Genomic DNA, 55,807 nt, shown 5'->3' with positions numbered 1-55,807 from the left:
CGTCGTGCGTCAACGGCGTCACGAGCACGGCATTGATGTGCTCGAGCAGGTAGTCGAGGTCGTGCCGCGTGGCCGCCGGGTGCGCGAGGTCGAGCCGCCAGGAGGTGTCGGTGGTGCCGACGATCCAGTGGTTGCGCCACGGGATGACGAACAGCACCGACTTCTCGGTCCGCAGGATCATGCCGACGTCCGACGGGATCTTGTCGCGGGCGACCAGGAAGTGGACGCCCTTCGAGGCGTTCACCTTGAACCGGCCGCGGGTGCCCGCGGCGTGCTGCATCTGGTCGGTCCACACCCCGGTGCAGTTCACGACGACGTGGGCGCGCACGTCGGTCTCGCGGCCCGACTCGACGTCCCGGACCCGCACGCCGGCGATCCGGTCCACCTCGTGGATGAAGTCGACGACCTGCGTCGACGTGCGCACCACGGCGCCGTACTGGGCGGCGGTGCGGCCCACCATCATCGTGTGGCGGGCGTCGTCGGCCTGTGCATCGTAGTAGCGCACCGCGCCGACCAGCGCGTCGCGCTTGAGCGCCGGCGCCATGCGCAGCGCCCCCGAGCGGGTGAGCTGCTTCTGCTTGGGCAGCGAGCTCTTGCCGCCCATCGTGTCGTAGAGCGTGATGCCGGCGGTGACGTAGGGCCGCTCCCACACGTGGTGGGTCAGCGGGTACAGGAACGGCACCGGCTTGATCAGGTGCGGGGCCAGCCGCGTCATGTTCAGCTCGCGCTCGAACAGCGCCTCGCGCACCAGCCCGAAGTCGAGCTGCTCGAGGTAGCGCAGGCCGCCGTGGAAGAGCTTGGACGAGCGGCTGGACGTGCCGGCGGCGAGGTCACGGGCCTCGACCAGGGCGACCGACAGGCCGCGGGTCGCGGCGTCGAGCGCGGCGCCCACGCCGACCACGCCGCCGCCCACCACGACCACGTCGAACAGCTCGTTCTGCAGGCGGTCCCAGGACCGCTCGCGCTCGGCGGGGCCGAGGCGCGCGGGTTCGGTCACGGCGTCGAGCGACTCGGCCTCCGGCGTGCGGGCGCCGGCCGCCGTGGGCTCGCTCGCACCGTTGTCGGCGGACTTGGCAGCCACGTCGGGCCTCCTCGTACGTTCGGTGTCAGGCCTCTGCGCCGTGCGGTGCAACGGGCGTCCCCGTCATCACCTGCGGCAACGGCCCCAGGGTCCCCCGCGACGGCACCGTCCACGCTACCCGCGCGACGGGCCCCGCCAGGGCGACCGCGGCCCCGTCGGGAAAGCGCTTTCGTCTCGATCGAAGACCATAGACACATGTGACGTGCGCGACTAGCGTCCGCCGCGCTCATCGTCGCCGACCCGGGTTGCGGCGAGGGCATGACGGGGGAGGTCGACGTGACTCCGGTCCTCAGCGGCGGCGAGATCATCCTGTGGGAGTTCCTCGGTACGGCCGTCCTGCTGTTGTTCGGCGTCGGGGTGGTCGCGAACGTGATCCTGCCCCGCTCCAACCAGGACGGGGACACGGCCCCGTGGGTGCTGATCGTCATCGGCTGGGGGGTCGGCGTCTTCGCGGGCGCGAGCATCGCGAACCCGACCGGCGGCCACATCAACCCCGCCGTGACGCTGGGCCTCGCGATCGCCGGGAAGACCCCCTGGGCGAACGTGCCGTTCTACCTGATCGGCCAGTTCCTCGGTGCCTTCGTCGGCGCCTCCCTCGCCTGGCTGCTCTACAAGCTGCAGTTCGACCACAACCACGAGCAGAACACCGAGACCGTCGGGATCTTCGCGACCAACCCGCCGATCAAGAAGCCGGTCTGGAACCTGGTCAGCGAGACGATCGCGACGTTCGTGCTGCTGCTCTTCCTCCTCCAGGCGCCCTACGACTCCCCCGCCAACTACGCGGCCGTCACGGCGCTCGTCGTCGGGATCGGCGCGGCTCTCGGTGGTCCCACCGGCTACGCCATCAACCCCGCCCGCGACCTCGGCCCCCGTGCGGCGTACGCCGTCCTGCCGATCCCGGGCAAGGGCACCGCCGACTGGGGTTACGCGTGGGTCCCGATCGTCGGGCCGTTCCTCGGCGCGGCGCTCGCGGCGCTCGTGGCCCTCGTCGTCCCCGCCTACAGCTGACACGATCGCGTCCCCCCACCCTCGAACAGGAGCAGGCTCGATGACCCAGTACGTCGCGGCGATCGACCAGGGCACCACCTCCACGCGATGCATGATCTTCGACCACTCCGGGCGGGTCGTCGCCGTCGACCAGCTCGAGCACCAGCAGATCTTCCCGAAGGCCGGCTGGGTGGAGCACGACGCCGCCGAGATCTGGGTCAACACCCGGCAGGTCTGCGGCGGCGCGCTCGCCCGCGCCGACCTCGACGCCTCGAACATCGCCGCGGTCGGCATCACCAACCAGCGCGAGACCACCGTCGTCTGGGACAAGACCACCGGTGAGCCGATCTACAACGCGATCGTCTGGCAGGACACCCGCACGCAGGCGATCTGCGACGAGCTCGGGGCGCTCGGCGGGGGCGCGGAGCGCTACCGCGCGAAGACCGGCCTGCCGCTCGCCACGTACTTCGCCGGGCCGAAGGCGCGCTGGATCCTCGACCACGTCGACGGGGCCCGTGAGCGGGCCGAGCGCGGCGAGCTGGCGTTCGGGACGATGGACACCTGGGTGCTGTGGAACGCCACCGGCGGCATCGAGGGCGGTCTGCACGTCACCGACCCGACGAACGCGTCGCGCACCCTGCTCATGAACATCGACACCCTGGAGTGGGACCCGGAGCTCTGCGAGGAGATCGGGGTGCCGATGGCGATGCTGCCGGAGATCCGGTCGTCCTCGGAGACCTACGGCAACATCCGCGCCCGCGGCACGTTCCGCGACGTCCCGGTGGCCGGCATCCTCGGCGACCAGCAGGCCGCGACCTTCGGGCAGGCCTGCCTGTCGGTCGGCGAGGCCAAGAACACCTACGGCACCGGCAACTTCGTGCTGCTCAACACCGGCACCGAGAAGGTCGAGTCGAAGAACGGCCTGCTCACCACGGTCTGCTACAAGATCGGCGACCAGCCGCAGGTGTACGCGCTCGAGGGCTCCATCGCCGTCACCGGCTCGCTCGTGCAGTGGCTGCGCGACAACCTCGGGATGATCTCCTCCGCGCCGGAGATCGAGGACCTCGCGAAGTCGGTCGAGGACAACGGCGGCGCCTACGTGGTGCCCGCCTTCTCCGGGCTGTTCGCCCCGTACTGGCGCGCCGACGCCCGCGGCGTGATCGTCGGCCTCACCCGCTACGTCAACAAGGGCCACATCGCCCGCGCGGTGCTCGAGGCCACGGCGTTCCAGACCCGCGAGGTCATCGACGCCATGAACGCCGACTCCGGCGTGCCGCTGACGACGCTCAAGGTCGACGGCGGGATGGTCGGCAACGAGGTGCTCATGCAGTTCCAGGCCGACCTGCTGGGCGTCGAGGTGGTGCGCCCGGTGGTCTCCGAGACGACGGCGCTCGGCGCGGCCTACGCCGCCGGCCTCGCGGTCGGGTTCTGGTCCTCCGAGCAGGAGATCCGGGACAACTGGGCGCAGGACAAGGTCTGGGAGCCCAACATGGACCCGGACGAGCGCGACCGCGTCTACGCGGAGTGGAAGAAGGCGGTCACCCGGACCTTCGACTGGGCCTAGGGCGCGTCGCGCCGTGTGAGCACTGTCCGGGGCCACGGCCCCGGACAGTGCTCACACGGCCGGAGGCCACCTAGTCGAGGTCGTCGTGCTGCATCAGGCGACGGCCCGCCTCGGTCACCGAGCCCGAGAGCGACGGGTAGATCGAGAACGTGTGGGCGAGGTCGTCCACCGTGAGGTTGTTCTGCACCGCCATCGCCAGCGGGAGCACCAGTTCGCTCGCCACGGGCGCGACGATCACGCCGCCGATGACGACGCCGGTCGCCGGCCGGCAGAAGATCTTCACGAAGCCGCGGTCGAGGCCCTGCATCTTCGCGCGTGGGTTGGTCCCGAGCGGCAGCAGCACCTCGCGGGCGGCGAACTCCCCCGACTCGACCTGCTTGTGGCCGATGCCGACCGTCGCCACCTCGGGCCGCGTGAACACGGCGGACGCGACGGTCTTGAGCCGCAGCGGGGCGACGCCCTCCCCCAGCGCGTGCCACATCGCGATCCGGCCCTGCATGGCCGCGACCGAGGCCAGCGGCAGCAGCCCGGTGCAGTCGCCCGCGGCGTAGACGCCGGGCACCGAGGTCCGCGACACGCGGTCGACGGTGATGTGGCCGGTCTCGCGCAGCTCCAGCCCGACCTCGTCGCAGCCGAGGTCGCCGGTGTTCGGGATCGAGCCGACCGTCATCAGGGCGTGCGAGCCGGTGACCTCGCGCCCGTCGGAGAGCGTGACGCGGACGCCGTCGGCGGTCGAGACGACCTTGTCGGCCCGCGACCGCGGCTCGATGGTCACGCCGCGCTCGGTGAAGACCTCCTCGAGCGTCGCCGCCGCGTCCGGGTCCTCGTGCGGCAGCACCCGGTCGCGGCTGGAGATCAGCGTGACGGGCACGCCGAGCTCGGCGTAGGCGGAGACGAACTCGGCGCCGGTGACGCCGGAGCCGACGACGACGAGGTGCTCGGGCAGCTCCTCGAGGTCGTAGAGCTGGCGCCAGGTGAGGATGCGCCTCCCGTCGGGCACGGCGTCGGGCAGGACCCGCGGCGAGGCGCCGGTGGCGATGAGGACGACGTCGGCGGTGACGACCTCGCTCTCCGCCCCGGCGGCGGACGGAGTGATCTCGATGTCGTGCGTGGCGCTGTTGCCGGAGGCGGCGCGGAAGCGGCCCCGGCCGTCGACCACGCGGACCCCGGCGCGCTGCAGGGTCGCCTTGATGTCCGACGACTGCGCGAGCGCGAGGCCCTTGACCCGGTTGTTGACCCGCGGCAGGTCGACGACCGCCTCGTCCTCGTCGACCTCGATGCCCATGTCGCCGTTGTGGCGGAAGCCGGCGCGGACACCGGCCGAGGCGATGAAGGTCTTGGAGGGCACGCAGTCGTAGGCGACGCAGTAGCCGCCCACGCTGTCCTCCTCGACCAGCACGACGGAGGCCTCGTGCTGCGCGGCGACCAGGGCGGCCTCGTACCCGGCGGGTCCGCCGCCGAGGATCACGATGCGCGTCATGGGTGTGACGTCCCTCCGTGTTGCTGCGTGGTGGTGATGCCGGGTTGACCGGACAGGTCCCATCCTGCCCGTTGCGTCGGGTGCCCGTTCGGCGGACGCGGTGTGCCCTCCGGCTCGACCGTCGACAACGAACGGCGCACTCCTGGCTACCCTGTGCGCCGTGCCGCTCTACGCCGCGTACGGGTCGAACATGGATCCCGCGCAGATGATGCAACGCGCGCCCCACTCGCCTGTCTCGGGCACCGGCTGGCTCGAGGGCTGGCGGCTGACGTTCGGGGGCGAGGACCTCGGGTGGGAGGGGGCGCTCTCCACCGTCGTCGAGGACCCGTCGTCGCGCGTGTTCGTCGTGCTCTACGACGTCAGCCCCCTCGACGTCGACCAGCTCGACCGCTGGGAGGGCGGCGAGCTGGGGATGCACAAGAAGCTCCGCCTGCGGGTGCAGACCATGGAGGGTCCGCAGCTGGCGTGGGTGTACGTGCTCGACGCGTACGAGGGCGGGCTGCCGTCCGCCCGCTACATCGGCGTCCTCTCCGACGCCGCGGAGGCCGCGGGCGCGCCGGACGACTACGTCCGCGCGCTCCGCGAGCGCCCCTGCCGCTCTGTGGGGCCGGGCTCCGCCTCGATGTAGGGCCGCACCTGCCGCGCGAGTGGGACGTGAGGCACCCTCCTGGGCCGCCGGAGCTGCCTCACGTACCCCTCGCGGAGCGAGCGCCGGGGCTACTTGTCGAAGCCCGCCCGGCGCAGGGCGTCGGCCATGGCGCCGCCGGGGGCGGGGCGCCGGTCACGGTCGTTGCCGCGGCCCTTCGACGACCCACCACGCTGCTGCCCCTGCGGGGCGCCCCCCTTCGGCTGGCCGCCGCGTTGCCCGCCGCCGCGCGGCTGCCCGCCGCCGCCCCGGGGAGCCCCGCCGTCGCGGCCGCCCTTGCCCGAGCCCGCGCCGGGCTCGTCGTCGAGCCGCAGCGTCAGCGAGATGCGCTTGCGGGGCACGTCGACCTCGAGCACCTTCACCCGCACCACGTCGCCCGGCCCGACGACCGCGCGCGGGTCGGAGACGAACTCCTTCGACATCGCCGAGATGTGCACGAGCCCGTCCTGGTGCACGCCCACGTCGACGAACGCGCCGAACGCGGCGACGTTGGTGACGACGCCCTCCAGCACCATGCCGGGGTTCAGGTCGGTGATCTTCTCGACGCCCTCGGCGAACGTGGCCGTCTCGAACGCCGGCCGGGGGTCGCGGCCCGGCTTGTCCAGCTCGGCGATGATGTCGGTGACGGTGGGGACACCGAAGGTGTCGTCGGTGAAGTCGCGCGGGTCGAGCCGGCCGAGCAGCGACGAGTTGCCGACCAGCGAGGCCACGTCGGCGCCGGTCCTCTCGACGATGCGGCGCACCACCGGGTAGGCCTCGGGGTGCACGCCCGACCGGTCGAGCGGGTCCGTCGCGTCGGGGATGCGCAGGAAGCCCGCGCACTGCTCGAACGCCTTCGCACCCAGCCGCGGGACCTTCGTCAGCGCGGTCCGGGACGCGAACGGGCCGTGCTCGTCGCGGAACCCGACGATGGTCGTCGCCAGCCCGCTGGAGATGCCCGACACCCGGCGGAGCAGGGGCGCGGAGGCGGTGTTCACGTCGACGCCGACCGCGTTCACACAGTCCTCGACCACGCCGTCGAGCGAGCGGGAGAGCAGCGTGCCGGACACGTCGTGCTGGTACTGCCCGACGCCGATCGACTTCGGGTCGATCTTCACGAGCTCGGCGAGCGGGTCCTGCAGGCGCCGCGCGATCGAGACCGCACCGCGGATCGACACGTCGAGGTCGGGCAGCTCCTTCGAGGCCTCCTCGGACGCCGAGTACACCGACGCCCCGGCCTCGGACACCATGGCCGGGATCAGCCCGGTCTGGAGCTTGGCCAGCTCCACGGCGAGCTTGTGCGTCTCGCGGCTCGCGGTGCCGTTGCCGATCGCGACCAGTTCGACGCGGTGCTCGGCCGCGAGCCTCGCGAGGGTGGCGAGCGAGGCGTCCCACTGGTTGCGGGGGACGTGCGGGTAGATCGTGTCGTGCGCGACGACCTTGCCGGTCCCGTCGACCACGGCGACCTTCACCCCGGTCCGCAGACCCGGGTCCAGCCCCATCGTCGGGCGGGCCCCCGCGGGCGCGGCGAGGAGCAGGTCACGCAGGTTGCCGGCGAACACGCCGACGGCCCCCTCCTCGGCGACCTCCCGCAGCCGTACGCGCAGGTCGACGGCGAGACGCGACGAGATGCGGGTGCGCCAGGCCCAGCGCGCCACGCCGAGCAGCCAGGAGTCGGCGGGACGGCCGCGGTCGGCGATCCCGGCGACCGACGCGATGCGCCCCTCGTAGGCCGAGGTGTCGCCGTCGTCGTCGGGCGAGCACGGGTCGAAGGTGAGCTGGAGGACCTCCTCGGTCTCCCCGCGCAGCAGGGCGAGGATCCGGTGCGACGGGAGCTTGGTGAAGGGCTCGTCGAAGGCGAAGTAGTCGGAGAACTTGGCCGCATCGGCGTCGTCGGCCTTGCCCTCGCGGACCACGGCGGTCAGACGCCCCCGCGTCCACATCCGCTCGCGCAGTTCCCCGACCAGGTCGGCGTCCTCGGCGAGCCGCTCTACGAGGATCGCCCGCGCGCCCTCGAGCGCGGCGTCGGCGTCGGCGACGCCCTTCTCCGGGTCGACGAACGCGGCGGCCGCCGCCCGGGGCTCGACCGTCGGGTCGCCCAGCAGCCCGTCGGCCAGCGGCTCCAGCCCGGCCTCGCGGGCGATCATCGCCTTCGTGCGGCGCTTCGGCTTGTAGGGCAGGTAGACGTCCTCGAGCCGGCTCTTCGTCTCCGCGGCGAGCAGCTGGGCGTGCAGCTCGTCGGTGAGCTTGCCCTGCTCGCGCACCGAGTCGACGACGGCCGTCCGCCGCTCCTCGAGCTCGCGCAGGTAGCCGAGACGCTCGTGCAGCGTGCGCAGCTGCGCGTCGTCCAGGCCGCCCGTGGCCTCCTTGCGGTACCGCGCGACGAACGGGACCGTCGCCCCGCCGTCGAGCAGCTCGATCGCGGACCGGACCTGGCCCTCGCCGACCTCCAGCTCGGAGGCGATGCGGCTCGGGACGGGCGGCAGCTGCGCGGGCAGGGAAGCGGTCACGGGAGTCATCGTGCAACACCCCACCGACAGCCTCGCCGGGCCCCGCGACCCGTCGTCGGGACGGCGTATGGCAGGCGCGGCGGGGATGCGGTCTCCCTGCCACCGGATGACAGCAACGACGCTTTCCTGCCACCCCGGGAGGCCCCGGAAGGCGTCAGCCCTCGAGCGAGAGCAGCGCCGCCTGCACCATCGTCCGCACGCCGACGGGCAGCGCCCGCTCGTCGAGGCGGAACGTGGGCTGGTGGATGTCGGACTGCGGGCCCTCGCCGGACCAGACACCCAGCCGACCCATGGCCCCCGGCACGTGCTCGAGGTACCAGCCGAAGTCCTCGCCGCCCGACGACTGCTCGGTGTCGGTCGCCGCACCCGGCCCGACCGCCCGCTCGGCGGCGCGCGCCAGCAGGTCGGCCGACACGGCGTCGTTGACCACCGGCGGCACGCCGCGGCGGTGCTCCAGCACGTACCCGACCCCGGTGGGAGCGAGCAGCGCGGTGACGAGCTGGCGGACCAGCGGCTCGAGCTCGTTCCAGGTCTGGTGCTGGGCGGTGCGCAGCGTCCCGGACAGGGTGCCGACCTCGGGGACCGCGTTCGCGGCGTGCCCGGCGTCGACCTGGCCCCACACCAGCACCGTGCCCGAGCGGGGGTCGATGCGGCGGGACAGCAGGTCGGGCAGGCCGGTGATGACGGTGCCGAGCGCGTGCACGAGGTCGGCCGTCAGGTGCGGGCGCGAGGTGTGCCCACCGGGCGAGGTGAGGCGCAGCTCGAGCATGTCGCAGGCCGAGGTGATGGGCCCGACGCGGGTGCCGACCCGGCCGACCTCGAGCCGCGGGTCGCAGTGCAGGGCGAAGATGCGGTCGACGTCGGCGAGGCCGTCGGCGGCGATGACGTCGAGCGCCCCGCCCGGCTGGACCTCCTCGGCCGGCTGGAACACGAGCCGGACCCGGCCGGGCAGCCGGTCGGCCACCGAGGCCAGCGCGACGCCCGCGCCGAGCACCACCGCGGTGTGCGCGTCGTGCCCGCACATGTGTGCGATGCCCGGCGTGCGGGAGGCGAAGGGCAGGTCCGACTGCTCGTGCAGCGGCAGGGCGTCCATGTCGGCGCGCAGCGCGACGGTGCGCGGACCGGACCCGATGTCGCACACGAGCCCGGTGCCGGGCAGCAGCCGCGGCCGCAGACCGACGGAGCGCAGGACGTTCGCGCACAGGTCCGTGGTCATCCGCTCGGCGCGGGCCAGCTCGGGGTGCGCGTGGATCGCACGGCGCCAGCCGACGACGTCGGCGGTGTGCTCGGCGAGCCAGGCGTCCAACCACTGCGGGCCGGTGCCGGCCCCGAGGTCCACCGCACTCGGGTCGTCCGGCCGGGTCTGCAGCAGCGTCACCGTCTCCACCTCCTCGGGCCACGGACCGGATCGGTCCGTGACGGATGCCCACCACTATCCATCCCTCCAACGGCCCCTTCAGCTCCCTCGGAAGCAGGGGCGCCGAGGGGTCGAGACGATGCTGTCAGTGGCGGACGTCTCCCCTCGGCGGCAAGACGAGCGGACGATTGACGCAGGTCAAAGGGTCAGCGGTCCGCACGCGCGCGCGACGTGGGGACGAACGGTCACGCCGTCGACGACCGGCACGGCGGACCCGGTCGCGTCCCGCCGTTCGTCCCGACCGGCCCGACCGGCGTGCGGCCGGACGGGTGGGGCGGGGGCCACGGACGGCGGTGCCGCCATCATGGAGGGGTGAGTCCCCGCCCCGCCGACACCCGCCGCCTGGTCGGGCGCTACCGCCTGGACTCCGAACTCGGTCGCGGCGCGATGGGCACCGTCTGGTCGGCCTACGACGAGGTGCTGCACCGTCCCGTGGCCGTCAAGGAGGTCCGGCTCTCCCTGGTCCCCGTCTCCGAGCGGGCGATCGTGCGGGAGCGGACGCTGCGCGAGGCGCGCGCCACCGCGATGCTCAGCCACCCCAACGTCGTCACCCTCTACGACGTCGTCGAGGTCAACGCCGAGCCCTACGTCGTCATGGAGCTGCTGCCCTCGCGCAGCCTGGCCTCCTACATCGGGGAACGCGGCACGCTCACCCCGTCCGAGACCGCCGAGATCGGCTCCGCCGTCGCCTCCGCGCTGATGACCGCCCACCGCGCCGGCATCACCCACCGCGACGTCAAGCCCGGCAACGTCCTCATCGGCACCGACGGGCAGATCAAGCTCACCGACTTCGGCATCGCCCGCAACGCCGCCGAGTCGTCGATGACCCAGACCGGCACCGTGCTGGGCTCGCCGCCCTACATCGCGCCCGAGGTCGCGATGGGCCGCGCGGTCGGTCCGCCCGCCGACCTCTGGGGTCTCGGCGCCACGCTCTACGCCTGCCTCGAGGGTCGCCCGCCCTACGACGCCGGCGACCCCGTCTCCACGGTGTCCGCCGTCGTCCACGGCGACGTCCCCCGTCCCGGCGGGCAGGGTCCCGTGCAGGACGTGATCCGCGGGCTCATGGTCAAGGACCCGACCCTGCGGATGCCGCTGCCGGCCGTCCGCCGCCGGCTGCGCCCGCTCATGGCCGACCCCGAGGGCCCGATCCTGTCGTCGCCGCCCTCCCCCGCCACCACCGAGTTCCGTCTCCCGCCCCCCGCGAAGCCCGACCCCGCGGACCACTCCGGCCTCATCCCGGTCGCCCGCGGCCGCAGCGGCACGCTCGTCGACGGGCAGGTGCCCCCGGAGCGTCCCGGCGCCGCGCCCCGGACCGCCCCGCTGCGTGCTCCCGGTCGCTCTCCCGACGACGGGTCGGACGGCTCGGGCGGTTCGCCGGCGGTCGAGGGCGGTGCTGCGGCGGCCGGGGCTGCGGGAGCGGCCGCGGGTGCGGCGGCCGGCGCGGCCGCGGCGACGCCGACGGAGGCATCCCGACCCGCCGAGAAGGCACCCGGGAAGGTTGCCGAGAAGCCCGAGGCCTCCGAGGAGCCGGCCGTCGCGAAGGCGACCGGGAAGCCCGCCGTCGCGACGGCGACCGGGGCGACCGAGGACACCGAGGACACCGAGGACACCGAGGACACCGAGGACACCGAGGACACCGAGGACACCGACGGCGAGACGTCGGAGCCCGCCGTCGAGACGGACGCCGACGACGACGAGGCCCCCGCCGCCACGGACGGGCCGGCCGAGACCGCCCCCGAGACCGCGCCCGACGAGGCCGAGCCGGACGGAGCGGAGGACCGGAAGGCCGAGGCCGAGAGCCCCGGCGAGTCCGACGCCCAGCCGAAGGCCGACGCCGAGCGCGACACCGGCGGCGGGTCGACGACCGGGACCGCGCCGGAGGCCGACGGTGCGTCCACCCCCACGACGTCCGGCGAGGCGCCCGGCGGGCTCGACGGCGGCCGGACGACGCTGGTCGCCGGCACGGCGGCCGCCGCTGCGGCCGCCGCTGCCGCGAAGGCGAGACCGGACGCGAAGGGCACCGACGCGCCGAAGCCGCCCGACCCGTCGTCGGGAAGGACCGGCACCCCGCCCGGCGGGACGCGCACGACCACCCCCTCCGGCGGGACCCCCCGGTCGACGCCGTCCGGCGGCATGCCCGTGCCGGCGCCGTCCGCGGCCGAGACGACCATGGTCACGCCGCGGGTGCCGCCGCGCCGCGGACCGACGACGCCCGGCCCCTGGCCCGCGCCGGCGCACCCGCCGCGACGTCCGCCGTACCCGAACGCCCCGGGCGGCCCGCGGCGGCCGGGCGGGCCGCAGGCGCTCGCGCCCGACCCGGGCCCGCTGCCCTTCGCGCCGTCCCGCCCGACCGGTCCCTCGCCGGAGCAGCAGCGACGCCGCCGGATCGCCGTCGTGGCCCTCGTCGTCCTGCTGGCGCTCGCGGGCCTGGTGGGCGGGTACGTCGTGACGCGGGTGGTCGGCGGGCAGCCGCCGTTCTCGATCTCGCTCGCCCCGGACGGTCCGGTCGTCGACGGCGAGCAGCTCGTGGTGCACTCCGACGACAACGCCCGCTACAGCGGCACGGGGATGGGGTTCACGGCGCTGGTCCCGGCCACGTGGCAGCAGTTCCGCCTGCAGCAGCCGGGCGGGGACATCGTCGTGCGCTACGTGTCCGACGACGCGACCCGCGAGCTGCGCATCGACAAGCTGATCGGCTTCTACCCCGCGCAGACCGTGGCGGACTACGCCCGGCTGCTCGCCGACCCGTCGCGGGTCGGCGCCGACGGCGTGCGGGTCGAGCCGTTGAGCGAGGTGGCGCCCGCCCGGGCGGGCGCGAGCGAACCGGTGCAGCAGACCGTGTACCGCACGCAGAGCGGGCAGGGCGCCGCGGTGGACGACCGCGTGACGTGGACGCGGTTGATCCCGTCGGGCCAGGATCTGTGGGTCGTGCGGATGACCGCCCCGAGCGTGGCCCCGGGCGGCGCCCCGGAGCAGTTCGCCGCCGTCGCGGACAGCTTCGACCCGCCGGTCTGAGCGTCCCGCTAGGGTCCTGGGCCCGATGAGCACCGCCGAGCACCGCACCCTCGAGCAGGCCGCCGACGAGGCCGCCGCCGAACTCGCCCGCCGCACCGGGATCGACCGCCACGACGTCGCCGTCGTCCTCGGCTCGGGCTGGAGCCCCGCCGCGGACGGGATCGGCGCCCCGAGCGTCGAGGTCCCGGTCGCGGAGCTCCCCGGCTTCACCCCGCTCGGCGCGCCCGACCACAGGGGCATCGCCCGCTCGGTGCCGGTCGCGGGCGGGCACGCGCTCGTCCTGCTCGGGCGCACGCACCTCTACGAGGGGCACGGCGAGGCGCAGGCGGTGCACGCCGTGCGCACCGCGTGCGCGGCGGGCGCGTCGACGGTGATCCTCACGAACGCGGCGGGCGGGATCGACCCGTCGTACTCGGTCGGCCAGCCGGTGCTGATCTCCGACCACCTCAACCTCACCGCCCGCTCCCCGCTCGTCGGGCCGCAGTTCGTCGACCTCACCGACGCCTACGACCCGGGCCTGCGCGCCGCCGCCCGCGCCCTCGACCCGACGCTGGTCGAGGGCGTCTACGCCGGGCTCGTCGGCCCGCACTTCGAGACCCCGGCCGAGATCCGGATGCTGCGCACCCTCGGGGCGGACCTGGTCGGCATGTCCACCGTGCTCGAGACGATCGCCGCCCGGGCCGCGGGCGCGCGCGTCGCCGGGATCGCGCTCGTCTCCAACCCGGCGGCGGGCACGACCGACGACACGATCGACCACCTCGCCGTGCTCGACGCGGTCCACGCCGCCGCCGCCCGCACGGGGACGCTGCTGTGCGGGCTGGTCGAGGCGGCCCTGGCGTGACCCGGCTGCTCGTCGTCCACCACACGCCGTCGCCGGCCTGCCAGGAGCTCCTCGAGGCCGTGCTCGCCGGCGCGCGGACCGACGAGCTGCCGGGCACGGTCGAGGTGGTCAGTCGCCCGGCCCTGACCGCCGGGGCGGCCGACCTGCTCGCCGCCGACGCCGTCGTGCTGGGGACGCCCGCGAACATCGGCACGATGTCGGGCGCCCTCAAGCACTTCTTCGACCAGATCTACTACCCGGCGCTGCAGGACAGCACCGGTCTGCCGTTCGGGCTCTCCGTGCACGGCGGGGACGACACGGCCGGCGCCGTCCGCGACGTCCTGCGCATCACCGCCGGGCTCGGCTGGGTGCAGGCCGCGGAGACGGTCACGACGACGGGTCCGCCCACCGCCGCCGACCGCGCGGCCGCGTGGGAGCTCGGCGCGACGGTGGCGCTGCGCGCACTGGAATGAACCGCGCCGGGCGCGGTTTGCACCGGACATGACATCCCGCGCCGTGCAGTACGCCCGCTACGGCGGGCCGGAGGTCCTCGAGGTCGTCGAGCGCGAGGACCCGCAGCCGGGTCCGGGCCAGGTCCGCCTCGCCGTGCGCGCCGCCTCGGTGAACCCGGCGGACTGGAAGCTGCGCACCGGCGCGTTCGCCCCCGGCGAGACCGCGCCCCGGCAGCCCGTCGTCCCCGGCTTCGACGTCGCGGGCGTCGTCGACGCGGTCGGCGAGGGCGTCACGACGCTGCAGGTCGGGGACGAGGTGCTCGGCGGCACGAGCGGTGGGGCGCAGGCCGAGCAGGTCGTCGTCGACGCCGACGGGCTCGTCGCCCGGCCCGCCGCCCTCTCGTGGGAGGTCGCGGGCTCGCTCGCCACCGTCGTCGCCACCGCCTACCGGGTGCTGGAGCGGCTGGGGCTCGCGCCGGGGCAGGTGCTGCTCGTCCACGGCGCGTCCGGCGGGGTGGGCGTCGTCGCCACCCAGGTCGCCCTCGCCCGCGGCATCACCGTGATCGGCACCGCGAGCGGACGCCACCAGGACGACGTCCGCGCGCTCGGCGCCACGCCGGTCGTCCACGGCGACGACCTCGTCGACCACGTCCGTGCCGCCACCGACCGCGTCGACGCCGTCCTCGACGCCGCCGGGAAGGGCTCGCTCGCCGACCTCGTGGCGCTCGCCGGCTCCCCCGACCGCGTCGTGACCATCGCCCACCCCGACGCCGACGACCACGGGGTCGAGTTCTCCTCCGGCGGCACCGTCGACGGTGCGCTCGCGGAGTTCGTCGGGATGCTCGCCGCGGGCACGGTCCGGGCGCCCGAGGTGGTCGTCTACCCGCTCGAGCAGGTGGGGCGGGCGCAGGAGGACAACCGCACGGGCGCGGTCAGCGGCAAGCTCGTCATCGTCCCCTGAGCTTCAGGGCGCTCTCGTAGAGGGCGTTGGTCGACACCCCGTGCGCGGTGCCGACCTCCTTCGCCGCCGCCTTGAGCCGCACCCCGCCGTCGGCGAGGGCGAGCACCTCCGCGGCGAGGTCGTCGGGCTCCGGGGCCTTCCGGACGGCGGGTGCGAGGACCACGGTGATCTCGCCCAGCACGTCGCCCCCGGCCCACGCGGCGAGCTCACCGAGCGTCCCGCGCACGACCTCCTCGTGCGTCTTCGTCAGCTCGCGGCACACGGCGGCCCGGCGGTCGGGGCCGAGCACCTCGACCGCGAGCCGGAGCAGGTCCTCCAGCCGGCGCGGCGACTCGAAGAACACGGTGGTGCGGGGCTCGTCGGCGAGCTCGCCCAACCAGCTGCGGCGCTTCCCCTCGGCCCGCGGCGCGAACCCCTCGAAGCAGAACCGGTCGGTGGGCAGACCCGACACGGCGAGTGCCGCGAGGACCGCCGACGGCCCGGGCAGGCACCGCACCGCGACGTCCGCCTCCACCGCGGCCGCGACCAGGCGGTAGCCGGGGTCGGACACCGCGGGCATGCCGGCGTCGGTGACGACGAGGACGGTGGCACCGCCGCGCAGGTCCTCGACGAGCCGCGGGATCCGGGCGCGCTCGACGTCCTCGTAGAAGCTCACCTTGCGGCCCGTCACGGTCACGCCGAGCGCGGCCGTGAGCCGGCCCAGCCGCCGCGTGTCCTCGACCGCGACCACGTCCGCCGTCGCGAGCGCGTCCCGGAGCCGCGCCGAGGCGTCGTCGGGGTTGCCGAGCGGGGTCGCGGCGAGCAGGAGGACACCGTCGGACACGCGCCCGAGGGTAGGCGCCGTCGCCGGGCCCGGACGTCAGCGGTGGCACACGGCTGACACCGGACGTCAGCAGGTCGCCACGACCGTGGGCGCCGCATCGGACCCCGGACGCCGCGCGGGCCGTACGATCAGCTCCCGTGACGGCCGGCAGCACGCTCGAGAAGCCGACCACACCTGCCGTCGGGAACGCCGATCCGCGGGGAGTGCTGGCACCCGGGCCGCGCGGGGTGGAGAGCCTGCTCGGCCGGCCGATGCCGACCGACCGGCTGCGCGGCTGGGTGGTCGCGCTCGTGCTCACGCTCGTCGGCGGCGTCGTCCGCTTCTGGAACCTGGGGTGGCCGAGCGACAACGGCACACCCGTGTTCGACGAGAAGCACTACGTGCCGCAGACCTGGCAGGTGCTGCGCAACGGCGGGTACGAGGACAACCCGGGCTACGAGCTCGTCGTGCACCCGCCGCTGTCGAAGCAGCTCATGGCGGTCGGGCAGTGGATCTTCGGGTACGACCCGGTGGGCTGGCGCGTGGTCAGCGCGCTCGCCGGGACGGTCTGCGTCCTGCTCGTCATCCGCATCGGGCGCCGGCTCACGCGCTCGACGCTGCTCGGCGCCGTCGCGGGCATCCTGCTCATCTGCGACGGCCTGAGCCAGGTGTCCGCGCGGGTCGGGATGATCGACGTCTACCCGGCGGTGTTCGTGCTCGGCGCGTTCGCGGCGATCCTCGCCGACCGCGACGACGTCCGTGCCCGGTTCGCCACGGTGGTGGCGGAGGGCCGCATCCTCGACACCCCGTTCGGCCCGCGGCTCGGGTTCCGCTGGTGGCGGTTCGTCGCCGGGCTGTGTCTCGGGCTCGCGCTCGCCAGCAAGTGGTCCGGGCTCTACTACGTGCTCTTCCTCGGCGCGCTCGTGGTCGGGTTCGACGTCGCCGCCCGGCGGGCCTCCGGGGTCGCCCGGCCGTGGGTGGGCACGCTGGTGCGCGACGTCCTGCCCCTGGTCTGGGCGTTCCTCGCGATCCCGGTCCTGGTGTACCTCGCGAGCTGGCTGCCGTGGATCGCGTCGGAAACCGGCACCGACCGGCACGTCGCCGAGGCCAAGGGCGACGCCGTCGGGCTCTACGCGCTCCTGCCGTCGTGGCTGCCCGACTGGTTCCGCGGCATGGCGTACTTCTCCTCCAAGGTGCTGGAGTTCCACGCGACGCTCTCCACGCCGCGCGGCAACCCGCACCCGTGGGAGTCCAAGCCCTGGACGTGGCCGATGGGGCTGCGCCCGATGCTCTACTACTACGAGTCCGGGGCGAACGCGCCCGGCTGCGGCTCCGACGACTGCGTCGGCGCGGTCATGGCGATCGGCACCCCGGCGATCTGGTGGCTCGCGTTCCCGGTGCTCGGGTGGAGCCTGTGGCGCTGGATCACCCGCCGCGACTGGCGCTACGCCGCGGTGCTCGTCGGCTACGGCGCCGGCATCCTGCCCTGGTTCACCGACATCGACCGGCAGATGTACTTCTTCTACATGACGCCGGTGATCCCGTTCCTGGTCCTGGCGCTCACCCTCGTGATCGGCGAGATCCTGGGCCGCCGCACGGCCGGCCCCGAACGGCGCTCCACGGGGCGGATGGTCGTCGCGCTCTACCTCGGCGTGGTCGTCGCCAACTTCGCGTGGCTGTGGCCGATCCTCGTCGGCGCCTCGATCACGGCCGCCCGGTGGAACGCCGAGCTGTGGCTCCCCTCGTGGCGCTGACCGGGTGCTGACCCGCGCGGTCCTGTTCTCGCTGATCCCGGTCGGCGCCGCCGCGGTCTCCGGGCTGGTCGCCGCGATCCGGCCACCCGGACGGCGGGTCACGAGCGGCATCCAGCACTTCGCCGCCGGTGTGGTGTTCGCGGCCGCGGCGATCGAACTGCTGCCGGGGGTGCTGCGCCAGGAGCCCTGGGTGGCGATCGCGGGCTTCGCCGCCGGGATCGCGGTCATGTTCAGCTTCCGGGCGGCGGGCAAGGCCCTCGAGGCCCGGCCGAGTGCGGCCACCCTGCCCGTCGGGCTCGCCGTCGCGACCGGGGTCGACTTCGCCGTCGACGGGATCGTCCTCGGTGCCGGCTTCGCGGCGGGCGCGACGACGGGGGTGCTGCTCTCGATCGCGCTCGCCATCGAGTACCTGTTCGTCGGGCTGTCGCTGTCCGCGGCGATGGCCGGGGGCGCGTCACGCACGCTCGTCGCCGCCGCACCGACGGCGTCGTCCCTGCTCACGGTGGTGGGGACGGCGGTCGGGGTGGTGTGGCTGGCGGACGCCTCCCCCACGCTGCTCGCCGGCGTCCTCGCCTTCGGCGCCGTCGCGTTCATGTACCTCGCGACCGAGGAACTCCTGGTCGAGGCGCACGAACAGGGCGAGACCGCGCTCGGCTCGGTCGGCTTCTTCGTCGGCTTCCTGATCTACCTGCTGCTCGACGAGCTCATCGCCTGACGACCGCGAACCGCGCCCCGGTCGGGTCCTCCAGCACGGCGCGCTCCGCGTCCGTCCCGACGACGAGGCCTCCCGCGGCTCCCGCCGCCGCGGCGGCCGCGTCGACGTCGGCGACCGCGAAATGCACCAACCAGTGCGGCAGCGCGTCCCCGGCGAAGGTGACCGTCCCGAACGCCGGGGAGCCGTCGAGGTGCAGCGTCGTGGTGCCCGGCTCGTCGGTCGGACGGTGGGTCCACCTGAACACGCTGCCGTAGAAGGTCTTCGTCTGCCCCGGTTCGGCCGACGCGGCCTCCGCCCACGTGAGCGGCCCGGCGTGGTCGTCGGCCTCCCACACCCCGAAGGCCGCCCCGCCGGCGTCGATCGCGACGACGACGAGCCCGCCCGTCCCGTCGTCGTCCGGCCCGTGCAGGACCTGGCCGCCGGCCTCCTCGATCGCCGCCGCCGCGTCGGCCGCGTCGTCGACGGCCACGTAGAGGGTCCAGCCCGGCGGGCTGCCCTCCGGCGCGCCGAGGCCCGCGACCCGTCGCCCGTCGGCCAGGGCCACGACGTCGTGGTGGCGTGCGGTGCCGTCGTCGGTGAACGTCCACCCGAGCACCGCACCGTAGAACTCCGGCCCGGCACCCGCGGTGAGGTCCGCCCAGCACGGGAGCCCGTCGGTCATGGGCCCAGTGTGACGGCTGCCAGGGCCGTCCGGCTCTTCTCCGCCGTCCACCTGCCCGCCACCGACGACCGGGGCCGCGTCGAGGCGGCCGCCGACCCGTTCCTGGCGTCGCCGGAGGCCTGAGCACCCCGGACACGACGAAGGCCCGGCCCCACCGGGGACCGGGCCTCTCGTCGACTGCTGGTGGAGCTGAGGGGAATCGAACCCCTGACCTACTCGATGCGAACGAGTCGCGCTACCAACTGCGCCACAGCCCCAACGAGCGAGAACTCTACGCCACGGCGTCCGGCGCGCGATCAGCGGGTGGCCCTCGACCGCCGCCCGGGAGCCCCCACGACGACGGCCCCGCCACCGGGTGGACGTCCACCGGCCGCCGTCGGGGGACGGCAGCGGTCGGTGGGCGCCCACCCGGCGACGGGGCCGGGGTGCGTGGGGCCTCAGGCGCCGCGGCGGTAGGCCGGGACGCGGTGGTCGTCGAGATCGCAGAACGCGGGGTCGTCCTCGGTGTCGCCGACGAGCTCGGTCCCCGCGGGCATGTCCGGTGCCGGGGTGCGCGGCGCGATCCAGCGGGGCTCCGGGACCTCCTCGTCCCGGTCGTGGTCCCGGCCGTCGTCGCCGCGGCGCGCCTGCGGGAGCTCGGGGACCTCGTGCTCGCCGGACTCGTAGCGACCCCAGTGCTCGGCCGCGGCGAGCCGCTCCTCGTGCTCGACCTGCCGCTCCCGACGGGCCTCGATCGCGCGGCGCTCGCCGGACAGGCGCGCGGCCCGGCGTCGACGGACCTCGTCCTCGATGCGGGTCTGGCGCCGCAGGAAGACCAGGTAGCCGGCGAGCCCGACCACGGTCACGGCGAACAGCGACCAGAGGGCGGTCGACACGACCATCGCGGCGAGCGCGGAGAGCACCGCCACCACGATCAGGCCGATCGCCACCCGCTGGCGGAACGCGTAGCGCGCGTGGGCCGCGGCGGCCGCGGCCTCGGCGTCGAAGCCGCCCCGGCCGGGCCGGTACGCCCGCGGCCGGTGGTCGGGCTCGTCGACGTCGTCCTCGTAGGACGCGTACGCGTCGTCGACGTCGTGGTCGTCCCGGACGTCGTAGCCGGCGGAGTACCCGTCGTCGTACTCGTCGGCGTACCCGTCGTCGTACCCGTCGTCGTACCCGTCGTCGTGACCGCGGCGGGCGCGCTCGAGGACACGGCCCTCCGGGGCCGCCTCCGGCGCCGCACCGCGGACGTCCCCGTCCCGGATCTCGTCCGTCGTGCTGGTCATCGTGACCTCCTCATCCACCGCCGCGACGCCCCCGGGGGCGGCACCCGGCGACCGCTCCGGTCGGGCGAGCACCCGCGCGCTCAGATCGGCGTCGGCGGGTCGCGGCACCATCTGACGACGTCGGGCGACGACCGGGACGAGCACCGCGAGCCACGCGACCACCAGCGCGGCGAAGACCAATGAACTCGGCACCCGTCCACCTCCCCGACCAATGGCCCCGTCCTCCAGCCGCTCGCCACGCTAGTCACACGAGCCCCATCCGCCCCGGAACCGCGGCGGCGTGTCGTGTGCGAACCGTGACCATCACCCTCCAGTGAGGGAAGCATCCGGCGGGTCAGGTCGGGCGGTGACCACTCGATGGGCTGGTCAAACCCTGAACCCACTGGGCCGTGTGGGTGGTCCAGCGCCGGTCGAGCGTCGTGACCGCCCGTGAGAGGCGCGTGACCCGACGTCAGGACCGCTGGTCAGGCGCGTTCGGCCCGGCCGGCGCGCAGCAGCCGGGCCACGAGACCGTCCGGGAGGACGTCCTCGGCGGTCACCGCGAGCACCACGTGGTCGCGCCAGTCGCCGTCGACCTCGAGGTAGCGCTTGAGCAGCCCCTCCTCGCGGAAGCCCAGCTTGCCGAGCACCCGCAGGCTCGCGGCGTTCTCCGGGCGCACCGTCGCCTCGACGCGGTGCAGGCCGACCCGGGAGAAGCAGTGGTCGACCGCGAGGGCGACCGCCGCCGTCGTCGCACCCTTCCCGGCGTGTTCCGCGGAGACCCAGTAGCCGACGTAGGCGGACAGCAGCGGCTCGCGCACGATGTTGCCGACGACCACCTGCCCGGCGAAGCGGCCGTCCACGGTCAGCGCCCAGGGCAGCGCCGTGCCCGCCCGACCCATCGCCCGCAGCGTGCCCCAGCGGCCCGGCCACTCGACGAGCGCGTTGTGGTCGGCCCACCGCCCGGGCGGCATCGGCTCCCAGGGCGTCAGGTAGTCCTCGTCGCGCAGCCGCAGTCGCGACCACTCCCGGCCGTCGCGGAACCGCACCGGCCGCAGCGTCACCACGCCGGCGGGCACCCGCAGCGCCCGCAACCGGTCGGGCCACCCGGGGTGCCGACCGGCGGGACGCGTCCCTCCCCAGATCGGCGCGCCGCCCATGCCGAGCAGTGTGCGCTAGCGGGGTGACAGGAACGCGACCCGGACCGGGGTGTCGAGCCCGGCCTCGGTCGTCTCCTCGTCGAGGACGATCAGCGCGTTGGCCTCCGCCAGCGACGAGAGCAGGTGCGACCCGGCCGTGCCCAGCGGCTGGGCGAGGTACTCGCCCGTGCTGCGGTCGCGCAGCAGGCGGCCGCGGACATAGCTGCGCCGCCCCGGCCGGGAGCCGACCGGCGACAGGAGACGGGCGGTGACCTCGCGGCGGTGCAGCTCGGGACGCCCGAGGGCGAGCCGGATGAGCGGGCGCACGAGGATCTCGAAGACGACCAGGGCCGACGTCGGGTTCGCGGGCAGCAGGAAGGTCGGGATCTCGTCGTCGCCGAGGCGGGCGAAGCCCTGGACGCTGCCCGGGTGCATCGCGACACGGCTGGTGTCGACGGGACCCAGCTCGCCGAGCTCGGCCGCGACCGCCTCGCCGTGCGCCCCGCCGACCGCACCCGCCACGAGCACGACCTCGGCGAGCCCGAGACGCGCCTCGACGGCCTCCCGCACGGTGGCGGCGTCCGCGCCCACGATCCCCACGCGGGTGACCTCGGCGCCGGCGTCGCGGGCGGCCGCGGCCAGTGCGTAGGAGTTGACGTCGACGACCTGGCCCGCCGAGGGGGTGCGGTCGACGTCGACGAGCTCGTCGCCGACCGCGATCACCGACACGCGCGGCCGCGGGTGCACGAGCACCGTGGTGCGGCCGACGGCGGCCAGGAGCCCCACCTGGGCGGGGCCGACGACGACGCCGCGCCGCACGGCGACGTCGCCGGGGGCGACGTCCTCCCCGGTGCGGCGCACGAACTCGGCGCTCGCCACGGGCTGCTTGACGGTGACGCGGGCGCGGCTGGACGGCCCGGCGTCGTCGGTGTGGTCGTGCGGGGCGACGGCGTCGGCCAGCGTCGGCAGCGGGGCACCGGTGGCGACCCGGACGGCCTGCCGGGGGCTCAGCCGGTGGGCCTGCCGCGAGCCCGCCGCGACCTCCCCCACCACGGGCAGTTCGACGGGCTCGACGTCGGCGGAGCGTACGTCGACCGCGCGCACCGCGAACCCGTCGACGGCCGCCTGGTCGAACCCCGGGAGCGCGCGGTCGGCCACGACCTCCTCGGCGCAGAGCAGACCCTGGGCCTCGGAGATGGCGATCCGGATGGGGGCGGGGCGCACCGCGGCGTCGAGCACCCGGCGCAGCTGGGCATCCACGGTCCTCACGGGGACCATCGTGCCCCGACCGGGCGGCGGAGCAGGGTAACGACGCGCCATCGGGGAGGGTGTCGGGCCCCTTCGCTAGCCTCGGCGGCGCACCGGGCGAACCGCCCACCTCGAGCACCGGAGAGCGCATGACCAGCGATCACCCCGCCGTCGAGAAGCTGGAGAAGGCCGGGGCTCATCCCGTCGAGGTCGCGGCGTTCCGGCGCCGGCTGGCCCAGCTGGCGGATCCCGACGCGGGCAAGGTGCCCGGCGACGAGCTCTCGCCCGTCGCCCCGCTGCCCCGTCTGGCGGACCTGCCGGAGCCCGACGCGGAGACGACGCGCACGGTGCTCGACCGGCTCGCCGTCGTGAAGCTCAACGGCGGCCTGGGCACCTCGATGGGGCTCGACGGGCCGAAGTCGACCCTCGAGATCAAGCCCGGCCAGAGCTTCCTCGACGTCATCGCCCGCCAGACGCTCGCGCTGCGCGCCTCGACCGGCGCCCGGCTGCCGCTGCTGCTCATGGACTCCCCCACCACGCGCCCGCCCTCGCTCGAGCGGCTGGCCGCGCACGAGGGGCTGGCCGACCAGGGCCTGCCGCTGGACTTCCTGCAGGGCATCGAGCCGAAGCTCGACGCCTCGACCCGGGAGCCGGTCGAGTGGCCCGCCAACCCGGAGCTGGAGTGGTGCCCGCCGGGCCACGGCGACATCTACACCGCGCTCGCGGCGAGCGGGATCGCGGCGTCGTTGCTCGAGGCCGGGGTGCGCTGGTGCTTCGTGTCGAACGCCGACAACCTCGGTGCCCGGCCCGACCCGCGCATCGCCGCGTGGCTCGCCGAGCACGAGATCCCGTTCCTGCTCGAGGTGGTCCGCGGTACGGAGTCCGACCGCAAGGGCGGGCACCTCGCGATGCGCGACGGCCGCCTGGTGCTGCGCGAGTCCGCGCAGGTGCCCGACGGCGACCCGTCGTTCGGCGACCTCACGCGGTGGCACTACTTCAACACCAACAACATCTGGTTCGACCTGCAGGCGATCACGGCGCTGCAGGAGGCCGACCCGGCCGCGCCGGAGCTGCCGCTCATCGTCAACCGCAAGACCGTCGACCCCACCGACAAGGACTCGACGAAGGTCGTCCAGCTGGAGACGGCGATGGGGGCCGCGATCTCCTCGATCGAGGGGGCGGCGGCACTCGAGGTCCCGCGCACCCGCTTCGCGCCGGTCAAGACGACCGACGACCTGCTGGTGGCCCGGTCCGACCTCTGGGAGCTGCGCGACGACGGCGCGCTGGTGCCGCACTTTGACGGTCAGCCGCCGGTGGTCTCGCTGGACAAGGCCCACTTCGGGATGCTGCGCGACTTCGAGGCCCGTTTCCCGGCCGGGGCCCCGTCCCTGATCGACGCCGAACGCCTGGAGGTGCGCGGCGACGTCACCTTCACCGGCCCGACGAGCGTGCGCGGTTCCGTCCTCGTCGAGGGCCCGGCGGAGGTGTCCGGGACGGTGGAGTGAAGGCCGGGGTGAGGGTGCCGTGACGGCGAGCAAGGCCGAGCTGCGCGCGCAGCTACTGGCGCGACGGCGGGAGCGGTCGGAGGCGGCGCGCTGGCAGGACGCCGCCAACCTCGCCGCGTCGCTGCCCGGGGTGCTCGACTCGCTGGGGGCCGACCCCGCCCGGCCGCTGTGCCTGTACGTCCCGGTGCGCACGGAACCGGGCGCGACCCCGGACGGGGCGCTCCCGCTGCTCGACGCGGCCGTCGCGATCGGACGTCGGGTGCTGCTCCCGGTCGTCACCGGGGACGGCCCCCTGGACTGGGCCGGGTTCCGCGACCGCGGGGACCTGGTGGCGGGGCCGCACGGCCTGCTCGAGCCGTCCCGGCACCGGGAGGGGCCGGCGGCCGTCGCGTCCGCGGGGGTCGTGGTGGTGCCCGCGCTCGCGGCGGCGCCCGACGGGGTGCGGCTCGGTCGGGGTGGCGGGCACTACGACCGCACGCTGCCGCTGGTCTCCGGGTCCACCACGATCGTCGCGGTGGTCGCCGACGACGAGCTGCTCCCGGAGCTGCCGAGCGAGCCCCACGACGTCCGCGTGCACGCCGTGTGGCGGCCGACGGCGGGGCTCGTCGGAACAGCCTGAGGTGTGGCGTTGTTGGCACTCGCGTCGGGTGAGTGCCAGTTACACTCCCCCGCGACCCTCCGGGTGAAGACAGGAGCGCGCGTGCCCACCTACCCCTACGCCTGCACCGAGTGCGACCACCGGTTCGAGCAGGTCCAGGCGTTCACCGACCCCTCGCTGACCGAATGCCCCGTGTGCGGCGGACGGCTGCGCAAGGTGTTCTCGTCGGTCGGCATCGTCTTCAAGGGCAGCGGTTTCTACCGGAACGACAGCCGCTCGGGCTCCTCCTCGAGCACCTCGGGCTCGTCGGAGTCGTCCGGGTCCTCGAGTTCGTCGGACTCGTCCGGGTCCTCGGGCAGCTCGTCGTCGTCCTCGTCGGACTCGGGGTCGTCGTCGAGCTCGTCCGGGGGTTCGTCCTCGGGTGGCTCGTCGGGCGGCTCCGGCTCGTCCTCGACGTCGGGCTCGTCCAGCTCGTCGGGCTCCTCCGGCTCGTCGACCGCGACCAAGAGCGCCTGAGAGAGAGGTCCGGGTCGACGACCCCGAGCCGTCGACCCGGACCCACACGAAGCTCGACCCGCTCCCCAGCGGTCGGTGGCCCCGTGCTCTGTACAACGAGAGACGCGCCCGCTCGACGCGCGTTGCCTCGAAACATGTTTGGATCGACGGTCTCACTCGACGGAGTGAACGACTCAGACGACCCGGCGACTGCTCGTGGTCTTCGTCGTCCGTGACGCGCTCGGCGTGCCCTCCTGGGCCGCGAGCACCGGCGAGCGGGCCAGCAGGAAGACACCGACGGTGAGCAGCAGCGCCCCCGCCACCCCGCCGAGGATCCACCAGCCGCCCGCGACCTCCTCGCCGAGCAGCCCGGTGCCCCACAGGAACGCGAGGATCGGGTTGCCGAGGGTGAGCCCGGGTTGGCTCGCGAGGAGCCGTCCCGCCCGCAGCCCGCTCTGCAGCGTCCAGAACGCGACCGGGCCGACCGGGATGAGCAGGTAGCTCTGCCAGGTCGTGAGGACCTCGCCGAGGCCGCCGAGCGCGAGCGCGTCGGCCATCGCCTTGATGATGACGGCGACGAACCCCGACCCGATGCCGGCCGCGATGCCGAAGAAGGCCGCCTTGCCCACCGCCCGGGACGTCGTGGCGATCCACACGCACACGGCGAGGGCGATCAGCGTGACCAGCGTGCCGAGCACCCACCGCACGTTGCCTGCCTCGAGCGCCTGGCCGCCGTGCGGTCGCAGGCAGGCGAGCAGCACGACGAGGCCGATGCTCATCAGGCCCACGGCCGACCACTCGTAGGGCCGGAGCGCGCCGCCGAGGATCCACCAGCCGACGAGCAGCGTGAACGGCAGCTCCATCACGAGCACCGGCTGGACGAGGGAGATCGACCCGAGCTGCAGGGCGAGGACCTGGCAGATCACGGCGCCGCCGAAGATCACGATCCCGAAGAGCCACGGCGGACGGCGCACCATGTCGCGGAACGAGCCCGCCGACAGGCCGCGCTGCCGCGCGCTGTCCTGGGCGGCCTTGCGCTGCAGCGTGAGGGCGAGCGCGTTGCCAAGACAGGCCAGGAGGACGAGCACCACGGCCATTCGGGTGCAGCCCCTCACGTCTCCGGCGGATCGGGTTGAGCCCGGCCATCCACAACCGGCACGCTCCGCTCCCATTGTCCACAGGTCGTGATCTCCACGCCCGGTGGGTGCGTCCGGAGGCCCTACCGTCGCTTTCGTGAGGGTTTCCGGACGACGGGTCGGGGCCGGTGGGCGGCGCGACCGCCGCGGTCCGGTCGGGTGGCGCCGCGCGCTGCTCCTGCGCCGGATCGCCGCCGGCGTGCTCGTGGTGCTCGCCGTCGTGCTCGGAGCGCTCGGCGCGGCGTCACCGGAGGTGGCGGGGTCGCCCGTCGTCGTCGCGTCCCGGGACCTCACGCCCGGCGAGGCGGTCGGCCCGGCCGACGTCGCCGTGGTGGGCCGCCCGCCGGACACCGTGCCGGAGGGCGCCCTGACCGCCGCGGCCGCCGCGACCGGAGGGCGCCTCGTCGGCGGGGTGCGAGCCGGGGAGGTGCTGACCGACGTCCGGCTGGTCGGGCCGGACGCGGCGCGCGCGTCGGCGGGAGCGGCCGATGGCGCGGGGGTGCCGCTGCGGCTGGCCGATCCGGCGGTCGCGGCGCTGGTGCGGCCGGGCGCGCTCGTCGACGTCGTCGGGGGTGCACGGGAGGGCACGGAGGGAGGAGCCATCCTCGCGCCGGGGGCCCGGGTGCTGGCCGTCCTGCCCGGCGAGGACCGTTCCAGCAGCCCCGTCGTGGTGGTCGCCCTGCCGGGGCCGGTCGCCGCCCGGGTCGCGGCGGCCACCATCGGTCAGGACGTGACGCTGACGCTGCGGTGACACCCGAGGGGCACACCGTGCCCGTCCCGGCGCCCTCGGAGCTGCCTCACGAGCACGTCGCGGGACCGGGCGGGTCAGCGCTCCCGGTCGTGGTGGGGCGGCCGCTCCCGCTCGTAGAAGCTGCGGGCGTCCTCGTCCCGCCCCCGGTCGGCGTCGTCGCGCTCGTCGGCGCTCGCCGGGGAGACGTCGCCGAACAACGCCTCGCGGGCCCGGCGACGGGCCCGTTCCGCGCGGTCGGGGTCGGTCAGTTCTCCTCCAGCCCGGAGAGCTCGGCGATCACGTGCGCGATGAGCGGCGTCAGCGTCGCCATGCCGTCGCGCACCGCGGCGCGGGAGGACGCCAGGTTCACCACGAGCGTCGACCCGGAGACGCCGACCAGCCCGCGCGAGAGTCCGGCGTCGACCGCGCCGGCGGCGAGCCCGGAGGCGCGGATGGCCTCGGCGATGCCGGGGATCGGGCGGTCGAGCACACCGGCGGTGGCGTCGGCGGTCACGGCCCGCGGGGACACCCCGGTGCCGCCGACCGTGATCACGACGTCCACCCCGCCGATGACGGCCGTGTTCAGCGCGTTGCGGATCGCCACCGACTCGCCCGGCACCACGATCGTGCCGTCGACGACCAGCCCGGCCTCGCCCAGCAGCTCGGTCACCAGCGGGCCGGTGGTGTCGGCCAGTTCGCCGGTCGAGATGCGGTCGTCGACGATGACGACGAGCGCCCGACCGAGCAGGTCGTCGCTGCCGCCCAGGTTCTCGATCGACGTCGTCGTGGCCCGCGGGAGTTCCATACCCCAGACCCTAGTCGGCGCCGGGGCAGCGCCTACCGTGACCGCCGTGCGCGTCCTCCTGACCGGCGGTGCCGGTTTCATCGGCTCCGCCATCGCCGACCAGCTCGCCGAGCGCGGCCACACGCCGGTGCTCCTCGACGCCCTGCTGCCGCAGGCCCACGCCGACGGCAAGGCCCCCGAGTGGCTCGACCGCTACGAGCTCGTCCACGGCGACGTCCGCGACGCCGACCTCCTCGACCGCCTGCTGCCCGACGTCGACGCGGTCTGCCACCAGGCCGCCATGGTCGGCCACGGCGTGGACCCCAACGACGCGCCCGCGTTCGCCGAGAACAACGACGTCGCCACCGCCGTGCTCCTCGCCGCGATGTACCGCTCGGGGCACCGCAAGCTCGTGATGGCGAGCTCGATGGTCGTCTACGGCGAGGGCCGCTACTCCTGCCCCGAGCACGGCGTGCAGCCGCCGCCCGCGCGGACGCAGGCCGACGTCGACGCCGGCCGCTACGACCTGCCGTGCCCCGTCTGCGGCCGCGACCTGCAGGGCGAGCTGATCCCGGAGGACGCCGCCCTCGAGCCGCGCTCCACCTACGCCGCCACGAAGCTCGCGCAGGAGCACCTCGCGGTCGCCTGGGCCCGCGCGACGGGCGGCCGGGTGTACGCGATGCGCTACCACAACGTGTACGGCCCCCGGATGCCGCAGAACACGCCGTACGCGGGCGTCGCGTCGATCTTCCGGTCGTCGCTCGAGCGCGGCGAGGCCCCGCGGGTCATGGAGGACGGGCGCCAGCGACGCGACTTCGTGCACGTCAGCGACGTCGCCGGCATCAACGTCGCCGCGCTCGAGGCCGCCGAGGAGACCACCCCGGCCGGCACGTGCACCCCGCTCAACGTCTGTTCGGGCGAGGTCCGCACCATCGCCGACCTCGCGAGCCAGCTCGCGGAGGCCATGGACGGGCCCGCGCCGCAGATCGTGGGCGGCGCGCGTCCCGGCGACGTCCGGCACGTGACCGCCGACCCCGCCCGCGCCGCCGAGCTGCTCGGCTTCCGCGCGCAGGTCGGCTTCGCCGAGGGCATCACCCGCTTCGCCACCGACCCGCTGCGCGCCGCGATCCGTTCCTGACGAGGCGTCGGGGACCCGGCTGCCGGCTGCCGCGGGGCGCCACGAGCGTGGCGCGCTGCTGACGCTGGACGTCAGCGGTGGGCCACGGCTGACGTGCGCGCACCTACCAGGTCGTCAGCACCAGGCTGTTCACCAGCAGCGCCAGGACGGCCTGGGCCGCGAGCCACCACCGGACGGACTTCGCCGGCAGCAGGGCGCAGGCCAGCACCATCCACGTGCCGAACGGCAGCCAGATCCGCTCGACCTCGGACTTGGAGAGCCCCGAGAGGTCGGCCGCCGTCACGGCGAGCACGGCCGCACCGACCAGGACGAGCAGCGCGACCGGGGCCTGCCGCGGCCACCAGGCGAGGCGACGCAGACCCACCACGACGGCGGGTCCGATGGCGAGCGCAAAGGCGGCCAGGTTGGCCCAGACCCAGTAGCTGTACGGACGCATGAGGCCGTACTCGCCGGGCTGGTAGTACCGGATCTTCACCTGGGTGTAGCCGTCGAACCAGAAGAAGCCACCGAGGTGGAACAGGCCGACCACCACGAGCACGCCCACCGTGGCGACCACCAGCGGCCACCACCGCCGCACCAGCACCGCGACCGCCACCGGCGCCAGCCCGAACGCGGCGAGCCCGTACGACAGGAACAGGCTCGCGCCGAACGCGAACCCGCCGAGCAGGCACAGGGCGGACCCGAGGACACCGCGGCGCACGGCGCCGAGCGCGAAGAACGCGACCGCCCACGCGAACACCGCGGCGAACATCCCGTCCGCGGAGACGCCGACCCACACCGCGCCGGGGAAGAGCACGCCGAACGGGATGTACCGGCGGGCGATGGCCCGGCCGGCCTCGACGGCGTCGGGCGCGAGCGGGAGCGACACCGATCCCGGGCGCAGCGGACCCCACGGCACCCCGCCGAGCGCGCCGATGGTCACGGCCACCGCGACCGCGGCGGACGCCCCGACGAACAGCGTGACGAGCGAGGCCGCCTCGCCGCCCGGCTCCCAGAACTGCGCGATCCAGACGTAGACGAGCGTCGCGAGCGGCGGGTGGCCCGAGGAGTGCGTGACCAGGGTGTCCGGGGTCATGCCGACGATCCGGTCGGCGAACGTCGTCAGGAACGGGCCCAGCCCGGGGTAGCGGCCGACCTCGACCAGGTACTCCGTCGGCGTGGTGAGCCGGTCGACGATGCCGACCTGGTAGCCGTCGATCAGGGCGAGGCAGAACGTCCACGCGGCCGCGGCGAGGTAGGTCACCACCAGCAGCGGGCCCCAGCGCAGGCGGGCCGCGACGGTCGGGCCGGCCGTCACGACCAGCGCCGCCACCACGACCGCCGAGATCCCGCCGGGCGAGAAGTGCGGCATCCACTCGGCGAGGATCGGCGGCCAGCCGACGAGGATCCTGACGCCGCGGTCGATGGCGGCCCAGCCGTAGAGGGCCGCCACCGCGACCAGCGCGCAGGCCGCCGCCGCGGCGATCAGGTCCCCGCGCAGCCGGGGGCCCCGTCGGGCGGACGTGTCGGGGGCCTCGTCGTCCCGCGGGCGCGTCGGCCCGAGCACCGTGCTCATCGCCACGGAGAGTACGAAGCGGACGTCAGGAGGCAGTGAGCAGGGCCCAGGCGGCGGGAAAAGGTGCTCCGATCGGATCACCTTCACCGCCGCTTCACGGCCGACGCGAGAAAGCAACCCGGTTGCGCGCGTCGGGACCCGACCTCATAGCGTGACCACGGTGAGCGGTCGTGTCGATGTGGTGCTCCCCTGCCTGAACGAGGTCGAGGCGCTCCCCGCCGTGCTCGACGCCCTGCCCGAGGGCTTCGACGCCGTGGTGGCCGACAACGGCTCCACCGACGGCACCCCGGACCTCGCCGCCGGGCGTGGCGCGCTGGTCGTCCACGAGCAGCGCAAGGGCTACGGCGCGGCCGTGCACGCCGGGCTGGAGGCGAGCCGCACCGAGGTCGTCGCCACGATCGACGCGGACGGATCCCTCGACCCCGCCGAGCTGCCGGCGATGGTCCGGCTGCTGCTCGACACCGACGCCGACCTCGTCGTCGGCCGCCGCGTCCCCGCGGCCAAGGGCGTGTGGCCCTGGCACGCGCGGCTGTCCAACCTCGTGCTCTCCGGCCTCATGCGGGCGCAGGGCGTCGGGGTCCGCGACATCGCCCCGGTGCGGGTGGCCCGCCGGCAGGCCCTGCTCGACCTCGGCATCACCGACCGCGCCTTCGGCTACCCGCTCGAGCTGCTCATCCGGGCCGGGGCGGCGGGCTGGACGATCCGCGAGGTCGACGTGGCGTACCGGCCGCGGGCCGGCGGACGGTCGAAGGTGTCCGGCTCGGTGCGCGGCACGGCCCGCGCGGTGCGGGACATGACGAAGGCCCTCGCCCGCACCCGCGCGCACGGCGCGTCGATCCGGGTGAACCGATGACACCGGGCGGTGCGAACGCGCCGATCATGCAGGACGACCAGGCAGGCGCGGGAACGTCCGGGGACGGCCCGACCGCCCGGGTGGTGCTGGTGCTCGCCAAGGCACCCGTGGCCGGCCGGGCGAAGACCCGGCTCACCCCGCCCGCCACCCCGCAGGGCGCGGCGCGGATCGCCGCCGCCGCGCTGCTGGACACCCTCGACGCCGCGGCGGCGGTACCCGGTGCGCGCGTGCTGGTGGCCCTGGAGGGCGACCTCGGCGACGCCGAGCGCGGAGACGAGATCGCGGCGGCCCTCGCCGGTCACACCGTCGTCCGCCAGCGCGGCGAGGCGCTCGGCGAGCGCATCGACGCCGTGCACTCCGACGCCGCCGTCCTCTTCCCGGGCGCGGCGACGGTGCAGGTGGGCATGGACACCCCGCAGCTCGACGCCGCGCTGCTCGACCGCGCGCTGCGCACCGTCGAGTCCGGCACGACGGCCGCGATCGGGCTCGCCCACGACGGCGGCTGGTGGGCCCTCGCACTGCACGACCCGCGCCGGGCGGCGATCATCTCCACCATCCCGACCTCTCGTGACGACACCGGCGCCCGGACCCTGGCCGCGCTGCGCGACGCCCTCGGCGACGACGCGGTGGCCGAGCTCGAGACGCTGTCCGACGTGGACACGGCCGACGACGCGGTCGCCGTGGCCGACCTCGTCCCCGACGGCCGGTTCGCGCGGGCGGTCGCGGAGCTCCTCGGCGACCGGGACGACGCCGTCCCCGCGCGCCACACCACCGCAACAGTGTCCGGAGGTGGACGCCCGTGACGTCGGTGAGCAGCCCCATGACCGAGCCGTTCGCCGTCGTGGACGCCGCCCGCGAACGTCCGGGGTCCGGCGCGGACACCCTCGACGGCACCGTCTTCGACGCCGCGCTCGCCGGGTTCGAGCACCGTCTCGTCCGTACCGACGGCGTCGTGCTGCCGCTCGCGGTGCAGCGCTGGCAGGACGACGCCGACGAGGTCGACGACTGGCTGCTCGAGCGCTGCTCCGGGGCCACGCTCGACCTCGGGTGCGGACCGGGCCGGCTCGTCGTCGCCCTGGCCGACCGCGGGGTCCCGGCGCTCGGCGTCGACGTCTCGGTCCAGGCCGTGCAGCGGTGCCTGCAGCGCGGCGCCGCGGTGCTGCACCGCGACGCCTTCGAGCGCCTCCCCGGGGAGGGCCGCTGGCAGCACGTGGTGCTGGCCGACGGCAACATCGGCATCGGCGGCGACCCGGTGGCGCTGCTGCGTCGCTGCGACCAGCTGCTGACCGAGTCCGGCACCGTCCTGCTCGAGGTCGAGCCCGGGACGGGGCTGTGGCAGGGCGCCGCGCACCTGGTCCGGGAGGACCGGGAGGACCCGCCGGACACCCCGCGCACCTGGTTCCCGTGGGCGGTGCTCGGGTCCGAGGCCGTCGACGAGGTCGCCGAGGCCGCCGGGCTGCGGGTCGTGGAGCGCTCCTGGTCGGAGTCGGCGCTGCCCGACCCGGCGGGCACCGCCCGGCCCGACGGCCGGGCGTTCGCCGTCCTCGCCCGCTGAGCCCGGGCCCGCCCCGCCGGCGGGCCGACCGGCGGGCTACCGCCCGCCGATCACCTGGCTGCCCAGGGTCACGGGCACCGTCCGCGGCGCGCCGCCGCCGGACGACACGGTCAACGTGACGACCTGCCCGGGCGGGCTCGACTGCACCGCGGCGACGAGGGCGTTCGCGTCCTCGATGGGCCGGTCGTCCACGCGCGTCACCAGGTCGTTCGCCTGCAGGCCCGCCGCGGCCGCCGGCGACCCCGGCGTGACCGACGCGATCGACGCCCCGCGGGCGCCGCGGTCGGCGACCTGCACGCCGATGATCGCCTGGGTGGCGCGGCCGGTCTCCACGAGCTCGGTCGCGATGCGCCGCGCGTGGTTCATGGGGATCGCGAAGCCGAGCCCGATCGACCCGCCCTCCTGGCCGGCGCCGCCGCCGGTGACGCTCGCGATCGCGGTGTTGATCCCGACGATGCGGCCGGCGGAGTCCGCGAGCGGCCCGCCGGAGTTGCCGGGGTTGATCGCGGCGTCGGTCTGGATGGCGTCGATGACGCTGCTCTGGTCGGCCGCCGACCCGCCGGCCGCGACCGGACGGCGCAGCGCCGAGACGATGCCGGTGGTGACGGTGCCGGAGAGCCCGAGCGGCGACCCGACGGCCACGACCGCCTGCCCCTGCCGGAGCTCGTCGGAGTCGCCCAGCGTGGCCGGCCGCAGGTTGCCCACCCCGCTGGCGCGCACCACCGCGATGTCGGCCGACGGCGCGGTGCCGACCAGCGTCACGGGCGCCGCCGTCCCGTCCGCGAACAGTGCCTGCAGGCCGCCGGACCGACCGGCGGCGAGGACGTGGTTGTTCGTCATGATCAGCCCGTCGGCGGAGATGACCACGCCGGACCCCGCGCCGGTGGCGCCGACGATCTGCACCGTGCTCGGCAGCACGGTCGCGGCGATGGCCTCCACCGAGCCCGCGGGCGCCGGCGGCAGCGGATCGGCGTCCGACGTCGATCCGAGCGAGGTCTGCGAGACCGAGGACGACGAGAACAGCGAGCCCGCGATCGCCCCGCCGACGAGGCCCGCGACGAGCGCCACCACCGCGACGAGGACGAGGCCGCGCCGCCCGACGCCACCACGCCCGGCGTCGGGAACGGGCTCCGGGCGGCCGGGGCCGGGGGTGCTCCAGCCCGCGCCCGCGTCGGCGGGGAAGCCGCCGGGCGGGGTGGCGGTCATGCCCGACGACGGGCCGGGTCGGCCCCAGCCGTAGTCGGACCCCGCCGCCGGGGCGGAGGCGCCGAACGGGGCCCCGGACCACGACCGGGTCGGCTCGGTGCCGCCCGGGCCGTCGGCCCAGCGGACCCCGCCGCCCGACCCGTAGCCGGTGCCGAGACCGGGCCGTTCGTCGGTCGACGGCTCCTCCCCCGCGCGGGCCGGCTCGCCGTCGGGACGGGGCGTCTCGCTCATGGCTCCCCAGCCTTCCTCATCGGCGTCCCCCGGGCCCGACGGGGAGGTCGGTGAGGAGGTCGGCGGGGAGGTCACCGTCCTCGCACGCGGTGATCGGGGAGGATCGGGGGTGATGAACCCCGGACCCGACGGACCCGCCGACGCCACGGCGGGGGCCGGCACCGAGCGACCCGGCCCGCCGTCGGGCTGGCACGTGCTCCTGGAGATCCCGCTGCGCCGCCGCGTGGCGATCCTGGTGTCGGTCGGGGCCGGGCTGCTCGTGGCGCTCATCGCCGTCGCGGTGTTCCTCACGGCCTACCGCGCGCTGTACGACCAGCTCGACGAGAGCCTCGTCGAGCGGGCCACCGCGGCGGCCTCGAGCGACCTCGCCGACCCGTCGCTGCTGTACCGGGCGGTGTCGTCCGACGCGCTCGCCGCAGGCGACTTCCGGGTCGCGATCGTGCTCGCCGACGGCCGGGCACTGTCCATCCAGGGCAGCGTGCCGCCGATCGGGAGCCCGGAGGTCGCGGTGGCGAGCGGGACCCCGCAGCCCCCGCGCACCGGGATCGTCGGCGGCGCCCCGTACCGGGTCGTCGCGGTGCAGGCGGGCACGGGCCGGGCACTGGTGCTCGCGCAGGAGCTGGAGCCGACACGGCGCACGCTCTCGCGGCTGGCGATCGTCCTCGTCGTCGTGGGATCCATCGGCGTCGTGCTCGCGGCGCTCGTCGGGGTCGCGATCGCCCGCGCCGGGCTGCGTCCGGTGGAGCGGCTGATCTCGGCGACCGAGCGCGTCGCGCGCACCGGCGACCTCCAGCCCATCACGGTGACCGGCGGCGACGAGATCGCGCGCCTCACGCGCAGCTTCAACGCGATGCTCGCCGCGCTCGCGTCCTCGATCGACCGGCAACGGCGTCTCGTCGCCGACGCCGGGCACGAGCTGCGGACGCCGCTGACGTCGCTGCGCACCAACCTCGAACTGCTCGTCGCCGCCGAGGAGGGCGCCGCGTCCGGGCGGCCCGACGCGCCGCGGCTCTCCCCGGAGGACCGGACCGAGCTGACCGACGACCTCCGGGCCCAGATCGACGAGCTCGCCACCCTCGTCGGCGACGTCGTGGAGCTCGCCCGCGACGACCCGCCCGAGGTCGCCGCCGAGCACCTGGACCTCTCCGAGGTCGTCGAGCGGGCCCTCGACCGCGCCCGGCCGCGGGCCCCGGGGGTCACGTTCGCCGCCGAGCTGGCGCCGCTGGAGGTCGTCGGGGACGCGAGCGCGCTGGAGCGGGCCGTGCTCAACCTGCTCGACAACGCGGCCAAGTGGAGCCCGCCGGGTGCCACGGTCACCGTCGTGCTGCGCGAGGGCATGGCGCCCGAACGGCCCGGCACCGCGGTGCTGGAGATCGCCGACGAGGGCCCGGGCATCGCGCCCGAGGAGCGCGAGCTCGTCTTCGACCGCTTCTTCCGCTCCGCCGACGCCCGCACGATGCCGGGCTCGGGGCTCGGGCTCTCGATCGTCGCCCAGACCGCGACCCGCCACCACGGCGGGGTCGCCGCGCACGAGGCGCCCTCGGGCGGGGCGCTACTGCGGCTGTGGCTGCCGCGCGCGTGAGCCGCCCGGCCGGGACAGCCACATCGCGCTGAGGGCCTGGCCCGCGAGGTCCAGCAAGTCGACGGTCACCGCCGCCAGCCAGGCCGCGGCCCGTCGTTGGGCAGGGCATGGACGGGGCCGGGCGCGTGCGATGACCACCACGCTGCCGCGCCCGCCCGCGCACCGCTCCCCCGAGCCGCCGCGCCCGGGCCGCGCCCGCCTCCTGCTCGCCGCGGTGCTCGCCGGGGCGGCGATCGCCGTCCCGGTCGCCCTGTCCGGCGGCCACCCGGCGGCGACCCCCGTGACGCCGCCGCCGGCGCTCGCGACCGGCGCCGACGCGAGCCCGACGACCGCCGCGGTCGACACCCTCGCCGCGGGTCGCGCGCTCGCGGCCCGCCCCGCCACCGGCGACGGCGTGTTCGACTCCGCGGTCGGGGACTTCGCGGGCCACTTCGACATGACCGCCGACGGCCAGGTCGACGGCGCCCCGCGCCCCCGCGTCGTCGACGGGCCGGGCCTGCGCTTCACGATCCCCGGGGGCGCCCGCCGCGCCGAGGTCCTGCCCCGGCTGCCCGAGTACCGGGAGGGCGACGACCTCTGGGTGCACGACGTGAGCCGCCTGCAGGACCTGCCGACCGACACCGACACCTGGCAACTCGTGCTGCAGTGGCACCAGCGCGCCAACTCCGGCTCCCCACCGATCGCGCTGGAGGCGGGGCAGGGACGGCTGCGGCTGGCCAACGTCGGCACCGACCACCAGGACCTCGGTCCGCTGCGACCCGACGACACGATCGACGTGGTGCTGCACGTGCACTTCTCGCGGTCGCCGGACGACGCGGTGATCGACGTGTGGCGCGACGGGCGGCCCGCGCTGCTCGGCCACCATCCGCCGCAGGGCACCCTGCTCGACGGCGGCGACTACCTGAAGCTCGGCCTCTACCGCGACCCGTCGATCACGCAGGACTCCGCGATGACGACGACGCGCCTCGTCGCCGGCCCCACCGCGGAGTCGATCAACGTGCAGGGCATCACCCCGCGGCGCTGACCGGTCAGGCGTCGGCGCGCAGCACGTACCCCACGCCGCGCACGGTGTGGATCAGGCGGGGCTCGCCGTCGGCCTCGGTCTTGCGCCGCAGGTAACCGATGTAGACCTCGAGCGCGTTCCCCGTCGTCGGGAAGTCGTAGCCCCAGACCTCCTCGAGGATGCGGCTGCGGGTGAGCACGCGGCGGGGGTTCGCGATGAGCAGCTCGAGCAGGCTGAACTCGGTGCGCGTGAGCGTGATGGCGCGGTCGCCGCGCTTCACGTCGCGGGTCACGGGGTCGAGCGAGAGGTCGGCGAAGGTCAGCGGGTCGGGCGTGTCGTCGCGGTCGCGGTCCTCCGGCGAGGTGCGCCGCAACAGCGCCCGCAGCCGCGCGAGGAGCTCCTCGAGCGCGAACGGCTTGGCGAGGTAGTCGTCCGCCCCGGCGTCGAGCCCGGCGACCCGGTCCGACACCGCCTCGCGGGCGGTGAGCACGAGCACGGGGAGGTCGTCGCCGGCGCTGCGCAGCCGCCGGCACACCTCGAGGCCGTCGAGGCGGGGCATCATGACGTCGAGGACGAGCGCGTCCGGGCGTTCCTGCTGGATGGTGTCCAGGGCCTGCTGCCCGTCGGTGGCCAGTTCGACCTGGTAGCCGTTGAACGCCAGGGACCGGCGCAGCGAGTCGCGCACGGCCCGGTCGTCGTCGACGACGAGGATCCGCATGGCACCACTATGGACAGGAGTCCTGAGAGGTGCCTGAGGCCCGTGAGCAGTTGTGACGGCCATAGCCGTCACAGGTACTCACGGGCGCGCAGCGCACCTCTAGAACTCGACCCGCGCCAGCCCGACGACCTCCGCGCGCCAGTCCGCGTAGGCCTTGCCGATCGCCGCGTCGTCCGGGCCCTGGTCGGTCGGCCCGCTGTGACCGGTGCCGGTGACCTTGGCCGCGATCTGCTCGGCGGTCCAGCTCGAGTTCGCGACGCGCACGGTCAGGCGCTCGGGCGCCCGCTCGGCGCGCAGGGCGTGGGCGAGCACGCGCAGCATCGCGGCGCGGGCGTCGGCGTCGTCCGGGGCGTCGACGTCGACGTTGGTCTGCCCGCCGACGAGCAGGACCTCCGCGCCCGGCGCGAGCGTCGGGAGCACCGTCGCGGCCGCGCGGAAGCGGGAGAGCATGCCCTGGGTGAGGAACTGCTCGACCTTCGCGACGACGCTGCCCTCACCCGGGGTCATGGCCACCGGGAGCTGGACGTAGCCGTCGAAGGTCCGCCCGCTCACGGCCTCGCCGAGCCGGCCCGGGTCGTCCACCACGACCGTCTCCGCACCCGCCGCCCTCACCGCGGCCGTCACCTGCTCGAGCCGCTCGCCGCCACCGGTCACCAGCACCGTCGTCATGGTCGGGAACCCTAACCAGCGAGCGGGTCACCCGTCAGCGGCGAGATCGGTTCAGCGGGACGCACCATAGATCGCGACCGCGGTCGGCGACGGCGGGCCGGAACCGACCCGCGGTCTCCGATCGCGGCCTCAGAGGCGCAGGGCCTCGAGGAGCTCCACCTGCCCCATGAGCTCGAGGGTGTCGTCGTCGAGCGGACGGCCGTAGGCGACCGCGAGGTCCTTCGCGCTCGTGCCCAGCGCCTTCCAGCCGAGCTCGGCGAGGTGGACCTCCGGGGTCCGCCCGCGCTCCTCGGGGTAGAACAGCTCGCCGATCTCGAGCCCGAGGGCCTGCTGCATCCCGCGGAAGCGCGGGTGGTCGGCGATGAGGGTCGAGGCCGACGCGAAGTGCTCGACGGCGATGCGGCTGCCGGGCGCGGACAGCTGCTGGACCCGCTCGAAGAGCAGGTCCTCGGCCTCGGCCGGCAGGTAGGGCAGGAGTCCCTCGGCGAGCCAGGCCGTCGGCACCGACGGGTCGAACCCGGCCGCCGTGAGGGCGGCCGGCCAGTCGTCGCGCAGGTCGACGGTGACCGGGACCCGCCGGACGCTCGCCCGCGCCGACTCCTCGTCGAGCACGCGGTCCTTGAACTCGAGCACCGCGTCCTGGTCGACCTCGTAGACCGTCACGCCGTCGGGCCACGGGAGCCGATAGGCGCGCGCGTCGAGGCCGGCGGCGAGGATCACGACCTGGCGGATCCCCTCCCGCGCGGCGTCGGTGAAGAACTCGTCGAAGAAGCGCGACCGGATGCCCATGTAGGTCGACATCGCGCCCCAGGTGTCCTCCGAGTCCGCGTCGGCGGTCGCGGTGCCGGGCAGCTTCACGTCGAGCCCCGCGCGGTCGACGAACGCCTGCGCGAAGGGGTCGTCGACGAGCGGGGCGGGGTGCCTGCTCTCCACCGCGCGCGCTGCCGCGACGCCCAGGGCCGTGGCCCCGACGCTCGTCGTGATGTCCCACCGGTCCCCGTTGGTTCGCATGCCTAACGAGTACCCGGTAGGGCACAACCGAAAGCGGTTGCTGCGTATCAGCTCACAGCGATCGCCTGGATGCCGAGGCTGCTCGCGGCCACCAGCACCCACAGGCAACCGCCGAGGAGCAGGGGACGCACCCCGGCGCGACGGAGATCGGCGAGGCGCATCGAGAGCCCGATGCCCGCGAGGGCGGTGGTGATGAGGAAGGTGCCGACCGCCGTGACCGCCGGGTGCCACGAGGTCGGCACCACCCCGACCGTCGTCAGCGCCGAGGCGACGACGAAGCCCACGAGGAAGAGCGGGACGAGCCGGGTCCAGGGCAGGGGGCGTCGCCCCGGGGCGGGCGCGGCGCCGCCCCGCCGGGCGACCAGGAACGCGACCGCCATGACGACCGGGATGATCATCAGGCTGCGCGTCAGCTTGACGACGACCGAGTACGGGCCGGCGTCCCCGCCGTAGGCGTACCCGGCGGCCACCACCGACGAGGTGTCATTGATCGCGGTCCCCGCCCAGAGGCCGAAGGCGTGCGGGTCGAGCCCGAGCAGGTGCCCGATCGGCGGGAAGGCGAGCACCGCGGCGATGTTGAAGACGAAGATCGTGCCGATCGCGTAGGCCACGGTCGACTCCCGGGCGCGCAGCACCGACTGGGTGGCGGCGATGGCCGACGCACCGCAGATCGCGGTGCCCACCCCCACCAGCAGGGTCGTGTCCCGCTCGATGCCGAGCAGGCGACCGAGGAGCCAGGCGCCCCCGAGGGCGACCACGAGCGTGCCGAGCATGACCGGCAGCGAGGACAGGCCGACCGCGGCGACCTGGGTCAGCGACAGGGTGGCACCCAGCACGACGATCGACGCCTGCAGCACCGGCCGCGCCGCCACGGCGAAGCCCGGCCGCCAGCGCGGACCCGGCGCCAGGACGGTGGCCAGCAGCAGGCCGATGACGATGCCGAGGACGGGCCCGCCCACGACCGGGACCTCGGCGCCGGCCGCCGTCGCGACGCCCGCGACGGCGAGCGCGGCGAGCAGGCCCGGCACCACGTCGCGGACCCGCCGGACGACCACGACCGGCGTCGTCGTCGTCCTCGTCCCCGGGGTCTCGCTGACCGCCATCCCGACCGCCTCCGCTCGAATGTCCGTACCGATCTGTCCGGACATTAGGCCCGGCACGATGTACGGTCAAGCGAGGAGGTGAGCGATGGGACCGCGGGCACTGCGCCGGGCCGACGGGCGGCCGCTGTGGGGTCAGCTGCAGGACGACCTCGTCCGCCGCATCCACGCGCGGGAGTTCGACGCCGCGTTCCCCGGCGAGATCGCGCTCACCGAGGAGTACGCGGTGAGCCGCTACACCGTGCGGCAGGCCCTCTCCCAGCTCCGGGCGGACGGCGTGGTGGTGGCCGAGCGCGGGCGTGCGCCGCGGGTCGCGCGTCCGGGGCCGCCGCCGGCGATCGACCAGCCGGTCGGGGAGGCCTACAGCCTGTTCGCCGCCGTCGAGGAGGCCGGTCGGACGCAGACGAGCGAGGTCCGACGCCTCGAGCGCGTCGCGGACGGGGTGGTCGCCCGGCGCCTGGACCTCGAGGAGTCCACCCCGCTGCTCGTCGTCGAGCGGCTCCGGCTCTCCGACGGCGAGCCGCTGGCCTGGGACCGGGCGTGGCTGCCCTTCGCCGACGCCGAGCCCCTCGTCGAGGCGGACCTCACCCGCACCGCCCTCTACGGCGAGCTCGCGGCGCGCGCCGGCCTGCGCGTCGACGGCGGCCGCGAGCGCATCCACGCGGAGGTGGCCGCACCCGCCGTCGGGAACCTCCTCGACATCGCCCCGGGCGCACCCGTCTTCCGGATCGAGCGGCTGGGGACCGCCGAGGACCGGCCCGTCGAGTGGCGGCACACCGTGATCCGCGCCGACCGCTTCCACCTCACGGCGAGCTTCGGCCGGCGCTCGGCGCCCTGGTCGATCCAACGCGACGACATCCACCTGGGAGGCACGCGATGACCGACATCGATCCCGACGAGGCCCGGCGCCGGCTGGCGGCCGGGGAGGCCGTGCTCGTCGACGTGCGGGAGCCGGACGAGTGGGCGGCCGGGCACGCACCCGGGTCGCTGCACCGACCGCTCGGTGAGCTGGACCCCGCGGAGTTCGCGGCCCGCACCGTGATCACCACCTGCCGGGGCGGCGGCCGCGGCGGCCGGGCCGCCGAGCAGCTCGCCGGGGCCGGCGTCGACGCGGCGAGCCTGGCGGGCGGCCTGCGCGCGTACGCCGAGCACGGCGGGGCACTGGTGCGCGACGACGGGTCGCCCGGCAGGCTCGACGCATGACCCTCGACGACACCCTCGCCCGCTGGCACGCCATGGTCGAGCGGCGCGACATGAGCGAGCTGCCGGAGATCGTGCACCCCGACGCGGTGTTCCGGTCGCCCGTCGCGCACACGCCCTACCCCTCGCGGGACGCGGTGGTGCTCGCCCTGTCCACCGTGCTCACCGTGTTCGAGGACTTCCGCTACCACCGGCAGTTCCGCGAGGGGTCGGACGCGGTGCTGGAGTTCGCGGCGACGGTCGACGGCAAGGCGCTGCGCGGCGTCGACCTGATCCACGTGGACGACGACGGGCTGATCACCGAGTTCGAGGTGATGGTGCGGCCGCTGTCGGGGCTGCAGGCGCTCGGCGCGGCCATGGGACAGCGGGTCGGGGCGCAGCTGACGACGTTCAAGGACGCCTGAGCGCGGGCAGTCAGGGCCCCGTGACGACGATCGCGATCATCGGGGCCGGGCGCGGACTGGGCGCCGCGACGGCGCGACGCTTCGGCGCGGAGGGCTTCGACGTCGCGCTGGTCTCGCGCAACCTCGACCGGGCGCGCGGGTTGGCGGCGGACCTCGTCGCCGAGGGCGTCTCCGCGCACGGCTTCGCCACCGACGCCCGCGACCCGGCTGCTCTCGCGCGCACGCTGGAGCGGATCACCGAGACCGTCGGGCCGATCGAGGTGCTGCAGTACAGCCCGCTGCCGCAGAAGGACTTCCTGCGGCCGGTGCTCGAGACGACGGCCGCCGACCTCGTCGGGCCGGTGGAGACGTCGATCTACGGCCCGGTCGCCGCGGTGCACCAGGTGCTGCCGGGGATGCGCTTCCTCGGGCGCGGCACGGTGCTGTTCGTCAACGGCGGCTCCGGGGCGCGGCCGTCGTCGCGCGTGGCGGGCACCTCGATCGCGTTCGCCGGGCTCGGCGCCTTCGCGACGATGCTGCACGACGAGGTCGCCGCCGACGGCGTCCACGTCGCGCAGCTGATCATCCCCGGGGCGATCGAGCCCGGGCACCCGCGCAAGGACCCGGCCGTGCTCGGCGGGACGCTGTGGTCGATGCACACCGGGCGCGATGAGTTCCGCGTGTTCGCCGAGTCCCTGGATGCGTGACCCTCTCGCCCCGCCTGGCCGCGATCGTCGACGCCCTGCCGCTCGAGCCGTGGATGCGCGTGCTCGAGATCGGCTGCGGGCCGGGTGCCGCCGCGCGTGAGGTGGCCCGCCGGGTGACGTTCGTGCTCGGCGTCGACCGGTCCGTCGCTGCCGTGCGGGCCTTCCGGACGGCGAGTGCGGACGCGATCGCCGCCGGGCGCCTGGCCGTGCGGTGCGTGGCCGTGGAGGACCTCGCGCCGGCGCCGGGCGAGGAGCCGTTCGACCTGGCGTTCGCGACGCGGGTGGGTGTGCTCGACGGTCGGCACCCGGGAGCCGCGGCGACGGCCGCGATCCGTGCGGCGCTGCGGCCGGGCGGGCGGTTGTTCGTCGACGGGGTCGAGCGGGTGCTGCCCGAGTTGCCGCCAGGTGCACAGCAGGCAGGCTCCGGACCGGGCACCTCTGCCTGACGTCCGCCTCGCGAACGCCGATGCCGCTGCTCCGAACGCGAGAGGCACATGAGGCCGCTCCAGGGCCTTGGAGACCTGCCTCGTGCACCACTCGCGGGGCCGGACCCGTCGGAGCGGTTACGCTGCACGTGGGCCCCCGTAGCTCAGGGGATAGAGCACCGCTCTCCTAAAGCGGGTGTCGCAGGTTCGAATCCTGCCGGGGGCGCCCCTCAGAACAGCGCCGAGAGCGTCCCGCCCACCAGTCCGCGGCGCGCGGTCCGCACCAGCAGTCCGTCGAGCGTGCCCGCGACGCCGACGCGCTGCGGGCCCTCGTGCAGGACGACGACCGACCCGCGCCGCACGACCGGTTCGAGCCACGCCGCGCTCGTCGCCGTCCCCGCCCCGGAGCCGGCGATCGCCACCGCGCTCCCCAGGACGCAGCGCAGCCCCTCGGCCTCCGCGACCGCCACGTGACCCGACGTCGGCCACCCCGAGCCCGGCCGGAACCAGCGCACCGGCCCGTGGGCCGCGAGCAGCCGCTGCGTCGCCCGCAGGTCGTCGCGGAACGCGTCGAGCGGGAGCTGCCAGGTCGGCCGGTCCCGCCAGGTGTGGTTGCCGATCTCGTGCCCCTCGGCCGCGATCCGCGCCGCGAGGTCCGGGTGCGCCGCCGCCCGCTCGCCGAGACAGAAGAACGTCGCGTGCGCCCCGTGGCGGGCCAGGACGTCGAGCAGGGCCGGGGTCGTCGCCGGGTCCGGCCCGTCGTCGACGGTCACCGCGAACCGCGGCGCCCGGGTCGGCACGGCGAGGAGCACCCGACCCTGCAGGACGGGGGCGATCGCGGACACCAGCGGCAGCATCACGGTCCATGATGTCCGCTCGTGACCATCCGAGCGTCCTCCGTCGCGCCCGGCCTCGCGATCGCCCTGCTCTCCGGGTTCGCCTTCGGGCTGGCCGGGCCGTTCGCCGCCTCCCTGCTCGCCGCCGGGTGGTCGGCGCCCGCCGTCGCCCTCGGCCGCCTCGCGGGCACGGCGCTGCTGCTCGTCGTCCCGCTGCTGGTCCTCCTCGCCCGGGGCTGGCGCCCGCGGCCCGGCCACCTCCGGGCGGTCGCCGTCTACGGCGTGATCCCGCTCGCCGGGGCGCAGGTCTGCTACTTCGGCGCGGTCGAGCGCCTCTCCGTCGGCGTCGCCCTGCTGATCGAGTACACCGCGCCCGTGCTGCTCCTCGGCTGGACCTGGGCCCGTTCCGGCGCACGCCCCCGCCCCCTGACGCTGCTCGGCGCGGCCCTGGCGATCGCGGGTCTCGTGCTCGTGCTCGACGTCGGGCGGGGCGCGGCCGTCGACGTCGTCGGGGTCGCGTGGGGGCTGGCCGCCGCGGTCTGCCTCGCCGCGTACTTCCAGCTCTCGGCCGCGTCGGGCCGCGGACAGGACGGTCCGCCGGCGCTCGTGCTCGTCGCGGGCGGCACCCTCGTCGGGAGCGCGGTGGTCGCGGTCCTCGGACTCGTCGGCGTCCTGCCGCTGCGTGCGGCCACCGCCCCCATCGACCTCGCCGGTTGGACCGCCCCGTGGTGGGTGGGCGTGCTGCTGGTCGCCGCCGTGTCGACGGCGCTCGCCTACCTCTCCGGCATCGCCGCGGTCGGCCGGCTCGGCTCGCGGCTGGCGTCGTTCGTCGGGCTGACCGAGGTGCTCTTCGCCGTGCTGACGGCGTGGTGGCTCGTCGCCCAGCGACCCACCGGCGCCCAGGTGGCGGGCGGGGCGCTCGTCGTCGTCGCGATCGCCCTCATCCGCTGGGCGGAGCCGGAGCCGCGGTAGGGGCGCGTGCCGCCGACGCGATCACCTCCACCGCCCCGTCCACCGGGGGCAGCGTCGCGATCTCGTCGGCCAGCCGGCGGGCGGCGACGGCGAAGGCCGGCTCGGAGAGCACCCGCTCGACGGCCTCCCGGAGATCGGACGGCTCGACCGCGGCGGTCGGACCGCCCTCGACCCGGAGGCCGACGCGGACACCCGCGCCGACGACCGCGACCCGGTCCGCGTTCACCGGCTGGTCGGCGAACAGCGGCGTGACGACGAGCGGGACCCCGGCCGCCAGGGCTCCGAGGACCGTGCCCGATCCGCCGTGGCAGACCACGGCGCTCGCCCGGGCGAGCACGTCGGCCTGCGGCACCCACGGCGCCACGTGGACGTGCGGCCCCGACGGGACCGGCGGGTCGCCGCCGCCGTGCCCGGTGGTGAGCAGGACCCGGACCGGGAGATCGGCCACCGCCGCCAGGGCGACGTCGTAGATCGGGGCGGCGGTCGGGACGTTCGCCGTGACGCTGCCGAAGGTCACGTAGACCAGCGGGCGGTCGTCGCCGGGCCAGTGGTCCGGCAACACCTCCGACACCGCCGGCGGTGGTCGGAAGCGATGCGTCCGCGGCGGGTCGGAGCCGTGTCCGGAGTCGAGCGACGCCGGGAAGAACGTGAGGTAGGGGGTGGCCGCGATCCGTTCCGTCAGCCCGGGGAGCCACGCGTCGGCCGCATCCGCCGCCATCGCGGTGATCTGCCGGTGCGCCGCGACCAGCCCGACCGCGACCTGGACGTGCGGGACGCCCGCCTCCTCCGCCGCCACGGCCGAGGCGAACTCCGCCGGTTCGCGCACCACGACGTCGGGCCGCCACGCCCGGACGACCTCACGCATCACGGGCAGCATCGCCCGCACGTCCAGCGTCGCGAACACCTGACCGATCACCAGGCGCTCCGCCTCGGCGAAGGACACGGTCGGCACGCGGGCCCAGACCGCGCCGAGCTCGGCGTCGTCGGGAACGGCACCCGGCACGAACGGCAGGCCCTCCCGACGCGCGACGGCCTCGAGGCCGGGTGGCCCGACGAGGGTCACGTCGTGTCCGGCGCGGCGACAGGCCGCGGCCACCGGGAGGAGGGGCGTGACGTGCCCCGCTCCCCCGGTGGCGGCGACCAGGACCCGCATCGTCGGTCAGCTCGCCGGCTCGACCTGGTCCGGGGTGGGGCTCGGCGGGCGCCGGAACCCGCCGAGGAAGCGGCGGACCGTGGCGAACGCGGTCGTCGACGTCCTGGGCGCGTCGGCGGGTTCCGGCGCTCCCTCGATGACCTTGATGCCGTCGTCGGGCCCGCTCTCGAGCATCGGTGGTTCGTCGCCCGCCTCGAGGACGTACTCGTCGGGCCACTCGATCCAGTAGGGCTCGAGCAGCCGGATCGAGATCCACTGCTCGTCGGAGAACGGCACGACCTCGATCGCCGGCACGCGGAGGGCGGCGGCGAGACGGTCGGCCCGTCGGATCACGTCGAGCGGGAGCTGCCCGGGCCGCAGCTTCACCGAGAAGCGTGGCGGGGAGCAGTCGAGGGTGATGGTCCCGATCGTGGGGACCTGGAGGATCGCGCCGGGCGGCGGCATGACCTGCGCGAGGTGCGTGACCAGGCAGGCGTTCGTCCAGACGTCCTTCAGCTCGCGCTCCCGCGCGGCCACCTCCCGACGATGCCACTCCCGGTCCGCCCGGCACGCGCCCGGCATGAGCGGTGCGATGATCCACATGACGCCCCTCCATCCCCCCGTCGGGCAACGATAGGCGGGATCGCGGAGCGTTCCGTAGTCGATTCGGCGCCGATCGGGTCACGAACGGACGAACGTCGCGGTCCGCAGGCGGACCGGAACTACCGTCCGCGCACCGGCTGGCCCCAGTCGGTCCGGTCGCGCAGAGAGCGCTTGAGCAGCTTGCCGCCGGGATTGCGCGGCAGCGGCTCGTCGCTCACCACCACGTACTGCGGCAGCTTGAAGTCGGCGAGCCGCTCGGCCAGGTGGGCGAGCACCGCGTCGACGTCGATGCCGCGCCCCACGAGCACCGCACCGACCTTCTCCCCCATGACGTCGTCCGGCACCCCCACCACCGCCGCCTCGGCGATCTCCGGCGCACCCGCGAGGGCGTTCTCGACCTCGACCGAGTAGACGTTCTCGCCACCACGGTTGATGACGTCCTTCGCCCGGTCGACCACCCGGACCATCCCGTCGTCGACCCGCGCCAGGTCCCCGGTGCGCAACCAGCCGTCCACGAAGGTCGCCGCCGTCGCCTCCGGAGCGGCCCAGTACCCGTCGACCACGTTCGGGCCGCGGATCAGCAGCTCACCGACCCCGGCGTCGTCGACGTCGTCGAGCGCCAGGTCGACCACGGGAGCCGCGAAGCCGACGGCGTCGGCGCGCTCCGCCGCCCACTCGTGGGGCAGGAAGGTGGAGATCGAGGCCGTCTCGGTGAGGCCGAACCCGTTGCCGAGCCGCGCCTGCGGGAGCCGCTCGGCCAGGCGCCGCACCAGCGCCGGGGCGATGGGGGCGCCGCCGTAGGTCACCCGCCGCACGTGGGAGAGGTCCACGCCGAGGTCGTCGCGCGCGAGCGTCAGCCCGTAGATCGCCGGCACGCTGACGAGGGTGTCGATCCGCTCGTCGACGATCGTCGCGACGAACCGCGCCCCGTCGAAGGCCGGCAGGACGACGGTCGTGCCGCCGAGCCCGAGCTGCACCAGCAGTTGCGAGTTGCACCCGGTGACGTGGAACAGCGGGACCGAGACGAGGTTCCGCAGGGTCGGGCCGTCGGCGCGGTCGATGCCGATGACGCGGATTGCGGTCTCGACGTTGGCCAGGAAGTTGCCGTGCGTGGTGCGGGCGCCCTTGGGCCGCCCCGTCGTCCCGCTCGTGTAGAAGATCGCGGCCAGGTCGCCGGGGACGAGGTCCTCGAGCGCCTGCGGGTGCCCCGACGGCAGCGGCGAACCCGGGCGCAGCACCACCGACGCCCCGCTGTCGGCGAGCACGTGCTCGACCTCCGGCGGGGCGAAGCGGGTGTTCACCGGCACCGCCACGGCGCCCGCCAGGAGCGTCCCCAGGAACCCGACCACCCAGTCCACCCCGGCGGGCAGGAGCGACGCCACCCGGTCGCCCCGGTCGACGCCGTCGCGCACGAGCCCGCCCGCGACCGTCGCGGCGCGCTCCCAGAGCTCCGCGTAGGTGAGCCGCTCCCCGCCCACCTCGACGAGCGCCTCGACGTCGGGATGGCGCTCCACCGACGCCCGCACCATCGCGACGACCGACGGCGCGAGCCCGTCGTACCGGGCGATCCCGTCGGCGCCCCGCGTGATGCCGGACGTGTCGAAGGGTGCGGGGCCACGCGGCAGGGGGTCGACGGGCACCCCTTCAGCGCTTCCGGCAGGCGTCGTAGATCGCCTTGTACTGCTCGCCGCTGATCCGGCCGTCGGCGTGCGCGGCGTCCATGGTCTTCACCCAGCCGCCCTCGGGGAACGGATCGGTGTCGGCCAGGCTCGAACCGGCCGGCGTCGCGTCCGGCCACTCGTGCGCCGACAACGCCGCCACGGTCTCGTCCAGCGAGACCCGGCCCGCCTCCAGATCCAGCAACCACCGGTCCGGCACCGAGTCACCCGGCTGCCACGAGCCCGCCATGCCCACCTCCACGTGTGTCAGGTCACAGGGACTCCACCACAGGGATCCGTTCCGCGCGACCCCCGAGGCGACCCTGGCGACGGCGCAATCAGGACATAAACTCCGCGTCATGGCAGCCGGACTGTTCGCCCTGCTCGACGACGTCGCGGCACTGGTGCGGCTCACGACCGCCTCGCTCGACGACGTGGCCGGCGCGGCCGGGCGGGCGAGCGCGAAGGCGGCGGGCGTGGTCGTGGACGACGCCGCCGTGACCCCGCGGTACGTCCAGGGTCTGGAGCCGCGGCGCGAGCTGTCGATCATCGGCCGCATCGCGCGCGGCTCGCTGATCAACAAGATCCTCATCATCCTGCCGGTCGCGCTGCTGCTCAGTCAGTTCGCGCCGTGGGCCCTCACGCCGATCCTCATGCTCGGCGGGCTCTACCTGTCCTACGAGGGCGCCGAGAAGGTCTGGGAGAAGATCGCGGGCCACGAGGAGGAGGCCGAGTCCCGCAACGAGGCGGTCGCCGCGAACCCCGAGGAGAACGAGAAGAAGATCGTCTCCTCGGCCGTGCGCACCGACTTCATCCTCAGCGCCGAGATCATGGTGATCGCGCTGAACGAGGTCGCCTCCGAGGGCCTCGTGTCGCGGGCGGTGATCCTCGCCTTCGTCGCCGTCGTCATCACCGTGCTCGTCTACGGGGTGGTGGCGCTCATCGTGAAGATGGACGACGCCGGGCTCGCCCTGTCGAAGCGCGAGAACTCCGCGCTCGCCGGGTTCGGCCGCGGCCTGGTGAAGGCGATGCCGATCGTGCTGGCGACGCTGTCGAACGTCGGGATCGTCGCGATGCTCTGGGTCGGCGGGCACATCCTGCTGGTGGGTGTCGACGAGCTCGGGTTCCACCCGCCGTACGCCTTCGTGCACCACCTCGAGGAACTGCTCGGCGGCGGCTTCCCCGGCTGGCTGGTGAACACCCTGTGCTCGGCCGTGGTCGGGCTCGTGGTCGGCGGCATCATCGTCGCGATCGCCCATCTCCTGCCGAGGCGCTCGCGGGAGCAGCACGCCTGAGCGTCCGTTTCGCCCCGGCGCGGGCGCGGCAATCCGCCGCGCCCCCGCCGACGAGAACGAGGACGCTCATGACGAACCCGCCCGCCCAGGGCCAGGACCACCCCGGCCACGAGTCGCTGCTCGACCCGCCGGCCGACCACGGCGAGCAGAGCTACCGCGGCAGCGGTCGGCTCGAGGGCAAGGCGACCGTGGTGACGGGCGCCGACAGCGGCATCGGGCGTGCCGTGGCGATCGCCTTCGCCCGGGAGGGCGCGGACGTGGTCATCGCCCACCTGCCCGCCGAGGAGGAGGACGCCCGGACGACGGCCCGCTGGGTGGAGGAGGCCGGGCGCCGCGCGGTGCTCGTGCCGGGCGACCTGGCCGACCCGCAGGCGTGCCGCGACCTCGTCGCGCGGGCCGTCGAGGAGCTCGGCCGGATCGACGTCCTGGTCAACAACGCCGCGTTCCAGATGGTCCGCGACACGCTCGAGGACATCCCCGACTCCGAGTGGGACCACACGATGGCCACCAACCTCGGGAGCCTGTTCCACGTGACGAAGGCGGCGCTGCCGCACATGCGTCCGGGGGCGTCGATCATCAACACGACGTCGGTCAACTCCGACCAGCCGCCGCCGCAGCTGATCGCCTACGACACGACGAAGGCCGGCATCGCCAACTTCACCGGCGCCCTCGCCCAGCAGTACGGGCCGAAGGGCATCCGCGCGAACAGCGTCGCGCCCGGACCGATCTGGACGCCGCTGATCCCGGCGACGATGAAGCCCGAGGACGTCGAGGGCTTCGGCACCTCGACCCCGCTGGGGCGGCCCGGTCAGCCCGCCGAGCTCGCCCCGGTCTACGTCATGCTCGCCTCGGACGAGTCGAGCTACGTCTCCGGTGCCCGGATCGCGGTCACCGGCGGCACGCCGATCCTCTGATGGCCTTCCCGACGACGGATCCGGGCCGGCTGCCGGTGCACGTCACGGCGCCCGTGGCGCAGCACGTGTTCGGCGGCCGCGCCATCGCCGACCGGCTCGGCCGCACCGGCCTGCCCGACGGGCCGGTCGCGGAGACCTGGGAGGTCAGCGACGTCGCCGGGATGGCGTCGACGGTGACGTCGGGGCCGTGGGCGGGACGCCCGCTGTGCGAGCTCGTCGAGGCGTGCCCCGAGGAGCTGGTGGGCCGCGGGTGGCGCGAGGACGTCTTCCCGGTGCTGACCAAGTTCATCGACGCCACCGGCCCCCTCCCGGTGCACCTGCACCCCGACGACGCCACCGCCCGCCGTCTGGAGGGCGTCCCCCGCGGCAAGACCGAGGCCTGGCACGTGCTCGAGGCGGCGCCCGGCGCGACGGCGCTGTGCGGCACGCGCGACGGGGTCGACGCCGACCGGCTGCGGGAGGCGCTGCACGCGGGCGACTTCGACGCCGTCCTGCGCCGGGTCCCCGTGCGCGCCGGGCAGACGATCTACGTGCCCGGCGGGACGCTGCACAGCTTCGGCCCGGACACCCTCGTGTACGAGATCGAGCAGACCTCCGACGTCCAGCAGCACGCCATGCGGTGGCGGATGGAGGACGGCTCCGCGCTGGACGAGGACACGTGGCGGGCGAACATCGAGGCACTGCTGGCCGAGTGGGACCCCGACCCGCGCCCGGTGTTCCGGCCGGGGCTCGACCTCGAGGTCGGCGACGACGCGACGACCACCGTGCTCACCGCGGGCCCGTACTTCGCGCTCGAGCGCTGGCAGGTGACCGGCGTGCTGCACCGGCCGGTGACCACGGCGGTCGTGCTCACCAACGTCGGTGCCCCGGTGCGGCTCGCGGTCGGCGAGCACCGCGAGGTCCTCGCGCGGGCGAGCACCGTCGTGCTGCCGGCGGTGGCCGGGGAGGTAAGGATCGACGGGCCCGCCGACGTCCTCGCCGGCTACCTGCCCGACCTCGACCGGGACGTCCGCGACCCGCTGCTCACCGCCGGGCACGGCGCCGGCGTGATCGCCACGCTCGGCGAGGGGGTCGGGACCGACCGCAGCGTGCCGCGCGTCGGCGAGGGGTCCTCGACCTCGCCCGCCGCGTGCACGAGGGCGAGCCCGGGTCCGTCGTCGGGCACCGGCGCGTCGAGCGCCGCCAGCGCCTCGACGAAGTAGTGCAGCAGTGACGCGGGCGGGATCGCCCGGGAGAGCCACACCTCGCGGGTCTCGGGGTCGGCCACCCAGGCCGTGCGCCCCTCGAGCCGCTCCCAGTAGACGCTCACCCCGGCCTCCCGCAGCACCGGCAGGGCCGCGAGCGGGTCCGGGACGGATTCGGGAGAAGCGTTCACACCGGGACGTCCGCAGCCCGGCGTCCGCGCGGATCGACGATCGTTGAAAGTTGCGCCGAACCTCCGCCGCGCGGCGCGCACCTGGCGCAACGCGATCGACGATGTGGCGTCACCGCCACGGGATGACGGCAACGGCGCCTTCCTGCCACGAGGGGCGGGGAGGTCAGCCCAGCCGGTTCGCGACGTCGGTGACGAGCAGCGTGAGGAACAGCAGCGACGACGCCCCGAGCAGGGTGTTCGACAGCCAGCCCGACCGACCCTCCCGCGCGATCCGTGACGAGTTGAGCAGCAGCATCAGCGTGATCGCGAGGAACGGCATGAACACCGACCCGAGCACGCCGTAGACGAGGGTGAGCCCGAACGGCCGGTCGATGAACAGCAGCGCCATGGGCGGCACGGTCAGCCAGATCAGGTAGCCCCGGAACGGCCACGAGCGCTCGACGGCGGCCGCGGAGTAGGCCCCGCGCTCGGCGGCGTCCTCGTCGCCGACCGCCGCGTCGGCCGCGACGTCGGCCCGCTTCCCGTGGGGCAGCCGCAGGGTGCGCAGGGTGTCGGCGAAGAGCAGGCTGACGCCGTTCCACACCCCGAGCAGCGAGCTGGTGGTCACCGCGAGGAAGCCCACCAGGAACAGCACGCGCGCCCACTGGCCGTAGTCCGCGGCGAGCACCTCGCCGAGCGTGAGCAGGCCGCGGTCGGACTCGGTGAGGTCCTGCCCGAGCAGCAGCGTCGAGCCGACGATGAGCATCGCGACCACGAAGATGCCGGTCATGACGTAGCCGACCGCGTTGTCGAGCCGCATCATCGACAGCCAGCCGGTCCCCTTCCAGCCCTTGGCGAACATCCAGTAGCCGTAGGCCGCCATCGTGATCGTGCCGCCGACGCCGCCGATCAGGCCGAGGACGTAGACCGTGGACCCCACCGGCAGGCGCGGCACGAGTCCCGAGGCCAGCTCGCCGAGGTTCGGGGTGACCAGCACCGCGACCGACACGACGGTGACGAACTTGAGCGCGACGAGCACGGTGATGAACCGCTCGAAGACCTGGTAGCGCTGCGCCCACACCAGGGCGAGGCCCAGGACCCCCGCGATCATCGCCCAGTAGCGCACCGACAGGCCGCCGAACAGGGCGTTCAGCGGCAGGCCCACCGCGGACATCGCGGTGGCGCCGTACACGAACCCCCAGATCACGATGTAGACCGCGAAGAAGCCGGTGGCCCACCGGCCGAGACGACGCCAGCCGTCGAGCAGGGTCGATCCCGACGCCAGGTGCCAGCGCCCGACCCCCTCGCCGAGGGCCAGCTTGAGCACCGTGCCGAGCAGGGCCGCCCACAGCAGCGCGGTGCCGTACTCGGCGCCCGCGATCATCGTCGCGACGAGGTCACCCGCACCGACGCCGGCCGCGGCGGCCAGGATGCCGGGCCCGAGGCTGCGCAGGCGGGCGGCGCCGGTGGGCGGTTCGAGGGGCTCGGCCGGGTGCTGCTGGACGCGCGTGTCCTGGCTCATGGCTGCTCCTCGACGGCCGGCTCGGTGCCAGTGTGCCGGGTTCGTCCAGGAAAGGACATCCGTCGGTTTCCGCTCGACGGCAGCAGGGTGTCCCGGGTCACGGTGATCGAGCACGATGACGCCGTGACTGCCGTTCGTGACATCCCGGTCAGCGACGTCGACCTGTTCGCCGACGACGCCCGGGTCGACCCGTACCCGATCTACCGCGAGCTCCGGGACGCCGGCCCCGTCGTCGAGATGGCGCGGCACGGGCACTATGCCCTGCCCCGCTACGCCGACGTGCGGGCCGCCCTCATGGACTGGCGCACCTTCTCCTCCGCGAAGTCGGTCTTCGTCGACGAGGAGACGAACCGGAACCTCGAGGGCATCACGCTGTGCTCGGACCCGCCGGACCACACGATGATGCGCTCGGTCCTCGGCCGACCGCTGCGCCCGGACCGCATGCGGGAGATCACGCCGACCATCAACGAGGAGGCCGACCGGGTCGTCGACCGCGTGGTCGCCGCCGGCCGCTTCGACGCCGTCACCGACCTCGCCGAGCACCTGCCGATGGCGGTCGTCTCGCAGCTCGTCGGCCTCGGCGAGGAGCACCGGCTCAAGATGCTGGAGTGGGCCGCGGCCATCTGGGACGTGCAGGGCCCCCGCAACCAGCGCTTCCTCGACGCCGGCCCGAAGGTCGGCGAGTTCCTGGACTTCGCCGCCCACGACGCGGTCCCCGGGCGCATCGACCCGAACGGCTGGGCCGCGCACCTCTACGAGGCCGCGGACCGCGGGGAGATGCCGCGCGAGAAGTGCCCGGTGATGATGCTGGACTACGTCACGCCGAGCCTCGACACGACGATCCTCGGGATCGCGTCGATGATCGCGCTCTTCGCCGACCACCCCGACCAGTGGGAGCTCGTGCGGGCGGACCGGTCGCTCATCCCGCACGCGATCAACGAGGCGCTCCGGATCGAGACCCCGGTCCCCCAGTTCACCCGGGTGCTCACCGAGGACCACGAGATCGACGGCGTCGCCCTCCCGGCCGGGAGCCGCGTCGCGCTCCTCTACGGCTCGGCGAACCGCGACGAGCGCAAGTACCCCGACCCCGACCGCTTCGACGTCACCCGCAAGCCGTCGGACCACCTGGCGTTCGGGCGCGGCGAGCACGTGTGCGTCGGGATGCACCTCGCCCGGCTGGAGATGTCGGCGCTGCTCGAGCGGCTCGCCGACCGGGTGAGCCGCTTCGAGGTCGTCGACCGCACCCCGATGATCAACAACGGGCTGCGCGGCTACGAGCACCTCCGGGTGACGGTCGGCTAGGGCCGTCGCCGCATCCGGTCGATCGCCCGCAGGTCCCGCGGGGCCAGCCGCACGCCGGCCACGCCGATGTTCTCGGCCAGCCGCTCGGGCGAGGAGCTCTTCGGGAACGCGATCAGCCCCCGGTCCAGGTGCCAGCGCAGCAGCACCTGGGCCGGGGTCGCCCCGACCCGGGCCGCGACCCGCCGGGCCGTGGGGTGCGTGGTCAGGCGCCCCTCGCGCAACGGGCCCCACGCCTCGGTCGCGATGCCGTGCCGCCGGTGGAAGGCCTGCATCGCACGGTGCGGCGTGCGCGGGTTGGCCCGGATCTGGTGCACCGCCGGGACGACGCCCGTGGCGTCGATCAGGGCGCGGACCCCGCGGCGGGAGAAGTTGGAGACCCCGATCGAGCGGGCCCACCCGTCGTCGCGCAGCTCGATCATCGCCCGCCAGGTGTCCACGTCGCGGTCGCCGGGCCGGTGGACGAGGAACAGGTCGACGTGGTCGGTGCCCAGCCGGTCCAGGCTCTCCGCCAGGGCCGCGCGCGGGTCGCCGTGCCGCCCGTCGTCGAGCTTGGTGGTGATCCAGACGTCCTCGCGCGGCACGCCGGAGGCCCGGACGCCCTTCCCGACCTGCGCCTCGTTGCCGTAGCCCTGCGCGGTGTCGACGTGCCGGTACCCCAGCTCCAGCGCCGTCGCGACCACGCGCGCGGTCCCCTCGGGCGGGACGTGGTGGACGCCGAACCCGAATCGCGGGATCGACCTGCCGTCGTTCAGTGTCGTCTGCGGGATGCCGTCCATCAGAATCCGATGATGGACCTCGACGTGGCCGTCGTCGGCGCCGGCTTCTCCGGACTGCTCGCCCTGCACCTGCTGCGCGAGCAGGGCCTGCGGGTGCACGCCTTCGACGCGGCCGGGAACGTCGGCGGCACCTGGTGGTGGCACGCCTACCCGGGCTCGCATCTGGACACCCCCGGCGAGCACTACCAGTACCGGGTCGACGAGCGGCTCTACCGCGACTGGGGCTGGAGCGAGCGCCACCCCGCGGGCTACGAGGTGCAGCGCTGGTTCCGCTTCGCCGCCGACCGGCTCGACCTGCGCCGCTCGCTCTCGCTGCGTACCCGCGTCACCTCCGCCCATCCCGACGGCGGGTCGTGGCGGCTCGAGACCGCTCCCGGCGGTCCC

55 protein-coding genes, 2 tRNA genes and 1 pseudogene (2 of these 58 cut by a window edge) are annotated in these 55,807 nt (G+C 75.0%); 31 read left to right on the top strand and 27 right to left on the bottom strand.

Features of this window, described 5'->3' with window-relative positions; genetic code table 11:
* Positions 1–997, bottom strand: the 5' portion of a protein-coding gene (locus LN037_RS18185; protein ID WP_230755216.1) for a glycerol-3-phosphate dehydrogenase/oxidase. The gene continues 725 nt to the left of window position 1, outside the view; 997 of the gene's 1,722 nt are visible here — the first part of the coding sequence; it begins with the start codon at positions 995–997; its stop codon lies beyond the left edge, outside the window.
* A gap of 360 nt (positions 998–1,357) precedes the next feature.
* Here LN037_RS18185 and LN037_RS18180 point away from each other — a divergent pair, with 360 nt between their 5' ends.
* Positions 1,358–2,089, top strand: coding sequence for an MIP/aquaporin family protein (locus LN037_RS18180; RefSeq protein WP_230755143.1), 732 nt, complete (start codon positions 1,358–1,360; stop codon positions 2,087–2,089).
* Between the two features lie 40 nt (positions 2,090–2,129).
* Positions 2,130–3,632, top strand: coding sequence for a glycerol kinase GlpK (glpK, locus tag LN037_RS18175; protein ID WP_230755141.1), 1,503 nt, complete (start codon positions 2,130–2,132; stop codon positions 3,630–3,632).
* Between the two features lie 70 nt (positions 3,633–3,702).
* On the opposite strand, the gene LN037_RS18170 is transcribed toward glpK, so the two are convergent.
* Positions 3,703–5,112, bottom strand: a complete 1,410-nt coding sequence (locus tag LN037_RS18170; RefSeq protein ID WP_230755139.1) for an NAD(P)H-quinone dehydrogenase — start codon at positions 5,110–5,112, stop codon at positions 3,703–3,705.
* 160 nt (positions 5,113–5,272) lie between these two features.
* Between LN037_RS18170 and LN037_RS18165 the strand changes: the two genes are divergently transcribed.
* The gene (locus LN037_RS18165) at positions 5,273–5,740 is read left to right on the top strand and encodes a gamma-glutamylcyclotransferase family protein (RefSeq protein WP_230755137.1); all 468 of its coding nucleotides are present in this window, start codon (positions 5,273–5,275) and stop codon (positions 5,738–5,740) included.
* A gap of 89 nt (positions 5,741–5,829) precedes the next feature.
* Here the strand turns inward: LN037_RS18165 and LN037_RS18160 are convergent, their stop codons facing one another.
* Positions 5,830–8,256, bottom strand: a complete 2,427-nt coding sequence (locus LN037_RS18160) for a Tex family protein (protein WP_230755135.1) — start codon at positions 8,254–8,256, stop codon at positions 5,830–5,832.
* Between the two features lie 145 nt (positions 8,257–8,401).
* Positions 8,402–9,625, bottom strand: coding sequence for an amidohydrolase (locus LN037_RS18155; RefSeq protein ID WP_230755133.1), 1,224 nt, complete (start codon positions 9,623–9,625; stop codon positions 8,402–8,404).
* 351 nt (positions 9,626–9,976) lie between these two features.
* Between LN037_RS18155 and LN037_RS33745 the strand changes: the two genes are divergently transcribed.
* Genes LN037_RS33745 through LN037_RS18135 form a run of 4 tightly spaced genes read left to right on the top strand, consistent with a single transcriptional unit; the run spans position 9,977 to position 14,912 of the window.
* Complete coding sequence (locus tag LN037_RS33745; RefSeq protein ID WP_372460486.1) at positions 9,977–12,679, top strand: serine/threonine-protein kinase; 2,703 nt, start codon at positions 9,977–9,979, stop codon at positions 12,677–12,679.
* 25 nt (positions 12,680–12,704) lie between these two features.
* On the top strand, positions 12,705–13,520 hold the full coding sequence (locus LN037_RS18145) for a purine-nucleoside phosphorylase (protein WP_230755131.1): 816 nt from the start codon (positions 12,705–12,707) through the stop codon (positions 13,518–13,520).
* Positions 13,517–13,972 carry an NAD(P)H-dependent oxidoreductase gene (locus LN037_RS18140; protein WP_230755129.1) on the top strand — a complete coding sequence of 152 codons (456 nt, stop codon included), beginning with the start codon at positions 13,517–13,519 and terminating at the stop codon, positions 13,970–13,972. The genes LN037_RS18145 and LN037_RS18140 overlap by 4 nt, the downstream gene beginning before the upstream one ends.
* Before the next feature lie 28 nt (positions 13,973–14,000).
* Entirely contained in the window at positions 14,001–14,912 is a 912-nt protein-coding gene (locus LN037_RS18135) for an NADP-dependent oxidoreductase (RefSeq protein ID WP_230755127.1), read from the top strand.
* Here LN037_RS18135 and rsmI read toward each other — a convergent pair.
* Positions 14,899–15,735, bottom strand: a complete 837-nt coding sequence (rsmI, locus tag LN037_RS18130; RefSeq protein WP_230755125.1) for a 16S rRNA (cytidine(1402)-2'-O)-methyltransferase — start codon at positions 15,733–15,735, stop codon at positions 14,899–14,901. The two genes, LN037_RS18135 and rsmI, sit on opposite strands and share 14 nt — an antisense overlap.
* A 137-nt stretch (positions 15,736–15,872) precedes the next feature.
* Between rsmI and LN037_RS18125 the strand changes: the two genes are divergently transcribed.
* The gene (locus LN037_RS18125) at positions 15,873–17,468 is read left to right on the top strand and encodes a dolichyl-phosphate-mannose--protein mannosyltransferase (RefSeq protein ID WP_372460485.1); all 1,596 of its coding nucleotides are present in this window, start codon (positions 15,873–15,875) and stop codon (positions 17,466–17,468) included.
* A gap of 4 nt (positions 17,469–17,472) precedes the next feature.
* Positions 17,473–18,183, top strand: a complete 711-nt coding sequence (locus LN037_RS18120; RefSeq protein WP_230755123.1) for a ZIP family metal transporter — start codon at positions 17,473–17,475, stop codon at positions 18,181–18,183.
* Here LN037_RS18120 and LN037_RS18115 read toward each other — a convergent pair.
* The 5 genes from LN037_RS18115 to glp all read right to left on the bottom strand — a co-directional run bounded on the left by LN037_RS18115 (position 18,173) and on the right by glp (position 22,505).
* The gene (locus LN037_RS18115) at positions 18,173–18,844 is read right to left on the bottom strand and encodes a VOC family protein (protein WP_230755121.1); all 672 of its coding nucleotides are present in this window, start codon (positions 18,842–18,844) and stop codon (positions 18,173–18,175) included. The two genes, LN037_RS18120 and LN037_RS18115, sit on opposite strands and share 11 nt — an antisense overlap.
* 181 nt (positions 18,845–19,025) lie before the next feature.
* Positions 19,026–19,101 (bottom strand) — tRNA-Ala (locus LN037_RS18110).
* 180 nt (positions 19,102–19,281) lie between these two features.
* A complete protein-coding gene (sepX, locus tag LN037_RS18105) occupies positions 19,282–20,301 on the bottom strand; it encodes a divisome protein SepX/GlpR (RefSeq protein ID WP_230755120.1) in 1,020 nt (339 codons plus the stop codon).
* A gap of 272 nt (positions 20,302–20,573) precedes the next feature.
* Positions 20,574–21,248: a GNAT family N-acetyltransferase gene (locus LN037_RS18100; RefSeq protein ID WP_230755118.1), complete on the bottom strand. Its 675-nt coding sequence runs from the start codon at positions 21,246–21,248 to the stop codon at positions 20,574–20,576.
* 15 nt (positions 21,249–21,263) lie between these two features.
* Positions 21,264–22,505, bottom strand: a complete 1,242-nt coding sequence (gene glp / locus LN037_RS18095; protein ID WP_230755116.1) for a molybdotransferase-like divisome protein Glp — start codon at positions 22,503–22,505, stop codon at positions 21,264–21,266.
* Positions 22,506–22,624: 119 nt separating this feature from the next.
* Here glp and LN037_RS18090 point away from each other — a divergent pair, with 119 nt between their 5' ends.
* The 3 genes and pseudogenes from LN037_RS18090 to LN037_RS32760 all read left to right on the top strand — a co-directional run.
* Entirely contained in the window at positions 22,625–23,980 is a 1,356-nt protein-coding gene (locus LN037_RS18090) for a UTP--glucose-1-phosphate uridylyltransferase (protein ID WP_230755114.1), read from the top strand.
* Positions 23,981–23,999: 19 nt separating this feature from the next.
* Positions 24,000–24,599 carry a 5-formyltetrahydrofolate cyclo-ligase gene (locus LN037_RS18085; RefSeq protein ID WP_230755111.1) on the top strand — a complete coding sequence of 200 codons (600 nt, stop codon included), beginning with the start codon at positions 24,000–24,002 and terminating at the stop codon, positions 24,597–24,599.
* Between the two features lie 3 nt (positions 24,600–24,602).
* Positions 24,603–24,821: pseudogene (locus LN037_RS32760) on the top strand (FmdB family zinc ribbon protein); the annotation flags it as partial.
* A gap of 14 nt (positions 24,822–24,835) precedes the next feature.
* Here the strand turns inward: LN037_RS32760 and LN037_RS18075 are convergent.
* Positions 24,836–25,084, bottom strand: a complete 249-nt coding sequence (locus LN037_RS18075; RefSeq protein WP_230755221.1) for a hypothetical protein — start codon at positions 25,082–25,084, stop codon at positions 24,836–24,838.
* Positions 25,085–25,267: 183 nt separating this feature from the next.
* Positions 25,268–26,164, bottom strand: a complete 897-nt coding sequence (locus LN037_RS18070; RefSeq protein ID WP_230755110.1) for a DMT family transporter — start codon at positions 26,162–26,164, stop codon at positions 25,268–25,270.
* Between the two features lie 142 nt (positions 26,165–26,306).
* Here LN037_RS18070 and LN037_RS18065 point away from each other — a divergent pair, with 142 nt between their 5' ends.
* Positions 26,307–26,960, top strand: a complete 654-nt coding sequence (locus LN037_RS18065) for an SAF domain-containing protein (RefSeq protein ID WP_230755109.1) — start codon at positions 26,307–26,309, stop codon at positions 26,958–26,960.
* A gap of 74 nt (positions 26,961–27,034) precedes the next feature.
* Here LN037_RS18065 and LN037_RS32755 read toward each other — a convergent pair whose 3' ends face one another.
* Together LN037_RS32755 and LN037_RS18060 are read right to left on the bottom strand one after the other, a co-directional pair.
* Positions 27,035–27,157 carry a hypothetical protein gene (locus tag LN037_RS32755; RefSeq protein ID WP_255694365.1) on the bottom strand — a complete coding sequence of 41 codons (123 nt, stop codon included), beginning with the start codon at positions 27,155–27,157 and terminating at the stop codon, positions 27,035–27,037.
* A 47-nt stretch (positions 27,158–27,204) separates the two neighbouring features.
* The gene (locus LN037_RS18060) at positions 27,205–27,744 is read right to left on the bottom strand and encodes a MogA/MoaB family molybdenum cofactor biosynthesis protein (RefSeq protein ID WP_230755107.1); all 540 of its coding nucleotides are present in this window, start codon (positions 27,742–27,744) and stop codon (positions 27,205–27,207) included.
* Between the two features lie 46 nt (positions 27,745–27,790).
* On the opposite strand from LN037_RS18060, the gene LN037_RS18055 reads away from it, so the two are divergent.
* Positions 27,791–28,861, top strand: a complete 1,071-nt coding sequence (locus tag LN037_RS18055; RefSeq protein WP_230755105.1) for an NAD-dependent epimerase/dehydratase family protein — start codon at positions 27,791–27,793, stop codon at positions 28,859–28,861.
* A gap of 103 nt (positions 28,862–28,964) precedes the next feature.
* Here LN037_RS18055 and LN037_RS18050 read toward each other — a convergent pair whose 3' ends face one another.
* Positions 28,965–30,416 carry a hypothetical protein gene (locus LN037_RS18050; protein WP_230755098.1) on the bottom strand — a complete coding sequence of 484 codons (1,452 nt, stop codon included), beginning with the start codon at positions 30,414–30,416 and terminating at the stop codon, positions 28,965–28,967.
* Positions 30,417–30,576: 160 nt separating this feature from the next.
* Between LN037_RS18050 and LN037_RS18045 the strand changes: the two genes are divergently transcribed.
* From LN037_RS18045 to LN037_RS18035, 3 genes are read left to right on the top strand one after another with little or no spacing between them, the layout of a single operon-like run.
* Entirely contained in the window at positions 30,577–31,269 is a 693-nt protein-coding gene (locus LN037_RS18045) for a glycosyltransferase family 2 protein (protein ID WP_230755096.1), read from the top strand.
* A gap of 26 nt (positions 31,270–31,295) precedes the next feature.
* Positions 31,296–32,072, top strand: coding sequence for a TIGR04282 family arsenosugar biosynthesis glycosyltransferase (locus LN037_RS18040; RefSeq protein WP_230755206.1), 777 nt, complete (start codon positions 31,296–31,298; stop codon positions 32,070–32,072).
* Between the two features lie 17 nt (positions 32,073–32,089).
* Positions 32,090–32,824: a class I SAM-dependent methyltransferase gene (locus LN037_RS18035; RefSeq protein WP_230755094.1), complete on the top strand. Its 735-nt coding sequence runs from the start codon at positions 32,090–32,092 to the stop codon at positions 32,822–32,824.
* Between the two features lie 36 nt (positions 32,825–32,860).
* Here LN037_RS18035 and LN037_RS18030 read toward each other — a convergent pair whose 3' ends face one another.
* Complete coding sequence (locus LN037_RS18030) at positions 32,861–34,261, bottom strand: S1C family serine protease (protein ID WP_230755092.1); 1,401 nt, start codon at positions 34,259–34,261, stop codon at positions 32,861–32,863.
* Between the two features lie 112 nt (positions 34,262–34,373).
* Between LN037_RS18030 and LN037_RS18025 the strand changes: the two genes are divergently transcribed.
* Together LN037_RS18025 and LN037_RS18020 are read left to right on the top strand one after the other, a co-directional pair.
* Positions 34,374–35,843 carry a HAMP domain-containing sensor histidine kinase gene (locus tag LN037_RS18025; protein ID WP_230755090.1) on the top strand — a complete coding sequence of 490 codons (1,470 nt, stop codon included), beginning with the start codon at positions 34,374–34,376 and terminating at the stop codon, positions 35,841–35,843.
* Between the two features lie 130 nt (positions 35,844–35,973).
* Positions 35,974–36,867: a heparin lyase I family protein gene (locus LN037_RS18020; protein WP_230755088.1), complete on the top strand. Its 894-nt coding sequence runs from the start codon at positions 35,974–35,976 to the stop codon at positions 36,865–36,867.
* 4 nt (positions 36,868–36,871) lie between these two features.
* On the opposite strand, the gene LN037_RS18015 is transcribed toward LN037_RS18020, so the two are convergent.
* From LN037_RS18015 to LN037_RS18000, 4 genes are all read right to left on the bottom strand, one after another.
* A complete protein-coding gene (locus LN037_RS18015) occupies positions 36,872–37,564 on the bottom strand; it encodes a response regulator transcription factor (protein WP_230755086.1) in 693 nt (230 codons plus the stop codon).
* 99 nt (positions 37,565–37,663) lie between these two features.
* Positions 37,664–38,233 (bottom strand): hypothetical protein, encoded by a 570-nt coding sequence (locus LN037_RS18010; RefSeq protein WP_230755085.1) that lies wholly within the window; start codon positions 38,231–38,233, stop codon positions 37,664–37,666.
* A gap of 129 nt (positions 38,234–38,362) precedes the next feature.
* Positions 38,363–39,244 carry a class I SAM-dependent methyltransferase gene (locus LN037_RS18005; protein WP_230755083.1) on the bottom strand — a complete coding sequence of 294 codons (882 nt, stop codon included), beginning with the start codon at positions 39,242–39,244 and terminating at the stop codon, positions 38,363–38,365.
* 47 nt (positions 39,245–39,291) lie between these two features.
* Positions 39,292–40,347, bottom strand: a complete 1,056-nt coding sequence (locus tag LN037_RS18000; RefSeq protein ID WP_230755075.1) for a YeiH family protein — start codon at positions 40,345–40,347, stop codon at positions 39,292–39,294.
* 85 nt (positions 40,348–40,432) lie between these two features.
* Here LN037_RS18000 and LN037_RS17995 point away from each other — a divergent pair, with 85 nt between their 5' ends.
* From LN037_RS17995 to LN037_RS17970, 6 genes are all read left to right on the top strand, one after another.
* Complete coding sequence (locus tag LN037_RS17995) at positions 40,433–41,224, top strand: GntR family transcriptional regulator (RefSeq protein WP_230755073.1); 792 nt, start codon at positions 40,433–40,435, stop codon at positions 41,222–41,224.
* Positions 41,221–41,547, top strand: coding sequence for a rhodanese-like domain-containing protein (locus LN037_RS17990; RefSeq protein ID WP_230755071.1), 327 nt, complete (start codon positions 41,221–41,223; stop codon positions 41,545–41,547). The genes LN037_RS17995 and LN037_RS17990 overlap by 4 nt, the downstream gene beginning before the upstream one ends.
* Positions 41,544–41,948 carry a nuclear transport factor 2 family protein gene (locus tag LN037_RS17985; RefSeq protein WP_230755069.1) on the top strand — a complete coding sequence of 135 codons (405 nt, stop codon included), beginning with the start codon at positions 41,544–41,546 and terminating at the stop codon, positions 41,946–41,948. Before LN037_RS17990 ends, LN037_RS17985 begins: the two co-directional genes overlap by 4 nt.
* Before the next feature lie 20 nt (positions 41,949–41,968).
* Positions 41,969–42,634: an SDR family NAD(P)-dependent oxidoreductase gene (locus LN037_RS17980; RefSeq protein ID WP_230755067.1), complete on the top strand. Its 666-nt coding sequence runs from the start codon at positions 41,969–41,971 to the stop codon at positions 42,632–42,634.
* Entirely contained in the window at positions 42,631–43,080 is a 450-nt protein-coding gene (locus LN037_RS17975) for an SAM-dependent methyltransferase (protein WP_230755065.1), read from the top strand. The genes LN037_RS17980 and LN037_RS17975 overlap by 4 nt, the downstream gene beginning before the upstream one ends.
* 132 nt (positions 43,081–43,212) lie before the next feature.
* Positions 43,213–43,285 (top strand) — tRNA-Arg (locus LN037_RS17970).
* A gap of 4 nt (positions 43,286–43,289) precedes the next feature.
* Here LN037_RS17970 and LN037_RS17965 read toward each other — a convergent pair.
* A complete protein-coding gene (locus tag LN037_RS17965; RefSeq protein ID WP_230755063.1) occupies positions 43,290–43,916 on the bottom strand; it encodes a polysaccharide deacetylase family protein in 627 nt (208 codons plus the stop codon).
* Positions 43,917–43,937: 21 nt separating this feature from the next.
* Between LN037_RS17965 and LN037_RS33740 the strand changes: the two genes are divergently transcribed.
* A complete protein-coding gene (locus tag LN037_RS33740; RefSeq protein WP_230755061.1) occupies positions 43,938–44,867 on the top strand; it encodes an EamA family transporter in 930 nt (309 codons plus the stop codon).
* Here the strand turns inward: LN037_RS33740 and LN037_RS17955 are convergent.
* The 4 genes from LN037_RS17955 to LN037_RS17940 all read right to left on the bottom strand — a co-directional run bounded on the left by LN037_RS17955 (position 44,836) and on the right by LN037_RS17940 (position 48,510).
* Positions 44,836–46,020 carry a glycosyltransferase gene (locus LN037_RS17955; RefSeq protein WP_230755059.1) on the bottom strand — a complete coding sequence of 395 codons (1,185 nt, stop codon included), beginning with the start codon at positions 46,018–46,020 and terminating at the stop codon, positions 44,836–44,838. The genes LN037_RS33740 and LN037_RS17955 overlap by 32 nt on opposite strands.
* 6 nt (positions 46,021–46,026) lie before the next feature.
* Positions 46,027–46,602 carry a hypothetical protein gene (locus tag LN037_RS17950; RefSeq protein WP_230755057.1) on the bottom strand — a complete coding sequence of 192 codons (576 nt, stop codon included), beginning with the start codon at positions 46,600–46,602 and terminating at the stop codon, positions 46,027–46,029.
* 119 nt (positions 46,603–46,721) lie between these two features.
* A complete protein-coding gene (locus LN037_RS17945) occupies positions 46,722–48,242 on the bottom strand; it encodes a class I adenylate-forming enzyme family protein (protein WP_230755055.1) in 1,521 nt (506 codons plus the stop codon).
* 4 nt (positions 48,243–48,246) lie between these two features.
* Entirely contained in the window at positions 48,247–48,510 is a 264-nt protein-coding gene (locus tag LN037_RS17940; RefSeq protein ID WP_230755053.1) for a hypothetical protein, read from the bottom strand.
* A 109-nt stretch (positions 48,511–48,619) separates the two neighbouring features.
* Here LN037_RS17940 and LN037_RS17935 point away from each other — a divergent pair, with 109 nt between their 5' ends.
* The 3 genes from LN037_RS17935 (at position 48,620) to LN037_RS17925 (ending at position 51,671) form a co-directional block, all read left to right on the top strand.
* The gene (locus LN037_RS17935; RefSeq protein ID WP_230755051.1) at positions 48,620–49,555 is read left to right on the top strand and encodes a DUF808 domain-containing protein; all 936 of its coding nucleotides are present in this window, start codon (positions 48,620–48,622) and stop codon (positions 49,553–49,555) included.
* Between the two features lie 68 nt (positions 49,556–49,623).
* Complete coding sequence (locus LN037_RS17930) at positions 49,624–50,469, top strand: SDR family oxidoreductase (RefSeq protein ID WP_230755049.1); 846 nt, start codon at positions 49,624–49,626, stop codon at positions 50,467–50,469.
* Positions 50,469–51,671, top strand: a complete 1,203-nt coding sequence (locus LN037_RS17925; protein ID WP_230755047.1) for a type I phosphomannose isomerase catalytic subunit — start codon at positions 50,469–50,471, stop codon at positions 51,669–51,671. Before LN037_RS17930 ends, LN037_RS17925 begins: the two co-directional genes overlap by 1 nt.
* 336 nt (positions 51,672–52,007) lie before the next feature.
* Here the strand turns inward: LN037_RS17925 and LN037_RS17920 are convergent, their stop codons facing one another.
* Complete coding sequence (locus tag LN037_RS17920) at positions 52,008–53,345, bottom strand: Nramp family divalent metal transporter (protein ID WP_230755040.1); 1,338 nt, start codon at positions 53,343–53,345, stop codon at positions 52,008–52,010.
* Positions 53,346–53,468: 123 nt separating this feature from the next.
* Here LN037_RS17920 and LN037_RS17915 point away from each other — a divergent pair, with 123 nt between their 5' ends.
* Positions 53,469–54,647: a cytochrome P450 gene (locus LN037_RS17915; protein ID WP_230755037.1), complete on the top strand. Its 1,179-nt coding sequence runs from the start codon at positions 53,469–53,471 to the stop codon at positions 54,645–54,647.
* Here LN037_RS17915 and LN037_RS17910 read toward each other — a convergent pair.
* Complete coding sequence (locus LN037_RS17910; protein ID WP_230755035.1) at positions 54,644–55,423, bottom strand: aldo/keto reductase; 780 nt, start codon at positions 55,421–55,423, stop codon at positions 54,644–54,646. The genes LN037_RS17915 and LN037_RS17910 overlap by 4 nt on opposite strands.
* A gap of 12 nt (positions 55,424–55,435) precedes the next feature.
* Here LN037_RS17910 and LN037_RS17905 point away from each other — a divergent pair, with 12 nt between their 5' ends.
* A protein-coding gene (locus LN037_RS17905; RefSeq protein ID WP_230755033.1) for a flavin-containing monooxygenase crosses the window boundary here: on the top strand, positions 55,436–55,807 show its 5' end (the start). Its footprint extends 696 nt past the window's final position; only the first 372 of its 1,068 coding nucleotides appear in the window; it begins with the start codon at positions 55,436–55,438; its stop codon lies off the right edge, out of view.

This window comes from Actinomycetospora soli, from assembly GCF_021026295.1.
GTDB lineage: Bacteria > Actinomycetota > Actinomycetes > Mycobacteriales > Pseudonocardiaceae > Actinomycetospora > Actinomycetospora soli.
This window is presented reverse-complemented; position numbering and strand designations above follow the sequence as displayed.

Coding starts and splice junctions, on each gene's coding strand:
- LN037_RS17990 (WP_230755071.1), top strand. CDS start 41,221: ATGACCGACATCGATCCCGACGAGGCCCGGCGCCGGCTGGCGGCCGGG.
- LN037_RS18115 (WP_230755121.1), bottom strand. CDS start 18,844: ATGACCGACGGGCTCCCGTGCTGGGCGGACCTCACCGCGGGTGCCGGG.
- LN037_RS18145 (WP_230755131.1), top strand. CDS start 12,705: ATGAGCACCGCCGAGCACCGCACCCTCGAGCAGGCCGCCGACGAGGCC.
- LN037_RS18005 (WP_230755083.1), bottom strand. CDS start 39,244: ATGCGAACCAACGGGGACCGGTGGGACATCACGACGAGCGTCGGGGCC.
- glpK (WP_230755141.1), top strand. CDS start 2,130: ATGACCCAGTACGTCGCGGCGATCGACCAGGGCACCACCTCCACGCGA.
- LN037_RS18035 (WP_230755094.1), top strand. CDS start 32,090: ATGACCGAGCCGTTCGCCGTCGTGGACGCCGCCCGCGAACGTCCGGGG.
- LN037_RS18040 (WP_230755206.1), top strand. CDS start 31,296: ATGCAGGACGACCAGGCAGGCGCGGGAACGTCCGGGGACGGCCCGACC.
- LN037_RS17940 (WP_230755053.1), bottom strand. CDS start 48,510: ATGGCGGGCTCGTGGCAGCCGGGTGACTCGGTGCCGGACCGGTGGTTG.
- LN037_RS17955 (WP_230755059.1), bottom strand. CDS start 46,020: ATGCGGGTCCTGGTCGCCGCCACCGGGGGAGCGGGGCACGTCACGCCC.
- LN037_RS17910 (WP_230755035.1), bottom strand. CDS start 55,423: ATGGACGGCATCCCGCAGACGACACTGAACGACGGCAGGTCGATCCCG.
- LN037_RS18100 (WP_230755118.1), bottom strand. CDS start 21,248: ATGGGCGGCGCGCCGATCTGGGGAGGGACGCGTCCCGCCGGTCGGCAC.
- glp (WP_230755116.1), bottom strand. CDS start 22,505: ATGGTCCCCGTGAGGACCGTGGATGCCCAGCTGCGCCGGGTGCTCGAC.
- LN037_RS18060 (WP_230755107.1), bottom strand. CDS start 27,744: ATGGAACTCCCGCGGGCCACGACGACGTCGATCGAGAACCTGGGCGGC.
- LN037_RS18170 (WP_230755139.1), bottom strand. CDS start 5,112: ATGACGCGCATCGTGATCCTCGGCGGCGGACCCGCCGGGTACGAGGCC.
- LN037_RS18020 (WP_230755088.1), top strand. CDS start 35,974: ATGACCACCACGCTGCCGCGCCCGCCCGCGCACCGCTCCCCCGAGCCG.
- LN037_RS17930 (WP_230755049.1), top strand. CDS start 49,624: ATGACGAACCCGCCCGCCCAGGGCCAGGACCACCCCGGCCACGAGTCG.
- LN037_RS17950 (WP_230755057.1), bottom strand. CDS start 46,602: ATGTGGATCATCGCACCGCTCATGCCGGGCGCGTGCCGGGCGGACCGG.
- LN037_RS18015 (WP_230755086.1), bottom strand. CDS start 37,564: ATGCGGATCCTCGTCGTCGACGACGACCGGGCCGTGCGCGACTCGCTG.
- LN037_RS18160 (WP_230755135.1), bottom strand. CDS start 8,256: ATGACTCCCGTGACCGCTTCCCTGCCCGCGCAGCTGCCGCCCGTCCCG.
- LN037_RS18000 (WP_230755075.1), bottom strand. CDS start 40,347: ATGGCGGTCAGCGAGACCCCGGGGACGAGGACGACGACGACGCCGGTC.
- LN037_RS17925 (WP_230755047.1), top strand. CDS start 50,469: ATGGCCTTCCCGACGACGGATCCGGGCCGGCTGCCGGTGCACGTCACG.
- LN037_RS17920 (WP_230755040.1), bottom strand. CDS start 53,345: ATGAGCCAGGACACGCGCGTCCAGCAGCACCCGGCCGAGCCCCTCGAA.
- LN037_RS17995 (WP_230755073.1), top strand. CDS start 40,433: ATGGGACCGCGGGCACTGCGCCGGGCCGACGGGCGGCCGCTGTGGGGT.
- LN037_RS18090 (WP_230755114.1), top strand. CDS start 22,625: ATGACCAGCGATCACCCCGCCGTCGAGAAGCTGGAGAAGGCCGGGGCT.
- LN037_RS18030 (WP_230755092.1), bottom strand. CDS start 34,261: ATGAGCGAGACGCCCCGTCCCGACGGCGAGCCGGCCCGCGCGGGGGAG.
- LN037_RS18025 (WP_230755090.1), top strand. CDS start 34,374: ATGAACCCCGGACCCGACGGACCCGCCGACGCCACGGCGGGGGCCGGC.
- LN037_RS18050 (WP_230755098.1), bottom strand. CDS start 30,416: ATGAGCACGGTGCTCGGGCCGACGCGCCCGCGGGACGACGAGGCCCCC.
- LN037_RS18135 (WP_230755127.1), top strand. CDS start 14,001: ATGACATCCCGCGCCGTGCAGTACGCCCGCTACGGCGGGCCGGAGGTC.
- LN037_RS17935 (WP_230755051.1), top strand. CDS start 48,620: ATGGCAGCCGGACTGTTCGCCCTGCTCGACGACGTCGCGGCACTGGTG.
- LN037_RS17985 (WP_230755069.1), top strand. CDS start 41,544: ATGACCCTCGACGACACCCTCGCCCGCTGGCACGCCATGGTCGAGCGG.
- LN037_RS17965 (WP_230755063.1), bottom strand. CDS start 43,916: ATGCTGCCGCTGGTGTCCGCGATCGCCCCCGTCCTGCAGGGTCGGGTG.
- LN037_RS18010 (WP_230755085.1), bottom strand. CDS start 38,233: ATGACGACGGTGCTGGTGACCGGTGGCGGCGAGCGGCTCGAGCAGGTG.